This is a genomic window from Alteromonas sp. 4NH20-0104 (assembly GCF_057547795.1).
On the sequence record NZ_BAAJLP010000029.1, the window covers coordinates 1 to 56,846 of the forward strand.

The 56,846-nt window shown below is 49.2% G+C and carries 57 protein-coding genes (1 of these 57 running past the window's edge); 35 read left to right on the forward strand and 22 right to left on the reverse strand.

Annotation, left to right across the window (positions count from 1 at the left end):
• Window positions 1-160: 160 nt before the first annotated feature.
• The 9 genes from fabV to nqrM all read left to right on the forward strand — a co-directional run bounded on the left by fabV (window position 161) and on the right by nqrM (window position 9,056).
• Window positions 161-1,339, forward strand: coding sequence for an enoyl-ACP reductase FabV (gene fabV, locus AC27IB_RS18090; RefSeq protein ID WP_296049360.1), 1,179 nt, complete (start codon window positions 161-163; stop codon window positions 1,337-1,339).
• Window positions 1,340-1,874: 535 nt separating this feature from the next.
• Window positions 1,875-3,215, forward strand: coding sequence for a Na(+)-translocating NADH-quinone reductase subunit A (locus AC27IB_RS18095; RefSeq protein WP_296049362.1), 1,341 nt, complete (start codon window positions 1,875-1,877; stop codon window positions 3,213-3,215).
• A gap of 3 nt (window positions 3,216-3,218) precedes the next feature.
• Complete coding sequence (locus tag AC27IB_RS18100) at window positions 3,219-4,421, forward strand: NADH:ubiquinone reductase (Na(+)-transporting) subunit B (RefSeq protein WP_296049364.1); 1,203 nt, start codon at window positions 3,219-3,221, stop codon at window positions 4,419-4,421.
• Window positions 4,411-5,169: a Na(+)-translocating NADH-quinone reductase subunit C gene (locus AC27IB_RS18105; protein WP_296049366.1), complete on the forward strand. Its 759-nt coding sequence runs from the start codon at window positions 4,411-4,413 to the stop codon at window positions 5,167-5,169. The genes AC27IB_RS18100 and AC27IB_RS18105 overlap by 11 nt, the downstream gene beginning before the upstream one ends.
• A 12-nt stretch (window positions 5,170-5,181) precedes the next feature.
• Window positions 5,182-5,814: an NADH:ubiquinone reductase (Na(+)-transporting) subunit D gene (locus AC27IB_RS18110; RefSeq protein WP_296049368.1), complete on the forward strand. Its 633-nt coding sequence runs from the start codon at window positions 5,182-5,184 to the stop codon at window positions 5,812-5,814.
• Window positions 5,815-5,819: 5 nt separating this feature from the next.
• Entirely contained in the window at window positions 5,820-6,428 is a 609-nt protein-coding gene (nqrE, locus tag AC27IB_RS18115; RefSeq protein WP_296049370.1) for an NADH:ubiquinone reductase (Na(+)-transporting) subunit E, read from the forward strand.
• Window positions 6,429-6,450: 22 nt separating this feature from the next.
• Entirely contained in the window at window positions 6,451-7,683 is a 1,233-nt protein-coding gene (gene nqrF, locus AC27IB_RS18120; protein WP_296049372.1) for an NADH:ubiquinone reductase (Na(+)-transporting) subunit F, read from the forward strand.
• Between the two features lie 106 nt (window positions 7,684-7,789).
• The gene (locus tag AC27IB_RS18125; protein ID WP_487122767.1) at window positions 7,790-8,794 is read left to right on the forward strand and encodes an FAD:protein FMN transferase; all 1,005 of its coding nucleotides are present in this window, start codon (window positions 7,790-7,792) and stop codon (window positions 8,792-8,794) included.
• Between the two features lie 28 nt (window positions 8,795-8,822).
• Window positions 8,823-9,056: a (Na+)-NQR maturation NqrM gene (gene nqrM / locus AC27IB_RS18130; RefSeq protein WP_296049374.1), complete on the forward strand. Its 234-nt coding sequence runs from the start codon at window positions 8,823-8,825 to the stop codon at window positions 9,054-9,056.
• Window positions 9,057-9,122: 66 nt separating this feature from the next.
• Here nqrM and AC27IB_RS18135 read toward each other — a convergent pair whose 3' ends face one another.
• Window positions 9,123-10,634 (reverse strand): DUF3360 family protein, encoded by a 1,512-nt coding sequence (locus AC27IB_RS18135; protein ID WP_296049375.1) that lies wholly within the window; start codon window positions 10,632-10,634, stop codon window positions 9,123-9,125.
• A 395-nt stretch (window positions 10,635-11,029) separates the two neighbouring features.
• On the opposite strand from AC27IB_RS18135, the gene dinB reads away from it, so the two are divergent.
• The 5 genes from dinB to AC27IB_RS18160 all read left to right on the forward strand — a co-directional run bounded on the left by dinB (window position 11,030) and on the right by AC27IB_RS18160 (window position 15,682).
• Entirely contained in the window at window positions 11,030-12,115 is a 1,086-nt protein-coding gene (gene dinB, locus AC27IB_RS18140; protein WP_296049378.1) for a DNA polymerase IV, read from the forward strand.
• A gap of 239 nt (window positions 12,116-12,354) precedes the next feature.
• Window positions 12,355-13,071: a hypothetical protein gene (locus AC27IB_RS18145; RefSeq protein ID WP_296049380.1), complete on the forward strand. Its 717-nt coding sequence runs from the start codon at window positions 12,355-12,357 to the stop codon at window positions 13,069-13,071.
• 450 nt (window positions 13,072-13,521) lie between these two features.
• Complete coding sequence (locus tag AC27IB_RS18150; RefSeq protein ID WP_296049382.1) at window positions 13,522-13,752, forward strand: DUF1653 domain-containing protein; 231 nt, start codon at window positions 13,522-13,524, stop codon at window positions 13,750-13,752.
• 107 nt (window positions 13,753-13,859) lie between these two features.
• Complete coding sequence (locus AC27IB_RS18155) at window positions 13,860-14,714, forward strand: MBL fold metallo-hydrolase (protein WP_296049383.1); 855 nt, start codon at window positions 13,860-13,862, stop codon at window positions 14,712-14,714.
• 167 nt (window positions 14,715-14,881) lie between these two features.
• Window positions 14,882-15,682, forward strand: a complete 801-nt coding sequence (locus AC27IB_RS18160) for a hypothetical protein (protein WP_296049385.1) — start codon at window positions 14,882-14,884, stop codon at window positions 15,680-15,682.
• 52 nt (window positions 15,683-15,734) lie between these two features.
• On the opposite strand, the gene ppnP is transcribed toward AC27IB_RS18160, so the two are convergent.
• Entirely contained in the window at window positions 15,735-16,019 is a 285-nt protein-coding gene (gene ppnP / locus AC27IB_RS18165) for a pyrimidine/purine nucleoside phosphorylase (protein WP_296049387.1), read from the reverse strand.
• 107 nt (window positions 16,020-16,126) lie between these two features.
• On the opposite strand from ppnP, the gene AC27IB_RS18170 reads away from it, so the two are divergent.
• From AC27IB_RS18170 to AC27IB_RS18185, 4 genes are all read left to right on the forward strand, one after another.
• Window positions 16,127-16,594, forward strand: a complete 468-nt coding sequence (locus AC27IB_RS18170; RefSeq protein ID WP_296049390.1) for a DUF3592 domain-containing protein — start codon at window positions 16,127-16,129, stop codon at window positions 16,592-16,594.
• A gap of 457 nt (window positions 16,595-17,051) precedes the next feature.
• Window positions 17,052-17,201, forward strand: a complete 150-nt coding sequence (locus tag AC27IB_RS18175; RefSeq protein WP_296049391.1) for a hypothetical protein — start codon at window positions 17,052-17,054, stop codon at window positions 17,199-17,201.
• A 462-nt stretch (window positions 17,202-17,663) separates the two neighbouring features.
• Complete coding sequence (locus tag AC27IB_RS18180; protein WP_487122708.1) at window positions 17,664-18,488, forward strand: carboxylesterase family protein; 825 nt, start codon at window positions 17,664-17,666, stop codon at window positions 18,486-18,488.
• Window positions 18,489-18,502: 14 nt separating this feature from the next.
• The gene (locus AC27IB_RS18185; RefSeq protein WP_487122710.1) at window positions 18,503-19,165 is read left to right on the forward strand and encodes a carboxylesterase family protein; all 663 of its coding nucleotides are present in this window, start codon (window positions 18,503-18,505) and stop codon (window positions 19,163-19,165) included.
• Window positions 19,166-19,280: 115 nt separating this feature from the next.
• On the opposite strand, the gene AC27IB_RS18190 is transcribed toward AC27IB_RS18185, so the two are convergent.
• Both AC27IB_RS18190 and AC27IB_RS18195 read right to left on the reverse strand, forming a co-directional pair.
• Window positions 19,281-20,951, reverse strand: coding sequence for an amidohydrolase (locus AC27IB_RS18190; RefSeq protein WP_487122712.1), 1,671 nt, complete (start codon window positions 20,949-20,951; stop codon window positions 19,281-19,283).
• A 19-nt stretch (window positions 20,952-20,970) separates the two neighbouring features.
• Window positions 20,971-21,975, reverse strand: a complete 1,005-nt coding sequence (locus AC27IB_RS18195) for a serine/threonine dehydratase (RefSeq protein ID WP_487122714.1) — start codon at window positions 21,973-21,975, stop codon at window positions 20,971-20,973.
• Window positions 21,976-22,107: 132 nt separating this feature from the next.
• Here AC27IB_RS18195 and AC27IB_RS18200 point away from each other — a divergent pair, with 132 nt between their 5' ends.
• Complete coding sequence (locus AC27IB_RS18200) at window positions 22,108-24,996, forward strand: sensor domain-containing protein (protein WP_487122716.1); 2,889 nt, start codon at window positions 22,108-22,110, stop codon at window positions 24,994-24,996.
• Window positions 24,997-25,024: 28 nt separating this feature from the next.
• On the forward strand, window positions 25,025-25,396 hold the full coding sequence (locus tag AC27IB_RS18205) for a PH domain-containing protein (RefSeq protein ID WP_487122718.1): 372 nt from the start codon (window positions 25,025-25,027) through the stop codon (window positions 25,394-25,396).
• A 214-nt stretch (window positions 25,397-25,610) separates the two neighbouring features.
• Here AC27IB_RS18205 and AC27IB_RS18210 read toward each other — a convergent pair whose 3' ends face one another.
• From AC27IB_RS18210 to AC27IB_RS18250, 9 genes are all read right to left on the reverse strand, one after another.
• Window positions 25,611-26,351, reverse strand: a complete 741-nt coding sequence (locus AC27IB_RS18210; RefSeq protein WP_487122720.1) for a dienelactone hydrolase family protein — start codon at window positions 26,349-26,351, stop codon at window positions 25,611-25,613.
• A 41-nt stretch (window positions 26,352-26,392) separates the two neighbouring features.
• Window positions 26,393-27,112, reverse strand: coding sequence for an HAD-IA family hydrolase (locus tag AC27IB_RS18215; protein ID WP_487122722.1), 720 nt, complete (start codon window positions 27,110-27,112; stop codon window positions 26,393-26,395).
• 21 nt (window positions 27,113-27,133) lie between these two features.
• Window positions 27,134-28,060, reverse strand: coding sequence for a tyrosine recombinase XerC (xerC, locus tag AC27IB_RS18220; protein ID WP_487122724.1), 927 nt, complete (start codon window positions 28,058-28,060; stop codon window positions 27,134-27,136).
• Entirely contained in the window at window positions 28,060-28,758 is a 699-nt protein-coding gene (locus AC27IB_RS18225) for a DUF484 family protein (RefSeq protein ID WP_296052780.1), read from the reverse strand. The genes xerC and AC27IB_RS18225 overlap by 1 nt, the downstream gene beginning before the upstream one ends.
• Window positions 28,755-29,585, reverse strand: coding sequence for a diaminopimelate epimerase (gene dapF, locus AC27IB_RS18230; RefSeq protein WP_296052779.1), 831 nt, complete (start codon window positions 29,583-29,585; stop codon window positions 28,755-28,757). Before dapF ends, AC27IB_RS18225 begins: the two co-directional genes overlap by 4 nt.
• 147 nt (window positions 29,586-29,732) lie before the next feature.
• Window positions 29,733-30,983 (reverse strand): diaminopimelate decarboxylase, encoded by a 1,251-nt coding sequence (gene lysA / locus AC27IB_RS18235; protein WP_296052778.1) that lies wholly within the window; start codon window positions 30,981-30,983, stop codon window positions 29,733-29,735.
• Entirely contained in the window at window positions 30,983-31,135 is a 153-nt protein-coding gene (gene lptM, locus AC27IB_RS18240; protein WP_146129547.1) for an LPS translocon maturation chaperone LptM, read from the reverse strand. The genes lysA and lptM overlap by 1 nt, the downstream gene beginning before the upstream one ends.
• Before the next feature lie 47 nt (window positions 31,136-31,182).
• On the reverse strand, window positions 31,183-32,250 hold the full coding sequence (locus AC27IB_RS18245; RefSeq protein WP_487122727.1) for an MJ1255/VC2487 family glycosyltransferase: 1,068 nt from the start codon (window positions 32,248-32,250) through the stop codon (window positions 31,183-31,185).
• Window position 32,251: 1 nt separating this feature from the next.
• On the reverse strand, window positions 32,252-32,770 hold the full coding sequence (locus AC27IB_RS18250) for a phosphatase PAP2 family protein (protein ID WP_296052776.1): 519 nt from the start codon (window positions 32,768-32,770) through the stop codon (window positions 32,252-32,254).
• Between the two features lie 218 nt (window positions 32,771-32,988).
• On the opposite strand from AC27IB_RS18250, the gene rraA reads away from it, so the two are divergent.
• The 7 genes from rraA to AC27IB_RS18285 all read left to right on the forward strand — a co-directional run bounded on the left by rraA (window position 32,989) and on the right by AC27IB_RS18285 (window position 39,902).
• The gene (gene rraA / locus AC27IB_RS18255; protein WP_296052775.1) at window positions 32,989-33,474 is read left to right on the forward strand and encodes a ribonuclease E activity regulator RraA; all 486 of its coding nucleotides are present in this window, start codon (window positions 32,989-32,991) and stop codon (window positions 33,472-33,474) included.
• A 184-nt stretch (window positions 33,475-33,658) separates the two neighbouring features.
• A complete protein-coding gene (locus tag AC27IB_RS18260; RefSeq protein ID WP_296052774.1) occupies window positions 33,659-34,465 on the forward strand; it encodes a hypothetical protein in 807 nt (268 codons plus the stop codon).
• 191 nt (window positions 34,466-34,656) lie between these two features.
• On the forward strand, window positions 34,657-35,208 hold the full coding sequence (locus AC27IB_RS18265) for a GbsR/MarR family transcriptional regulator (RefSeq protein ID WP_296052773.1): 552 nt from the start codon (window positions 34,657-34,659) through the stop codon (window positions 35,206-35,208).
• A gap of 13 nt (window positions 35,209-35,221) precedes the next feature.
• The gene (locus AC27IB_RS18270; protein ID WP_296052772.1) at window positions 35,222-36,589 is read left to right on the forward strand and encodes a cytochrome ubiquinol oxidase subunit I; all 1,368 of its coding nucleotides are present in this window, start codon (window positions 35,222-35,224) and stop codon (window positions 36,587-36,589) included.
• A gap of 9 nt (window positions 36,590-36,598) precedes the next feature.
• On the forward strand, window positions 36,599-37,609 hold the full coding sequence (locus AC27IB_RS18275; RefSeq protein ID WP_487122730.1) for a cytochrome d ubiquinol oxidase subunit II: 1,011 nt from the start codon (window positions 36,599-36,601) through the stop codon (window positions 37,607-37,609).
• A gap of 263 nt (window positions 37,610-37,872) precedes the next feature.
• Window positions 37,873-39,513 (forward strand): S41 family peptidase, encoded by a 1,641-nt coding sequence (locus tag AC27IB_RS18280; protein ID WP_487122732.1) that lies wholly within the window; start codon window positions 37,873-37,875, stop codon window positions 39,511-39,513.
• Window positions 39,513-39,902 carry a hypothetical protein gene (locus AC27IB_RS18285; protein ID WP_296053800.1) on the forward strand — a complete coding sequence of 130 codons (390 nt, stop codon included), beginning with the start codon at window positions 39,513-39,515 and terminating at the stop codon, window positions 39,900-39,902. The genes AC27IB_RS18280 and AC27IB_RS18285 overlap by 1 nt, the downstream gene beginning before the upstream one ends.
• Window positions 39,903-39,949: 47 nt before the next feature.
• Here the strand turns inward: AC27IB_RS18285 and AC27IB_RS18290 are convergent, their stop codons facing one another.
• The 3 genes from AC27IB_RS18290 to mpl are packed head-to-tail and all read right to left on the reverse strand — an operon-like array spanning window position 39,950 to window position 42,754.
• Entirely contained in the window at window positions 39,950-40,747 is a 798-nt protein-coding gene (locus AC27IB_RS18290) for a S1/P1 nuclease (protein WP_487122734.1), read from the reverse strand.
• A 34-nt stretch (window positions 40,748-40,781) separates the two neighbouring features.
• Entirely contained in the window at window positions 40,782-41,393 is a 612-nt protein-coding gene (locus AC27IB_RS18295; RefSeq protein ID WP_487122736.1) for a flavin prenyltransferase UbiX, read from the reverse strand.
• Between the two features lie 8 nt (window positions 41,394-41,401).
• Window positions 41,402-42,754, reverse strand: a complete 1,353-nt coding sequence (gene mpl, locus AC27IB_RS18300; protein WP_487122738.1) for a UDP-N-acetylmuramate:L-alanyl-gamma-D-glutamyl-meso-diaminopimelate ligase — start codon at window positions 42,752-42,754, stop codon at window positions 41,402-41,404.
• 216 nt (window positions 42,755-42,970) lie between these two features.
• Here mpl and AC27IB_RS18305 point away from each other — a divergent pair, with 216 nt between their 5' ends.
• The 4 genes from AC27IB_RS18305 to AC27IB_RS18320 all read left to right on the forward strand — a co-directional run bounded on the left by AC27IB_RS18305 (window position 42,971) and on the right by AC27IB_RS18320 (window position 45,591).
• Window positions 42,971-43,939, forward strand: a complete 969-nt coding sequence (locus AC27IB_RS18305; RefSeq protein WP_296053826.1) for a class 1 fructose-bisphosphatase — start codon at window positions 42,971-42,973, stop codon at window positions 43,937-43,939.
• Window positions 43,940-44,055: 116 nt separating this feature from the next.
• Window positions 44,056-44,589: an inorganic diphosphatase gene (gene ppa / locus AC27IB_RS18310; RefSeq protein WP_487122740.1), complete on the forward strand. Its 534-nt coding sequence runs from the start codon at window positions 44,056-44,058 to the stop codon at window positions 44,587-44,589.
• Between the two features lie 106 nt (window positions 44,590-44,695).
• A complete protein-coding gene (locus tag AC27IB_RS18315) occupies window positions 44,696-45,133 on the forward strand; it encodes a DUF3299 domain-containing protein (RefSeq protein ID WP_296045551.1) in 438 nt (145 codons plus the stop codon).
• Window positions 45,134-45,204: 71 nt separating this feature from the next.
• Window positions 45,205-45,591, forward strand: coding sequence for a VOC family protein (locus AC27IB_RS18320; protein ID WP_487122742.1), 387 nt, complete (start codon window positions 45,205-45,207; stop codon window positions 45,589-45,591).
• A gap of 35 nt (window positions 45,592-45,626) precedes the next feature.
• Here the strand turns inward: AC27IB_RS18320 and AC27IB_RS18325 are convergent, their stop codons facing one another.
• Both AC27IB_RS18325 and AC27IB_RS18330 read right to left on the reverse strand, forming a co-directional pair.
• The gene (locus tag AC27IB_RS18325) at window positions 45,627-46,244 is read right to left on the reverse strand and encodes a LysE family translocator (RefSeq protein ID WP_296045544.1); all 618 of its coding nucleotides are present in this window, start codon (window positions 46,242-46,244) and stop codon (window positions 45,627-45,629) included.
• A gap of 135 nt (window positions 46,245-46,379) precedes the next feature.
• Complete coding sequence (locus AC27IB_RS18330) at window positions 46,380-48,173, reverse strand: hypothetical protein (RefSeq protein WP_487122744.1); 1,794 nt, start codon at window positions 48,171-48,173, stop codon at window positions 46,380-46,382.
• A 278-nt stretch (window positions 48,174-48,451) separates the two neighbouring features.
• On the opposite strand from AC27IB_RS18330, the gene AC27IB_RS18335 reads away from it, so the two are divergent.
• Genes AC27IB_RS18335 through AC27IB_RS18350 form a run of 4 tightly spaced genes read left to right on the forward strand, consistent with a single transcriptional unit; the run spans window position 48,452 to window position 51,447 of the window.
• Window positions 48,452-48,949 carry a TlpA disulfide reductase family protein gene (locus AC27IB_RS18335; RefSeq protein WP_487122746.1) on the forward strand — a complete coding sequence of 166 codons (498 nt, stop codon included), beginning with the start codon at window positions 48,452-48,454 and terminating at the stop codon, window positions 48,947-48,949.
• Window positions 48,950-48,958: 9 nt separating this feature from the next.
• Window positions 48,959-49,183: a DUF4266 domain-containing protein gene (locus tag AC27IB_RS18340; protein WP_296045533.1), complete on the forward strand. Its 225-nt coding sequence runs from the start codon at window positions 48,959-48,961 to the stop codon at window positions 49,181-49,183.
• Window positions 49,174-50,493: a DUF3570 domain-containing protein gene (locus AC27IB_RS18345; RefSeq protein ID WP_487122748.1), complete on the forward strand. Its 1,320-nt coding sequence runs from the start codon at window positions 49,174-49,176 to the stop codon at window positions 50,491-50,493. The genes AC27IB_RS18340 and AC27IB_RS18345 overlap by 10 nt, the downstream gene beginning before the upstream one ends.
• An 18-nt stretch (window positions 50,494-50,511) precedes the next feature.
• A complete protein-coding gene (locus AC27IB_RS18350; protein ID WP_487122750.1) occupies window positions 50,512-51,447 on the forward strand; it encodes an FAD:protein FMN transferase in 936 nt (311 codons plus the stop codon).
• A gap of 54 nt (window positions 51,448-51,501) precedes the next feature.
• Here AC27IB_RS18350 and AC27IB_RS18355 read toward each other — a convergent pair whose 3' ends face one another.
• From AC27IB_RS18355 to uvrA, 4 genes are all read right to left on the reverse strand, one after another.
• The gene (locus AC27IB_RS18355; RefSeq protein WP_296045527.1) at window positions 51,502-51,891 is read right to left on the reverse strand and encodes a DUF3718 domain-containing protein; all 390 of its coding nucleotides are present in this window, start codon (window positions 51,889-51,891) and stop codon (window positions 51,502-51,504) included.
• A 1,037-nt stretch (window positions 51,892-52,928) separates the two neighbouring features.
• Window positions 52,929-53,636, reverse strand: coding sequence for a 2OG-Fe(II) oxygenase (locus tag AC27IB_RS18360; RefSeq protein WP_487122752.1), 708 nt, complete (start codon window positions 53,634-53,636; stop codon window positions 52,929-52,931).
• On the reverse strand, window positions 53,633-54,040 hold the full coding sequence (locus AC27IB_RS18365; protein ID WP_487122754.1) for an acyl-CoA thioesterase: 408 nt from the start codon (window positions 54,038-54,040) through the stop codon (window positions 53,633-53,635). Before AC27IB_RS18365 ends, AC27IB_RS18360 begins: the two co-directional genes overlap by 4 nt.
• Window positions 54,041-54,047: 7 nt before the next feature.
• Window positions 54,048-56,846, reverse strand: partial view of an excinuclease ABC subunit UvrA gene (gene uvrA / locus AC27IB_RS18370; protein WP_296045517.1) — the 3' portion only. 27 nt of this gene lie beyond the right edge of the window; 2,799 of the gene's 2,826 nt are visible here — the last part of the coding sequence; its start codon lies beyond the right edge, outside the window; the stop codon is at window positions 54,048-54,050.

The following is a 56,846-nucleotide window of genomic DNA, read 5'->3' on the forward strand; positions in this document are numbered from 1 at the left end:
CGCCTAAGCGGGCTTTTTGCTTTTTCAGGCAGCGACATTCAGGACTAATTTGGCAATCGGCAAAAATAGCATTAGGCTTAGCATGCTCTAGCTGTTCAGAGTTGTTATCAACGGCCGGTCATTTACAATACGCGCTAAAATAAGAAAGGATAGTGTCACTATGGTTATCAAGCCCAAAATTCGAGGCTTCATTTGTACAAATGCACACCCACAGGGTTGTGCAGCAGTTGTTGCAGAACAGATTCAATATATTAAAGGTCTTGGCGAACTCGGCAGCGGGCCTAAAAAAGTGCTGGTTATTGGTTGCTCTACCGGCTATGGCCTGGCGTCACGGATCACTTCAGCGTTTGGTTATGGTGCTGACACGCTGGGGGTGTGCTTTGAGAAAGCCCCGTCAGAACGTAAAACCGCTACGGCCGGCTGGTACAACACCGCGGCATTCCATGAGCAGGCAAAAGCCGCCGACCTTTATGCCGAAACCCTCAACGGCGATGCGTTCTCGAATGAGCTGAAAGAGCTGGTCATCGAAAAAATTAAAGCCGAAATGGGGCAGGTTGACTTAGTGATATACAGCCTGGCTTCGCCGCGTCGCACCGACCCGGCAACCGGTGAAACCTTTAAGTCCACGCTTAAGCCAGTGGGTCAGGCTTATACCACCAAAACCTATGACACGGATAAAGACAAGATCCACGATGTGTCGCTGGAGCCCGCCAGTGAAGAAGAGATCGCCAATACCGTTAAGGTGATGGGCGGTGAAGACTGGGAATTGTGGCTTAATGCACTGGCCGAAGCCGGCGTGCTGGCGACCGGGTGCAAAACGACTGCTTACACCTATATTGGTAAAGAACTGACATGGCCAATTTATGGCTCAGCGACAATTGGTAAAGCCAAAGAAGATTTGGATCGCGCCGCTACTGCTATCAATTCTGATCACGCTGACCTGCAGGTAGATGCCCATGTATCATCCCTTAAAGCGTTAGTTACCCAAGCCAGCTCAGCCATTCCGGTGATGCCTTTATACATTTCGTTAATCTACAAGGTGATGAAGGAAGAGGGCACTCACGAAGGATGCATAGAACAGATTGCAGGCCTTTATTCAGAATGCCTGTACGGCGATAGTGCAACACTCGATGAGTACAACCGTTATCGTATGGACGGCAAAGAAACCAACGATGCTACCCAGGCTAAAATTAAAGCGCTGTGGGATCAGGTAACTCAGGAGAATTTCCACGATCTGAGCGATTATGCGGGTTACCATCATGAGTTCTTAAAACTGTTTGGGTTTGACGTGTCGGGTGTTGATTACGACGCCGATGTCGATCCGATGGTAAATTGGTAATACCACTTGATAATTAATATAAGCCGTCGTTATGACGGCTTTATTTTGATTATTGGTTAATACTTTAGTGCATAGTCGGGTGTCGACAATAGTTTGCCTGTCGGGCATCGCAAGCCAGCCTGAGTAGTACCTGTGATTAAATATAAGACTAATGTGGTAGGTTAGTTGTACAGATAATTGGGATAAAAATTACGGTTTATCTCTAATCAACGTAGCGTAAGTTGCTATGTTGATGCTAAAATTCCGAAATTAAGTGGAGGACCTTGTTCAGGTTCCTGCATTTGGTCGTGATAACAGGCGATGCAGCAAACGCCTAGCACTATAAAACCACGACACATTCTAACAACAATAACAATTCAGCTGGATTGCATTTTTTGCGAAGTGGAAACGAAGCTTTGTAGCTTTGTTACGGTTTTAAACAACCAAATTTTACTGTTTGTACGAAGTACGTTTTTGAATGGTGGCTCTGTTGGCGGTTAAGCCGGGAGCGCGGCAAATTCAAAAGGGTATTTCTATTAGAGTAGTGCGATTACGTATGATAAAAATCAAAAAAGGTCTCGACCTCCCTATATCGGGAGCTCCGGCGCAACAGATCCAGGATGGTCTGTCTGTGTCTCGGGCTGCCATACTGGGAGAAGAATATGTGGGTATGCGTCCTACCATGCACGTGCAGGTTGGAGACAAAGTAAAGAAAGGTCAGCTGATTTTTGAAGATAAGAAAAATCCTGGCGTTAAATTTACTGCTCCGGTTGCGGGTGAAGTGGTAGAGGTAAACCGTGGTGCTAAACGTGTTTTACAATCAGTTGTTGTAAAGCAGGAAGGTAACGAAGCTGAAACCTTCGAAGCCATTGCTGCTGACCAGATTACTTCAACCGGGCGTGAAAAAATTGAGCAGTTGCTGGTAGACACCGGTCTGTGGACGACACTGCGGACACGTCCGTTCAGTAAGTCTCCGGCCCTGGGCTCCACACCCAGCTCTATTTTTGTTAACGCAATGGACACAAACCCGTTAGCAGCTGACCCAGCGGTGATTATCGCTGAGCGTCAGGAAGATTTTGCTAATGGCTTAAAAGCGCTTAGCATCTTATCCGGCGGCAAGGTTTATCTTTGTAAGAAAGCCGGCGCAAACGTATCTGCTGGCGACAGCAAAGCCGAAACGGCGGAGTTTGACGGGCCGCATCCAGCGGGTCTGGCAGGTACTCACGTACATTACCTGGATCCTGTGGGCGCCAAAAAAGCCGTGTGGACAGTAAATTACCAGGACGTTATCGCTATTGGTAAAACACTGACCAGCGGTGAACTGGACAATAGCCGTGTTGTGGCGATCGGCGGTCCGGCTGCGAAGAATCCTCGTCTGGTTCGTACCGTAGTGGGTGCTGACCTGGCGGAACTGACTGCCAGCGAGAAGACAGACGGCGATGTTCGCGTTGTTTCTGGCTCGGTACTCAACGGTACTACTGCGCAGGGCGTGCATGCTTTCTTAGGTCGTTTCCACTTACAGGTTTCACTGTTACTGGAAGGCCGCGAGAAGGTCCTCTTTGGCTGGATAACCCCGGGGTCTGATAAACACTCAGTGACCCGTGCCTATACCGGTCACTTCAGTGGTAGCAAGCAATTTGATATGACAACTACCACAAACGGCTCAGAGCGTTCTATGGTGCCAATTGGTAACTACGAGCGTGTTATGCCTTTGGATATCCTGCCAACGTTATTATTACGGGATTTAATTTCTGGTGATACTGACAGTGCTCAAACACTGGGTTGTCTGGAACTGGACGAGGAAGATTTAGCGCTGTGTACCTACGTGTGCCCAGGCAAATACACCTATGGTTCCATTCTGCGCGATTGTTTGGCCACCATTGAGAAAGAGGGTTAATTCATGGGCTTAAAAGCGTATTTAGAAAAAATCGAACCTAACTTCGAGCCTGGTGGAAAGTACGAAAAATGGTATGCACTGTATGAAGCAGCGGCGACCATCTTCTACACGCCGGGTCATGTAAACAAAGCTGGCACCCACGTGCGTGACAGCATTGACCTGAAACGCATCATGATTATGGTGTGGATGGCCACTTTCCCGTGCATGTTTTTTGGCATGTACAACATTGGTTTCCAGGCGCAGGAAGCGATTGCTGCTGGCGCGGGTACCTTGCCTGATGCGTGGCAGGCAGGTTTGTATGCGGCGCTGGGTGGTGACATTTCAAGCGCAGGCACACTTGGCCTGATGTTCTACGGAGCTTGCTTCTGGCTGCCTATTTACGCAACGACGTTCGTTGTGGGTGGTTTCTGGGAAGTGCTGTTTGCCTCGGTTCGCAAACATGAAGTTAACGAAGGTTTCTTTGTTACTTCTGTACTGTTCGCGCTGACGCTGCCGGCCACTATTCCACTGTGGCAGGTTGCCTTAGGGATTACCTTCGGTGTGGTTATCGCCAAGGAAATCTTTGGTGGTACTGGCCGTAACTTCTTAAACCCGGCGCTGTCTGGTCGTGCGTTCCTGTACTTTGCGTATCCGGCACAAATTTCTGGTGACCGCGTATGGGTAGCTGCAGACGGTTATTCTGGTGCTACCTCGCTGAGCGATGGCGCAGCGGGTAACCTTAACTATGCTGACACCAACGCCTGGATGGACGCGTTCATGGGCTTCATTCCTGGCTCCGCCGGTGAAGTGTCTGCACTGGCTATTATGCTGGGTGGCTTGTTTATTATTTACATGCGAATTGCAAGTTGGCGTATTGTTGCCGGGGTGGCCCTGGGTGTTGCGTTCTTCGCTACCCTGCTTAACCTGATTGGCAGTGATACCAACCCGATGTTCGCCATGCCGGCTCACTGGCACTTTGTAGTGGGTGGTTTAGCCTTTGGTATGTTCTTTATGGCTACAGACCCTGTGTCTGCGTCATTTACCAACCAGGGCAAGTGGGCGTACGGTTTCTTTATCGGCTTTATGACCGTGTTGATCCGCGTACTGAACCCTGCATTCCCAGAGGGTGTCATGCTGGCAATTCTGTTTGCCAACCTGTGGGCGCCACTCTTCGACTACTTTGTCGCTCAAAGCAATATCAAGCGGAGGATAGCTCGTGTCGGCTAAAAAAGAATCTTTAGGTAAAACGGTCGGCGTAGTACTGGCGGTTTGTTTAGTTTGTTCAATTATCGTATCGGGTGCAGCAGTTGGCCTGCGTGATATTCAGCAAACCAATGCAAAGAAAGACGAAATGTCTAACATTCTTCACGCAGCGGGTCTGCTTGATGAAGCAAAGGGCGATATTCTCGGTACTTACAACGAGTTTGTTGAACAGCGCTTTGTTGACCTGAGCTCAGGCGAGTTTGTTGATGCGCCTTCTGACGATTACGACATGTATAAAGCAGCGAAAGTTGAAGATACAAGCGTAAAAGTTGAAAACAGCAACGTTGGCTTCCAGCGTCGCGCAGAAGTGGCTTCGGTTTATCTGGTGCATAATGCAGCGGGTGACGTAACACGCCTGATTTTGCCAGTACATGGCAGTGGCCTGTGGGATCTGATGTATGGTTTCCTGGCGCTGGACTCAGACGGCAAAACCGTACGTGAACTGATTTACTATCAGCAAAAAGAAACGCCAGGACTGGGTGGCGAAGTTCAAAACCCGGCGTGGCAGGCTAAATGGGATGGTAAAAAGCTGTATAAAGACGGCGATGTGGCACTGGAAGTGAAAAAAGCGGCCGGTGAAGACAACCCATATGCAGTGGATGCGCTATCTGGCGCAACGTTAACCAGTAATGGTGTGAACAACACTATTCAGTACTGGGTTGGCGAAAACGGCTTTGGCCCGTTCCTTAAAAAACAAGCCTGGCGTTCGTAAGGGGTTATTATCATGGCTGATACTAAAGAAATGAAGAAGGTCCTGTTTGGACCGATTTTAGACAGTAACCCAATTGCACTACAAATCCTCGGTATTTGTTCTGCACTTGCGATTACTACCAAATTAGAAACTGCACTGGTTATGTCACTGGCTTTGACCAGCGTAACCGCTTTTTCTAACCTGTTTATTTCGTCTATTCGAAATCAGATCCCAAGCAGCGTGCGTATCATCATTCAGATGACCATTATCGCGTCGCTGGTAATCGTTGTGGATCAGATCCTCAAGGCTTACTCCTATGAGGTGTCAAAGCAACTGTCGGTATTCGTTGGTCTGATTATTACCAACTGTATCGTAATGGGACGGGCGGAAGCCTATGCAATGAAGAGTCCGCCGCTGATGTCTTTCTTAGACGGCATCGGTAACGGTCTGGGTTACTCATTTGTATTGATTATCGTCGGTACCATTAAAGAGTTGTTTGGTTTTGGTACCATTCTTGGCTTTGAAATCCTGCCGCTTATTCAAAACGGTGGCTGGTATCAGGCTAACGGTCTGCTGATTCTGCCGTTCAGCTCGTTCTTCTTAATTGGTGGTCTGGTATGGGTTATCCGTACAATCCGCCCGGAACAAGTTGAGCCTAAGGAGTAAGATTCGTGGAACATTATTTATCATTATTTGTTCGCTCAATTTTTATTGAGAACATGGCGTTATCGCTGTTCTTGGGTATGTGTACCTTTCTGGCCGTATCTAAGAAAGTCAAAACAGCAATGGGTCTGGGTGTTGCGGTAATCGTGGTATTGGGTATTTCGGTACCGGTTAACCAGGTTATTTACGTGAACATCCTGGCGCCGGGTGCGCTGGCCTGGGCTGGTTTCCCAGATGCTGACTTAAGCTTCCTGAACTTCCTGACCTTTATCGGCGTTATTGCCGCACTGGTACAGATTCTGGAAATGAGTTTGGATAAGTTCTTCCCGGCGCTGTACAACGCTCTGGGTATCTTCCTGCCGCTTATCACGGTTAACTGTGCAATCTTCGGTGGTGTAGCTTTCGCGGTACAGCGTGAGTATAACTTTACCGAAAGTATTGTTTACGGTGTAGGTAGTGGTATGGGCTGGGCTCTGGCTATTGTGTTACTGGCTGCTGTGCGTGAGAAGCTGAAATATGCTGACATGCCAGACGGTATCCGTGGTCTGGGTTCTGTTTTCATGATTGCTGGTCTGATGGCACTGGGTTTCCAGTCCTTCACTGGTGTACAGCTGTAATCGACGCTAGGGAGCAGAAACTATGAATCAAATTGAAATCATTCTTGGCGTTGGCATGTTTATCGTCATCGTACTGGCACTGGTATTTATTATCATGTTCGCCAAGTCGAAGCTGGTTCCGTCTGGTGACGTAACCATTAGCATCAACGGTGATCCGGACAAAGCCATAAAAACGGCGCCGGGTGGCAAACTGTTAGGCGCATTAGCCGACGCTGGTATTTTTGTATCGTCAGCTTGCGGTGGTGGTGGCTCATGTGGTCAGTGCCGTGTAGATGTGAAAGAAGGTGGCGGTGAAATTCTGCCAACTGAACTCGACCACATCACTAAGCGTGAAGCCCGTGAAGGTTGCCGTTTGTCTTGCCAGGTATCGGTTAAGCAAGACATGGAAATCGAACTGGAAGAAGAAATCTTTGGTATTAAAAAGTGGGATTGCGAAGTTATTTCTAACGATAACAAAGCAACCTTTATCAAAGAGCTTAAACTTAAAATTCCTAACGGTGAAAGCGTACCTTTCCGTGCCGGTGGTTACATTCAGATCGAAGCTCCACCGCATCATGTTAAGTACAAAGACTTTGATGTACCACAAGAGTACCGTGGTGATTGGGAGCGCTTTGGCTTCTTCGATATCGAATCGAAAGTAGACGAAGAAACTATCCGTGCTTACTCAATGGCGAACTACCCGGAAGAAGAAGGCATTATCATGCTGAACGTGCGTATTGCTTCTCCGCCGCCAAACAACCTGAGCTTGCCAGCGGGTAAAATGTCATCGTACATCTGGAGCCTGAAAGAAGGTGATAAAGCCACTATTTCTGGTCCGTTTGGTGAGTTCTTCGCTAAAGACACGGATGCCGAAATGGTCTTCATCGGTGGTGGTGCCGGTATGGCGCCGATGCGTTCACATATCTTCGACCAACTGCGTCGTCTGAAGACTGACCGTAAGATCAGCTTCTGGTACGGTGCCCGTTCACTGCGCGAAATGTTCTACGTAGAAGATTTCGACATGCTGGCCGAAGAGAACGACAACTTTGTATGGCATGTTGCACTGTCTGATCCACAGCCAGAAGACAACTGGGAAGGTTACACAGGGTTTATCCACAACGTATTGTTGGAAAACTATCTGAAAGACCACCCTGCGCCGGAAGACTGTGAGTTCTATATGTGTGGACCACCTATGATGAACGCCGCGGTTATCAACATGTTGAAAGACCTGGGCGTAGAAGACGAAAACATCCTGCTGGATGACTTCGGTGGCTAAGCCATTAGCGTAAAATAATAAAAGGGGCTGTTAGCCCCTTTTTTGTTATACCTGTATAATTAAGCTGTTTTTGCAGTAGTGTCCAGAGGGGATGAGCGTGACACAAATGAAATTTTTGCTGGTTATCGTGGTCTTATTAATGACTGCCTGCTCCAGACAGCCCGTCGTAAAAGTTGAGCACATCTTAGGTCAGACAATGGGAACGACCTATAATGTGAAGTTTCCTGAGGTGGCTGGTGTCGATGACGAGGTCATTAAAAGTGCCATCGATAAGCGACTGGTACAGGTTAACAAGTTGATGTCGACCTACGATCCAACCTCAGAACTGTCTCGTTTCAACCAGTATCGCTTTGAAAAGCCGTTTCCGGTATCCGATGAAACCCTGCTGGTGGTAAACGAAGCGCTGCGACTGGGAGAGTTAAGTGATGGTGTGCTGGACGTTACTGTGGGGCCATTGGTAAATCTTTGGGGCTTCGGACCAACCATGCGGCCGGAAACCATACCCAGTGAAGCCGATGTTGCTGGCGTAAGAGAGTATGTCGGACTGGATAAGCTGGCAGTGCAAGGCAATGCGCTGGTAAAACATCATCCTCAGCTATATGTCGATCTCTCAACTATCGCAAAAGGCTATGGTGTGGACGTGGTAGCGGACCTGTTGGAAGAAAACGGCATTCAGAATTACCTGGTGGAGATTGGTGGCGAAATGCGCGTTAAGGGCGAAAAGGGTGACGGCTCACCCTGGTTAATCGCTATTGAAAAACCGGTGTCAAATCAGCGGGCAGTCCAGAAGGTAGTGTCTATTGGTGAAAATGCGATAGCCACTTCGGGCGATTATCGTAATTACTATGAACAGGATGGCACCCGGTATTCGCACCTTATCGACCCACGAACCGGTAAGCCTATTCAACACAGCACAGTGGCGGTTACCGTGATTCACGCGTCGTCGATGACCGCAGATGGCCTGGCCACTGCATTCAATGTTATGGGATGGGAAGATGCCATTGAAGTGGCCGAAGCCAACCATATTGCCGTGTTCATTATTCGTCGTAAAGACAAGGATTTTGAAGAATATACCAGTCCGGCGTTTGAAGAGCTGGTAACGGTTTATTAATGCGCTTAGCGCTGAGGTTTGTTAAACAATGAGTACCTTTATATTAGCCTTTGCATTCTTTTTAGTGATGGTCAGTGCTATGGCTATTGGCTATATCCTGCAAAAGAAAAGCATATCCGGCAGCTGTGGCGGCTTAGGCGCGCTGGGGATCGAGAAAGCCTGTGATTGCCCGGAACCTTGCGACCGCAAAAAAGCGCGCATGGAAAAAGAAGCCGCCCGCCAGGAAAAGTTAAAAGAGTGGGATAAAGATCGGATTATCTGATGTAACAAAGAGCAAGAAGCCCCGCCAGTGTGAGCTGAGCGGGGCTTTTTAATGGCACCAGATTGATTATCTGAAGCCAGGGAGAATGGCAGGTAATCCTGGCAGCAGGCCTACCAGTGCCATCACGGTGGTAAGCACCGCAAACATAATGCCCGGCACAATCCAACGGCTCATACTGGAGAGCTCGGCGCTACGCTCTTTACAGCCAATCAGGCCGAGATTATCCAGTAACATGGTTAGCGACCAGCCAAAAGCAGGATTAACCAGCGCCGATGAGAACACTACAATAGCTGCCGACTGCGTGGTTTTCCCTTCACGGGTCATTTCCATACCGGCTTCTAACAGTGGAATAAATACCCCTACAATCAGTGCCACACACAGCACAGGCTCCCAAATAGCCAGATCCATGGGGTAACCCCAGATCCCGGCAATCACACAGAATAATGCGGTTAACAGCGCACCTGCCGGAATAGGGCGTTTGGCAATGGCTGCAGGGACAATGTAAGTCCCCCAGGAGGAGGTGAAATTAGCCCCGCCCATTACTGAGCCTACCATTTGTCGAGCTGAAGCACTGACCATGGTGTCGTCGATATTCATTTGTACTTTTTCAGTTTTCGGCGGATAGCTGATTTTCTGAAATACCTGATGGCCCAGAAAATCCGGTGACCACATCGCTACTGCCAAGACCGCAAAGGGTAATACCACCACAAAGCTTTCAAAGGTGGGTAATCCCAGCATCCAGCCGGTATTTTCGCCCCACCAGTATGAAGGACTCATGTTGGGAAAACCCGGAGCAGTATTAAACTCAAAAGGCGCGCCGAGTAAAAAGGCTATACCACCGCCTAGCAAACAACTGAGGGGGACCGCTAACCAGCGTTTCTTCCAGTGCTCCAGTAAGGCATAGAGAACAATAGTCGAGGCGATAACGATAAACGCAATATGCGCCATATCAATACCCTCAGCCCAGGCAAAGAGTTTCTTCACCTGAGACGTGGTGCCAATAAAGCCCAGGTAGAGCAGTAATCCGCCGCAAACCCCTTTACTGGTTAGCCGGGCGAGCAGGCTACCGCCTTTACTGATGGCCAGCAAAAAGCCAAATACCCCGATAAGCAACCCGAAAGCCATAGGGTGACCTCCAGCGGCCACCACAATGGGAATGAGTGGAATTAACGGTCCATGGGTACCAGCAAGGTTGGCTGTTGGCAGAATAAAACCAGAGAAAAGGACAATAAAGAAAGCGACCAGGATTAACTCGTAGCGCACATTTTCCAATACAAAGCCGTCTCCCAGTCCTAAAGGGCCGGCAAAGGTAGCCGCAATCGCGCCCACCATAACAACCTTACCGATAGTGCCGGCCATTGCCGGAATGGTGTCTTCCCACTCGAACCGGTAGTCACGCAACGGCAGGTTAGGACGCCAGCGCCGTGGTGACATGATCTGCAGTTCATGTTCCAGGTACTCATCCCTGCTGTTAAAGGCGGAGCTTGGTTTATGCTTCTTGCTGTAATCTGAAGACTGCGGCGATGAGGCTGTCCCGGACAAATCAGCCTTGCCGTCCACGGTTGCACTGTTACTCATGTGTACTGACTCCAAATAAGATAATGAGAATCGGATGAATCACCATCCTAGAGAAAATAAAAAGGCTTGTTTGTTAATTGCTTGTTTATTTGTTATCGCTTTATTTACAAATGTGTTGTCAGTTTTTACACGAATAATCAGAATGTTAACGTGGGCTTGTGCGCGGGTATTGGTCTGTAGCTAGTCTAAAGTACTAAACAAATTCGTCAGGCAGTGAATTGTTGGCAACAAACTGTTAACAAACCCATATGCGCTATTAGTCGTAGATGCTAAACACAGACAGGTCGTGAGGATAAAGTGAAACTGGATGGCTGGTTAAATATACAGTATTATTCGCAATACTATGACAACAAAAAGCAAACGGTTACCCAAACAGGCTGAATGAAGTGGCTGTCATGCGCAAGATAATACATGTGGATATGGATTGCTTTTACGCAGCGGTTGAAATGCGGGATAACCCGTCGCTGCGTAATATCCCTATTGCCATTGGCGGCAGCAGTGAACGACGCGGCGTTATTGCTACCTGTAATTACCCGGCAAGAAAGTTTGGTGTTCGTTCGGCCATGGCGTCGGCTTATGCACTCAAACTGTGCCCCAATTTAAAGCTGGTTAAAGGCCGCATGGCAGTCTATCAGGAAGAATCGCAAAAAATTCGCGCGATATTTTCTGATTACACCGACCTGATCGAACCTTTGTCGCTGGATGAAGCCTATCTGGATGTGACCGGCTCGTCTTTGTTTCAGGGCAGCGCTACCCGCATAGCCGAAGAGATCCGCCAGCGCATTGCCAGTGAACTCAACCTTACGGCCTCCGCCGGTGTAGCACCTTGTAAATTTGTCGCCAAGGTGGCCAGTGACGAAAACAAACCCAATGGATTGTGTGTGGTAACACCCGACAAATTGGACGAGTTTGTCAAAGCCATGTCGCTTAAAAAGATCCCCGGCGTGGGGCAGGTAACCGTTCAAAAACTTAACCAACTGGGCTTACATACCTGCGCGGATGTCAGAGCCTACCCCATGACGGAGTTACAAAAGCGCTTCGGTAAGTTTGGCCAGGTGATTTGGGACAGAGCACACGGTATTGATGAGCGGCCGGTACAGACAAACCGGGTGCGAAAATCGGTAGGGGTCGAACGTACGCTAAGTGAGGATATAGATTCATTAGAGGCCTGTGATGAGATAATCGACAGACTCTATACGACGCTGCAAGAGCGCCTGACCGCCCATCAACAAAAACACTATGCAGGCCGGCCGCCCAATGTTCGCACTCTTGGGGTAAAACTAAAATTCAGTGATTTTCAACTAACCAGCGCGGAACACCGTTATCCTAGTGTGCATCGAAGTGCCTTCAAGCCGTTGTTACAGGAAGCCTTTCAACGAGCAAATGGGCGCGGTATCCGATTGGTAGGATTACAGGTAGGCTTGGCCGAAAAAGAAGAGCACCGGCAGTTGGATTTACCGTTTGAAATAGACTGTCAGTAGTCAATACATGGTCACCAGCTGGCAAGCATCCGGGGGCTATTTTACAGCGTTGCCCCTTAGGTATTTTTCAGGTGAAAAAATGAACAGTTTGTTTTAAACTACGTCGGTAAACTATTACCAGGGCAAAAAGGAGTACCCAATAGTTTGTATTGCAGTAAAACGCGCATACTTTAGCGGTTGTTATGGCATTTAGCGTTATTCAGGACAAGCACATCAGATTGATAAACTAAGGAAAGTCTATGAAAAATCTATCACGGTTGTTACTACTCTCTGCCTTGTTAGCCAGCAGCACGACGCTAAACGCGGCCTCCATCTCTATTTATGCCAGCCACGCAACCACGTTGTATTCTGGCTGGGATGACGATTACGGTTATATCGGGGATTACGCATCAGGGCGCGACAGCGTACTTGATGTCTATTATGAATCCTACTATACCGCTGACGGGTTACTGGGATTTGATTTATCCAGTTTGTACGCCTTGTTGGGCGGCAGCGATTCGCTGCTGATTAATAGCGTGTCATTAACCATTGGTGAAACCTCCAACAGCTATGGTGCTAATCCTTTCTGGGTAATGGGCTCAACCTATGATGTTTGGGACGAAGCAACCATTACCTATGACGGCTTTTATGCCATGTCACCCTTTTCAGGGATGACCAACATGGGCACATCCAGCTTTTTAACCACCTATGATGGTTATCAGCCTGCCGTTTCTCTTGATATGGACTCGGCTATCCAGTCTGATTTCTACAACGATGGCTATCTGTCGCTGTTAATTGCTGCTGGTGATTGGACCTTTACTTCGCCCTCGCAGATGTATGGTGTGGATTCTGCGTATGAGCCGCTGTTAGAAATTGACTACACCATAAACAGCGTACCAGCGCCTGAGTCTTTAATGATGTTACTGTTTGGCCTTATCACCGTGTTTGCTATTAGAAGGCAGTCGCACCAACAGTGAGCCCTGGCGAAGCACGGGTCTTGCAAGCTTCCTCCTGACGATATATCAGGGGGAAGCGATGCGAAAAGCTGAACCACAATTACTGACAACACGCTCATCTTGCTATTTTCTGGTATGGCTGCGCTATTACGCCGTTTATCGTGTTGTTAAACGCGAATCCCCCAGCAATGAAAGCCTGAAATTATGGCTAATCCGCTGTATAATAGAGGCTTGTATAGCGCATCTAGGTGGTTGCAATACAAACATCTAGTTACTTTTTCCTATCCAGAACTACATCATGTGCGCCGGTTGTTCCGACTGGCGAATAGCCGGATATCCCAAGCGTTAGTTATTCTTCTTAGAGTTTCTCCACTACGCAGGGCGTCACACTGCAAAAGGTATAAAGTAGCATTTAGCTAATTGTAGTCTAAGCTTAAAAGTCGACTGCGCATCGAATTAAGGACGTATCTAATGATTAACCCAGGAATTTACCAGCACTATAAAGGCAGTAATTACGAAGTGATCGGGGTGGCAACACACTCAGAAGATGAAACCCACCTGGTGGTTTATCGTCCCCTCTATGGTGAAAGGGGCTTGTGGGTAAGGCCGCTTTCCATGTTCACAGAGGAAGTAAAAGTAAACGGCCGTAGCGTAGAGCGCTTTCGCTTCTTGGGTGAAAAGACTGTCGAAACAACTTCATAAGAAGCAATAAAGCCCCACGACTGAACCTATTTGTCTGTAACCGCTTATAAATGGCAGAATGGAATTTCAGCCAACCACGATACGCTAACGACAGGTAACCAAATAAAATGAAAACACTTATTTCCAGTACGCTTGGAGCGGCTCTGTTATTTTGTACATCACACAGTGCAGCTCAGAACCGATTTGACGATGTTTCGATTAGTGTAACGCCACTAAACGGTAGTGCTTACATGCTACAGGGCGCTGGCGGGAATATCGGGGTATCTGCCGGCGACGATGGCGTACTGATCATCGACGACCAGTTTGCCCCGCTTGCACCTAAAATTAGTGCTGCATTGGGAGATATCGCAACTGACACACCAAGCTATGTGATCAACACCCATTACCATGGCGACCATACAGGTAGTAACGCTTTCTTTCATGATAATAAAGGGGCCACCATCTTTGCCCACGAAAACGTGCGTATCCGCCTGGCCAATGATGACTCCATCGGCAAAGCTGCCTTACCGGTAGTGACATTTGAAGATGGCATTAAAATCCACTTCAACGATGAGACCCTTACCGTGTTTCACTTAGCTAACGGCCACACCGATGGCGACAGTGTGGTGTGGTTCGAAGAGGCCAACGTGTTACATACCGGCGACCTGTTCTTTAACGAACGCTTCCCCTACATCGACTTAGGTGCTGGCGGTACCGTGAACGGTTATATCAAGGCCGTTGAAACCCTGCTGGGGAAAATCGATGGCGAGACTAAAATCATCCCAGGCCATGGCCCGCTGGCAAACAAAGCGGATTACGAAAACTTTCTGGCGATGATCAAAGCCACCAAAACCTGGGTGGAAGAACAAAAAGCGGCCGGGGTGTCGGTGGACCAAGCTTTAGAGAAAGGCTTACCAGAACAATATGCTAAGTGGGACTGGAGCTTTATTACCGAAGAGAAGTGGATTAAAACGCTATACTGAGCAACGAATCACTCACTATCTAAGTAATTGTTTTTTATTAAAAAGCGGTTATCATCAATCTAAAGAGGCGTGAGGCTATATCAAATAAACTAACGCCTCTTTGCTTATCCTCATTTCATTTTTATCCGTTTTAATGAATATTGCTTCTATAAACAAAAGGACTGTTTATGGCTTCAATCTACGCAAAGTGTGTGACTTTGCTTCTTCTGTGTTTTTCTTTTTACACTCATGGCGCTAACCCTGACCGCTGTTTTGACCCTGGTAGTATCTGTACTTTCGAGGAAACGGAAGTCAGGTTTGACCAATTTACTATTCCCGAATTGAGTGACCCTACTTTTGAAACCAAAGTAAGAATGGAATACCGCGTTGCTCTGACTGTTACTTATGAGGATGGTGAGAAGGTCAGATCGGTGATTACGGGTGTCGAGCCGGGCAAAGTCAGCGTTGATATCACGACCATAACCTGCGTGTACAGCGAATGTGGTCGGGCGGATTTTAATCGTTATATTGCCCATACGGGTATGACGGCTACATTCTTCACACAGGTCGTTACTGATGGCATTACAACCTGGGTATCCGGGTTGGATTTGACCTCTCGTTCCCCTTCTGCGCCATCTCTTATTGCTCTTATCCTTGATGTAGTTAAGAAAGCGAAAGCGCCTTTTTATTTTCGTTTTGTGTCGCCGGAAGGTGAAACACTGGGATGGATTAATGTTGAAGTAGATGATGATTTCAACTTAGTTGCCGGCGACTACCTTGCTTACGGCAGTGACTTGGATGGCGAGTATGCTTATGGCCCACCTGGTTTTTTAGGCCGTGATAATTGGTTAAGAGATTATATTTATGTCTTTCATACCGTAAAAATCTGCCAGAATGAAATGATTTGGACAAGTAATGAATCAGGCGTGCTATCTGAGGTTGAAAGGACTGTCTGTCGGTTTGAGAATCGCCAGATTTTCCGGCCTTAACACGTGAGATAAGCGAGCCATTATGTTGATGGCTCGCTGAATAATGACTGCCTTAGCTGTAGAAACACAGGTAAGCAGTGGTGGTGCTAACTTTCACGTCGAACGACTGGTTAGCCGCTACGTTAAATTCGCTACCGGTTTTAAACGATAAAAATTCTTCGGCGCCAGGCAGTTTAACAACCAGCTCACCTTCAACGACCTTCATCAACTCATCTTTACTGGTAGAGAATACATACTCACCTGGCAGCATCACCCCTGAAGTACACGGGCCGTTGGCTGATTCAAAAGCGATTGATTTAACTTTATCGTCGAAATAGCTGTTTACACTTAAAGACATATTGATTCCTGTTAGCTAAAAAACGGCGATCACTATACAGTATTTCACCATTGCATTGTGGGATTTCCGGTCAGATCAGTCCGGTAGCATTCAGGGAGATTACGACATTGAGTACTGCGCAAAAAAGAAAATACCTGAAATATACCCTGGCCACCGGCTGGCTTTGCCTGTTTATCATATTGCTGTTAAGCGGCAGCGTGCTTACCGGTTTTATCAATGGTAACTGCGCCAGTGGTACTGTGGTGGATAAACAGGTGTATATCGAGCAAACCCGTGGAACAGGCTCCCCCCGCCAGTCTCAACTGCATGAGATTACGGTTGAGTATCAGGTAGGGGGAGACACTTATCGGGTATACGCCAACGCGCATATTTATTCTGGCATAGGCTTAATAGAAGAAGGCGATAACCTGACCGTTGTCTATTCAGCGGGCAATCCAGCACAAGCCGAGGTGCTGAGTTATGCGCTGTATAGCCCCATGGTGAGCATACTGGGTTATGTCACCTTTGTTTGCTTTCTGGTTGGCTTACCGCGCTGGTTACTGTGGCGAAGTAAGCCGCTAACAGACGAGGATTAAAATAACCCTGTTGGCTTGGCGACTTTCCTGGCTTTAAACACCAGCCGTTCACTTTAGTGTTATAAGTCACCACTTGAGTTGACCAACACGGACGCTAGTGGTTGATAAGCTCGAAACTTTACCGCGTAATAAATGGTTACAGCTACCACTATAAAAATGAGTGAAGCAGAATAATGGCAAGTTTGCTTTCAGTCATACTTCACAAAATAACACTGGGCTTAATGTTTATTTGATTTTTGCATTCAAAATCAACTGCTTGATTTTTATTTATGAAGAGTTGAGGAACCGCTGGACGGCAAAGTTGTTTGTTAGGTTAAGGCTGAGAATATAACTATTTATCAAATAAATGCTTAGTATTCGCTCATTTTTTGGAAATTCTGTAGTATTTGTTGTATGTTTTCATTCCTAATTACAGCGTCTCGTACCCTTAATCTATTATAAAGCGTGGTGAATACTTATGTCTCAACAAGATAGCAATGTTCAAAACAATTCATTTGATGATAACGCAATCCATGATCGTTCAATGGTTGACGAATTAGCCGAGGCAAAGAAAGAAATCAGCGACCTCAAAATGCAAATTATGTGGATGGAACGTCACTACGAATAAAGCGTCATTGCGGGTTATTCACGGCAAAGAGCCAGACCCTAAATGACTGCAGCGTCAGCGCTTTCTACCTGAGAGTGCTGTTATACGCTGGCACAAGAGCAGGGAATCAGGTGGCATTGGAACGAGTGCCCAGAAATGCCCACAGCATAAGTGCCAGCTGTTTTAATGTTTTCGAAATCCTCGCCAGCTATGCCGCTTAGCATGGGCTTTCCCCTTCACGCCCAGTGCTGGCACTTTCCCCACGACACAAAGTGCATTTCGGTAATACACCGATGTCTTGATTAACGACATTTCGCTACAAAAATACCCCCCAATCACGCCAATTAGGCTCCCCGATGTGTGGCGCAATACTTGCCTCTTACTGATGGGGCTCACACCTTCACAGCCTTAAAATTTACACCACTGAACGTTGTCTATCTCGGCAGTGATGTACGCCACATAATCGTATAATAAGGACAATCTATGAGAATATTTCTGGGCACTGCGTTGGCAGCACTAATGTTGGTGATTAATCCTGCGTTGGCAGAAACGATTAACACCCACACAGGAACCGTTGAGGGGATAACCCACAATGATATTTCCGCTTTTCTCGGTATTCCCTATGCTGCGCCTCCGGTTGGCGAAAATCGTTGGCGCGCGCCACAACCCCCTGCCTCATGGAAAGGCACGCTCAATGCCACTCAGTTCGGTAGCGATTGTGCTCAGGCTCCCTTTCCGGCGGGCTCTATTCCCGGACTACAGACCGAGCCTGATGAAGATTGCCTGTTTGTCAATGTATGGAAGCCGGCTGGCGCTAAGCAAGGCGATGCACTACCTGTACTAGTGTGGATACATGGTGGTGGCTTTGTGTATGGTGGTAGCTCTCAATCGGTCTATTCAGGAGAAAACTTTGCTCGTGATGGGCTTGTATTTGTTAGCCTTAACTACCGCTTGGGTCGATTTGGCTTTTTCGCCCACCCGGCTTTGGCTGATGAGGGCGTCGGCACTAATTTCGCGGTTCTCGACCAGATAGCTGCGCTCAGGTGGGGCCGCGATAACATTGCCAGCTTTGGTGGCGATCCGGCACAGGTCACCGTGTTTGGCGAGAGTACGGGCGGCATGTCTGTGCACATGTTGCTCCAGACACCTCTGGCACTTGGCTTATTTCAAGGGGCTATCATCGAGTCGGGCGCCGGGCGCAACGAATCAATCCCTTACAAGGATATTCCCAGTGCGGCGGCATCAGGCTTACAATTTTCACCGGCCAAACAGCCGAAGCACTCCGGGCTATACCAGCCAGAGACGTAGTAGGTAATCTCTCCATGGCGACAATGGCTCAACCAGGCTACTCAGGCCCAATCATTGATGGCCGCACCATTCTGGGGGGAGCTCTGGATGCTGCAAAAGTGGGTCTTTATGCCAGGGTGCCTCTTATCATCGGTGCTAATTCTGCTGACGGTTTTCCGATAGGCACCGATAAAGACAACATTTTTAGCACCTTTGGTAAACACGAAAGTATGGCCCGAGAGTTATACGACCCTGATGGTGATGCCGGCGGTTTGGAAGTTGCCACAAAAGTCAGTGCCGATATGATATTTATTGAGCCGGCTCGCGCCATCACCCGAACCCTTGCCGCAAAAGACTACAACGTGTGGCTGTATCGTTTTGCTCACGTCGGAGTTCAATCCGGGATAGCCATGGGCGGTGCACCGCATGCCAGTGAAATCCCTTATGTATTTGATTTGCCAGAACGCCGCTTACAAAAACTCGAATCGGAGCAAGATAGAGCGGTTGCGTCACTGATGCATCAATACTGGGTAAACTTTGCTAAAACAGGTAATCCAAATGGCGATGGCTTGCCGGATTGGCCGCGCGGTTCTGCCAACACTACCACGGTGCAGCTTATTGACACCGATGAAACAAAACATGTAGAGGATCCGCGCACAGCCACTCTCGATTTTCGCGAAAGTCTGTTCAACCACTAGGCAAAAGACAAATCGGGGAACACTGGTGCTGCCCGTTAACTTGCCCGGTAAAACCGCGTTTTAATGTTGTCAAATAGCAGAGCCTGCGGCCTGGCTGGCCGCAGGTGTACAGATCTTATTCGGTGGTAGTGTTCGCGTCGAAGACTTTCTCACCGGCGACCCAGGTTTGAATGACCTTGGTTTTCCAGATGTCCTGAGCCGGCACTTTAAAAATATCCTGATCGACCAGAATAAAATCGGCCCATTTACCCGGCGTTAATGTGCCCAGAGAGTCTTCCATATGGGCAGCATAGGCCGCATCGAGTGTGAAGCCTTTAAAGGCTTGTTCAACGGTTAACGCCTGTTCCGGGTACCAGCCAGCCACCGGTTGATTGTTTCTGTCCTGACGGGTCACCGCTGCGTGCAGGCCATAAAACGGGTTGGCCAGCTCTACCGGAAAATCGGAACCCAGCGGTAGCGGAATGCCACTGTCGATAAGGGTTTTCCAGGCATAAGCGCCTTCCATACGGTCTTTACCTAAACGGTCTTCGGCCATGTTTTTATCGCTGGTGGCGTGGGTAGGCTGCATGGAAGGTAATACCTGTAACTCGGCAAAACGCGATAAATCCTCTACCGCAATGACCTGGGCATGCTCTACGCGGTTGCGCAGTTCCTGGCCCCCAGTGGAGCTGAAGGTGCGTTCAAATTCATCCAGTACCATTTGATTAGCGCGGTCGCCAATGGCGTGAAAGTTCAACTGAAAGCCTGCGCCCAACACTTGTTGGAAGATCTTTGGAAAGTCTTCCGGTTGTGTCAGCAGTAAGCCGTGCTGGTGGGGGGCGTCGCTGTAGGGTTTTATTAACGCCGCGCCGCGGCTACCCAGTGCGCCGTCACCGTATGCCTTAACACTGCGGATAAACAGGAAGTCGTCGCTGCTGCGAATAATGCCCGTGTCTAACATGTCTGGCAGCGTGGGATCGATGGCGCTTAGCATCGCGTAGATACGCACCGGCAGGCGTTGCTCAGCGGCGCGAGCCAGGTAAAAGTCGTATACATGATGGTCAATACCTGCATCATGCATGGCAGTAATACCTACTGATAGTAAGTGCTCACCTGCTGCATCAAGCTGAGCCTGGTATAATTTGCTGCTTTGTTTAGGCATAACTTTGGCAACCAGATCCATGGCGTTATCAATCAGCACCCCCGTGGCCTGGCCGTTTTCATCGCGTAGGATCTGACCGCCGGTGGGATCGGGCGTGTCGTTGGTGATACCTGCCAGTTCCAGCGCTTTGGTGTTTACCCAGGCGGCATGACCGTCGACCCGGGATAACCATACCGGCTTATTGCTGATAACGTCATCGAGGACTGCGGCATTAGGAAATGAACGGTCACTCCAGAGTTCCTGATTCCAGCCGCGTCCCATAATCCATTCCTGGTCTGCGTGACCCATGGCATATTGGGCTACCCACTGCGCCGCCTCCTGCATGGTGCTACTTTCGCGCAGGTCGACTTCCAGTAAGTTACCGCCCAGGCCCAGTAAGTGCCCGTGAGCATCAATCAGGCCCGGTAACAGCACTTTGTCGTGACCATCAAGCTTAGTGGTGCCGGCCGGTACATTGTTTGGGTCGAGGCTGACTACTTTGCCATCGTCATCGACCAGCATGCGCTTAAACTGGATAAGCTTGCCTTGGTCGTTAAGGGTATAGCCTTTCACATTGGTGACCAGCGTGGCCGCACTAAGCGAAACGCTGAAGCCGATAGAAAGCAGTAAGGTTGCAGAGAGTGTGAGCAATGATTTTTTATGCATAGTGTTATTCAATTTGCTGTTATTCAATGATGGGTGGCTGAAGTAAATAGTCGGTATCCCAGACTTTGGTCATGGTGGCTTTACTGATATTTCCACCGGATAAAATCACCACGGCAGTCTGCCCTTTGGGTGAATTCACTGCCCATGCGGCAACGGCGGCCATGCTCATGGCGCTGGTAGGCTCCACGTGTAATTTTAGCAGATGCTGTAACCACTGAGTCCAATACGCAATTTGCTGTTCATTTACTTCGTAAAAGTCGTCGAGTTCCTGCAGTAATGGAAAGGTGATATCGCCTACCGAAGGCGTTGCAGCGCCATCGGCCAGGGTGGAAACCGGTCCGTCGAGCGATTCAATTACGCCAGACTGTAATGAGCGGGCGGCATCATTAGCCAGTAAAGGCTCAGCGCCAATCACCTTAGCATGAGGGGCGAGCCGGCGCGTAGCCAGTAAACTGCCGCTTAGCAGTCCACCTCCGCCGCAGGGCGCAAACACGGCATCCACATGATCGGCATCCTGTATGGCTTCTAAGGTAGCAGTGCCCTGGCCGGCGACAATTAACGGATGATTAAACGGCGGGATCCATACCACACCTTCTTGTTGCGCAGCTTGTTTTACTGCTTCGTCGGCTTCAGGCCGGGTAGCGTATAAACGAAGCTCCGCGCCGCAGTCTTCGGTGGCTGCAGCTTTCACTTCAGAGATGTTTTCGGTGGAGAAAATCGTTACCGGTATGCCGGCCTGTGAGGCCGCGTAGGCGACTGCCTGCGCATGATTACCGGAACTGTTGGCGACAATATGGCGGGGAACATTGCCCTGCTCCTGCAAGCTGGCGATAAAGTTAGTAGCACCACGCAATTTGAATGCGCCGGTAGTCTGCAGGCATTCGGTTTTAAATAAAATGCGCTGTCCCAACCATTGATTCAGGCGGGTAGACTCCAGCAAAGGTGTGCGACTCACTTTGCCAATCAGGCGCAGGGAGGCCTGGTGGATGTCGTCAAAGGTCACCGTATTGTTTGTATCTGTCAAAATTGTTTCCTTCTTATCATCGTATCCTGCGCTGTTAGCGGCGGCTCGAGATTAGTCACACCAGGGTGTCATATTAGTTTAACTTCATCCTAATAAACTTAAGGCTCTGCTGTATTTTCTGAAATTAAATTTATGCCCAAACAGGTTCAACATCGTACCTATTTAACACCCGCCATCCTGTTTGTCTTACTCGCTCTTTTTTTTGTGTCGGTTGGTACCTACTTTCAAAGTAATGAACAGGCCATCGAACGTGCTAAAGCACGGAGCTTTGCATCTCAGGTGGTGACCAATTTTCGCTCACTGGCCACTGAGCGCCATCAGGCCTTGTACTCTCTGATGCAAAACTGGCCGGCTATGCAACCTAACTCTATTGACTGGTTCAACGTTCAGGCCATCAATTTACTTGGGATTCAGCGGGGTTACAGTAGCCTAACCTATATGGATGGCACCGGGAAAGTCAAATGGTTAGTCAAACCCACCTACCAGCACGCTGACTTATGGGATGAATCACTGATTGGTCATAGCTTTCCCCGGTCTGATTTGCTGACTAAGTTAAACGGCGACACCTTTCACAGCGAGCTGGCAAGAAATGTGCATGGGGAGCCATTTATACTCTACGGACGTTTGATCAGTTCTCATGAGCCTCACCTCGGCTATGTTCTGGCCACGTTTGATATCCAAAGCTGGCTGACTATTGCCAGTGGTCAGTTGGTCGAACAGCATTATCTGTCGCAACTGGTGGATGCTGAAAAGTCGCAGGTAATTGCTGGGATCACCGGGTTTACAGCAACGCAGAATGACACTATGGCGAGTGAATATTTTTCGTTGTTTGATAGTGACTGGACACTGCACCTCAAATCCAATGAACGTCCGCCAAGTGGTGGAATTTGGGTAACCATTGTGGGCATGATCATGTCATTACTGGCGACAGTCGTTCTGTTTAAATTACTAAAAAGCACCATGCATCTGGACATCAGCCAGCTAAGGTTTAAAACCGCCAGTGAGGCTGCGTTGGATGCTCTGTTGATATACCAGAAGCGAGGGCAGGAATATTATCTGGTGGAAACCAATAAAATCGCGTTGCGTCTGTTTAGTGAGTCTGCCAACGACCTGTGTGAAAAAACGCTGTCAGAGCAGCTGGCGGTTTTTAAACAGTCTCATATTCTCGCTCAAGTAGATAAAGTTGTGGAAACCGATGAGCCCTATGAAGAGTACATTGAGGTAAATAGTTCATTTATTATGCCCACATGGGTCAAAATACAAATTGTACGGGCGGGTAAAGATATCGCTGTTACGGTACGGGATGTAACAGAACGTTTTAAGGCACAACGTGAATTACAACAAAGTGAAGAAAAATACCGCCGTCTGATCGATGGCCTCTACCGTCACTTTGTATACACCAAAACTCCCAATCAAACCTTCGTTTACGTGAGTAACGGGGTAAAGTCGATTCTGGATATCGAGCCTGACGAGTTTTGTATGCAACAGGTGTATTTAACCGATGCCTCAAACCAGACTCTGAAACGCTGTATAGAGCCTTTGTTGAAAGATGGGGTAAACCCGCCTTTATACAATCTGCAGTTTAAAACGGTTAACGGCGATATACGTGTTATCGAGTTCGCCGATAACGGCGTGTTTGATAGTCAAGGAAGATTAATCGCTATTGAGGGTATTGCCCGGGACATTACCGCCGAGTATGCATTGCAGGAGCAAGTGGCTTATCAGGCGAATCACGATCAACTGACGGGATTAATGAATCGGTATGCATTCGACCAGTATCTGAGTGAGTTAATAGAGTCCATCGACAAACACGCCGCATCAGCCGTGATGTGCTTTATTGATATGGACCGCTTTAAGCTGGTGAATGACAGCTGTGGTCATCCGGCCGGCGATCGGCTGCTTAAAGAGATTTCCAGTTTGTTTGGTGATTTTGTGGGAGAAGCCGATTTGTTAGCGCGCATTGGTGGCGACGAATTTTGCATGATTTTTCGCGACTCCAGTTTGAACGACGTGCTTAGTAAACTCGACGGACTGCTGCAGCAGATATCTGCTTGCCGTTTTATTTCTGACGATAAAACTTTTTTTATAGGAGCCAGTATCGGCGTTATTGAAATTGATGAGCCAGGGTATACTGCGGCAGCTTTAATCAAAGCTGCCGACAATGCCTGCTACAAAGCTAAATCGCTAGGCCGCAACCGATACTGTGTATTTACTTTATCGGAAGCGCAGCAAGTGATGGACCAAAATGAAAGCAAAGTACTTCAACAGTTACAGCAAGCCCTAGAACACGATGGTTTTGAATTATATTTCCAGCCAATAGTTAGTCTTGAGACGCAGCACGAAATGATCCATGGCGAAGTATTGCTGCGCTTAATTGATGACGACGGTGAATTTATCAGTCCCGGCCTGTTTATCCCGCTGGCAGAGCAGCATGGGATTATGAATAAAATAGACTGGTGGGTGGTAGAGAATACACTGAGATTTTTACAGCAGAATCCGTTTATCTGTCAACGTGTTGATAAGATTGCTATTAATTTATCCGGGGTGACGCTCAGTGATGAAAAGTCCCTGAAACGTATTTGCCATAAAATCCAATACCTCAATATACCCACAGAAAAGCTGTGTTTTGAGATAACTGAAACGTCTGCTGTCACCAATTTAACAGCTGCTAAGTGGTTTATCAGCGAGCTTAGAAGCCTGGGGTGTCGTTTTGCCTTAGACGATTTTGGTGCTGGAATGTCTTCGTTTACGTATCTTAAAAATCTTGATGTGGATTATGTGAAGATTGATGGTTCATTTGTGCGCAATATGGCAAGCAACAAAATTGATTATGAAACGGTAAAGTCGATAAATAACATTGCTCACAGTATGAATAAACAGACCATTGCAGAGTTTGTGGTGGACGAGGCAACCCGTGATGCATTGGTAAGGTTGGGCGTAAATTACGGACAGGGTTTTGCGCTGGGCTATCCTGAGCCGCTACAAAACTTGTATTCTGACACTAAGTTAGCGATAGTTTAGCTTGTCATTAAACATTATCGGAGGATTTATGGGCTTACTCGATGCACTCATGGGCAATGCCAGTGAAGTAGATGTAGCTGAAGTTCAGGAAGAGCTGGCACCAATATTGGGCGACAGTGAAAGGGTGGTAAGTGCTTACAAACTGGTGAGGGACTTAATTGTTTTTACCAGCAACCGGTTTATGTTTATCGACAAGCAGGGCATGACCGGTCGCAAAGTGGATTATCACTCCATCCCTTATAAAGCGATCACACAGTTTAAGGTAGAAACTGCAGGTCATTTCGACCTCGACGCTGAACTTAAAATCTTTGTGTCAGGGCAATCCTCACCGCTTGAGTTTGAACTGAAATCTGAGACCGCTCAGGGCGTACAGAAATCCCTCGCCAACGCAATGTTTTAAAACGCCTTAGCGTTTTAAATCCCGGAGGCGCACAGCGCCATCCGGGATCGCCCTTACCAAGTCGTTTAAATTACCTGTCAGCGTTTTAGAACCCCAGAATAGCATCGCTATATCCGGGAGCCCCTCAACATGATGGTGTTTTAGATATAACCTTTCAGTCCAGGTCTGCCCCTCATTTCGGGAACGCTTCTGCCAAGACGTTTAAATTGGTAATTCAGCTAAGCAACGTGCGCTGAAAAAACTGCACGGCTTGCTGGTACATCTGTAACGCCAGTGCGCCGTCATAACGCTCCCCTTCATCGCGCATAAAGGCGTGCACGGCGTTTACTTCCTGCCACTGATAATTTAACCCGCTGGTCAGGCATTGCTGATAAATTTTCTGGCGGCCTTCCACGGGCACGTGGGGGTCTTGTTTGCCCCACACAAAATACACTTCGCCCTGAATATCCGTCATGCGGTTAAAGCTTTGATCTTCGGCGCTGGCCGGCAAAGTGTCGCTGTGAATGTCGGTCGCATACAGACAGAAGGCGCTGGCCACTGCGGGGTTAATGGCGGCCCGGTAAGCCAGGTGCCCACCCAGGCAAACGCCCATGGCTCCAACCCTACCAGTACAGTAGGACGCAGTTTTACAGTGCTCAATAATCGCTTCAAGGTCTGAATCGTAATGGGTTAACGGCTTTTGCCATTTATCATTATTGCCTTTGTCTTTACCTTCGTCGTCATAACCCAGCACTGTGCCGATGGGGTTAAGCTCGTGGAAAACTTCCGGCACGATAACCACAAAACCATGGCTTGCCATGAGGGCGGCAGAGCGGCCAATAGGCGCAGTATGCTGAAATATCTCAGAGTAAAAAACGATGGCCGGGTAGCGTTGTTCACTGGCCGGGCGGTAAATGTAGCAACGCATGGTGCCGGTGGCCGTGGCCAAATCTTCGCTGTGCTGAATGATCTGCATGGTAATTTCCGGTTAGTTTTTTTTTGGGGTTAAACAAATTGTTAAGCCACAAACCACAATAATTCTTTCAGGCTGTGCAGGTGTACGCCGGGTAAAACACTAACGTCCTCCTGACGTAAATCCATTGGCCGGTTTACGGCTATCCAGGCGGTTTGTAAACCCGCCCGGTGAGCACCGAGGACGTCTTTCTCGAGGTTATCGCCAACGTGGAGGATCTCATGCGGTGCCAGACCCAGAGCTTGTGCTGCTTCATCGAACATATGGCGATGCGGTTTACTGGGGCGCTTCAGACTGGCGTGGTAGGTAGCCGTGAAGTACTGATCAATGCCAATTTGCGCCGTATCCACATTGCCATTGGTAATGGCAATTAAAGGGACTTTTGCAGCGAGTGCGGCCAGTACCTGTTTGACTTCTTCGGTTACGGTGAAATCGCTGCGGGCGTGATAAAAATAATCAAATAATGACTGCGCGGCCTGGTGCCGCTCGCTATCGCTGAGCTTCTCCACCGCCAGCCCCTGATAAAGGGTTTCATAGCGCAATTGCCCCATATCTGAAGCTAACCCTTGATTGCCCTTTATCAGTTCGCGCTTAATGGCGGCCCACTGTGCGGCCGGTATTGCTGCTGCGGCCGGATAGCGCTCGGCAATCCGTTGGTTGAGGGCCTCAGTTGCGTCGGCAATAATGGGTTCGTTATCGTACAGGGTATCGTCTAAATCAAAGGTCATAGCTTTAACCGGCGAGACCGGGCGGTAACATTGCATCAAAAATTCCTGACTGGCTAATTAATCTTTCTTCTTACGGGCGCGAGGGTGAGCCGTATCATACACTTTGGCTAAATGTTGAAAATCCAGATGCGTATACACCTGAGTCGTCGACAAGTTTGCATGCCCTAACAGTTCCTGAACGGCTCTTAAATCACTACTTGATTCCAGCACATGGGTGGCAAAAGAGTGGCGCAGTTTGTGCGGGTTTATCCGTTGATTAAGCGTTTGACGCCTGGCCATTTCAGTGAGTCGGTTACCCACCTGACGGTTGGATATACGGCGCTTCTGGCGGCTGATAAACAATGCCTCGTCGAGACCCGCGCCCCAGTGACTACGAATGGCCAGCCAGCGCTGTAATGCCTCCCACGCTTTGCGGCCAATGGGCAGCATACGCTGCTTGTTGCCTTTACCGGTTACCCGTAACTGACGGTCGCTGGTAATGTGCTTCAGCTCGAGGCCGGTAAGTTCACTCAAACGTAAACCACAGCCGTACATCAGCTCAAACATGGCCTGGTCGCGGATGACGATTTCTTCATTGTCTGACTCATTCAGCAAAGCCGACATATCGTCAGCCGACATTTGCTTGGGCAGCGGCTTTTCCGCTTTCGGGGCTGAAATGCCCTCTACCGGGTCAACGTTGATGACTTCGTGGCGCAGCAGATACTTACAAAATGTGCGCAGTGCCGATAAGCGCAGGGCGGTGCTACGAACACCGAGATTCTGTTTGCGGGCAATGGCCACCGCTTTTTTTACCGCTGCCTGATTCAGTTGCTGCCAGCTTGTAAGCGCCAGACTGAGCGCAATTTGTTCCAGCTGACGGGCATAATTTTTGATGGTGTGATCAGACAAACCGCGTTCATAGCGCAGGTAATTAATAAATTTACTCAGCCAGTATTCGCAGTCCGGCGCCAGCATAACGGGGGGGTCGGCCGCCGATGCATTCATCAGTAGCGCAGTTTCTCGGGCAAAACTACATTGAGGACTTCGCGCAACTGATTTAACAGCAGGGTATCCATATCGGGGGTAAAGTGGTCGGCATTGCGGCTGCCAACGGCTAATACACCTAAATTGCGGTTTTCACCAAGCAGAATAAGCGCCACAGATTCAGCCACGCCGTGACCAAACATCAGCTGCTTTTCGTGCTGACTGAGGCGGCCAAAAAAATACGGCCCCTGCTTAAAACGTTTTTCCATGAACAAGCGCTGTTGTAATTCCGGCAGCGCATTGGCGCCTTTAAATAACTTAAGCTCGACGCTGGCGAGCCCCAGTTCTTCCTGCAGGGTTTCCTGCAGTTTAAGCAACATTTCAGCGACATCTTTGCAGGTTAACAAACGCAGGTTTAAATCGGCGTAGGCGCGGTAAATTTTCTCGTTTTGCTTGGCGATGCCAATCAGCTGGCTGAGTTTATAGTTGAGCAGGCGCACTTTTTTGCGCAGCTGTTCACTTTGTAATTCAACCAGAGAAACACTGCCTTTTTGCAGGTGAGGGATTTGCAGCGTTTCTAAAATGCTGGGGTGCTGGATAAAAAAATCAGGGTTCTCGACCAGATACTGACTCACTTGTTCGGCGGTTAACTCGCCTACCTCCGGAAAGTCGGTATCAAACTGCAGTGTTGTATTGGCCTGACCTGATAGTTCATTCATATATTTATTGTTCCGTCGTATACATGCTCAGCCGGTCCGGTCATTTTTAATGGGCTTCCTGGCCCTTGCCAGCGGATACGTAAGCGTCCGCCAGGCAAATCCACCCGAACGTCTTTCCCTAATTTACCTTGTATTTGTCCTATTGCAACTGCTGCGCACGCACCGCTGCCACATGCCAGGGTTTCGCCGGCACCACGTTCAAATACTCTGAGGCGAATGTGTTCCGCCGACAGTACTTGCATAAACCCTACATTAACCCCTTCAGGGAAGCGTTCGTGGCGTTCCAGTTGTGGTCCAATGGTTTCTACATCAGCGCTTTCGGTGTCGTCGACTTCCAGCACACAATGGGGGTTGCCCATGGAAACCGCGCCGCAAAAATGGGTGCTCTCGTCAGCACGAATAATATAGGTTTTTTCTTCTTTATTGGCTTTTAGCGGGATATCTGCCGGGGTGAAATTCGGCACGCCCATGTTGACCGTGACCTGGCCATCTTTTTCCAGGTACAGGATCATTTTACCGGCTTTGGTGCTGACCAGAATCTTGTTGCGGTTGATTAAGCCTTTGAGCTTTACAAAGCGGGCAAAGCAGCGAGCACCATTACCGCACTGCGAGACTTCTGAGCCGTCAGCGTTAAAAATACGGTAGTGGAAATCCTGATCCGGATCGTAGGGCGGCTCAACCATCAGAAGCTGGTCGAAACCGATACCAAAATTGCGGTCGGCAAGCTGCTGGATCTTTTCCGGCGAGAAAAAAACATTTTGGGTCACGTTGTCAATAACCATAAAGTCATTGCCAAGACCGTGCATTTTAGAAAAGTTAACCAGCATCCAGGGCCTGTTTATTTATTTGTTGCAGACTATGTTATCAGGCACCCGGTGTTGTTATGGCAAACAGGGTGATGGTGTATTCATCACCGTAACCCAAGTAACAACAACGGGTTTTAGCGCAACAGGACTTATAAGATTAGCTCTAGTTTACGTAACTTTATGCTCACCTTTCCAGAGATCTTTTAGATTTTCTCTTTCTCTGACTACATGAACGTCGTTTTTATCAACCAGTAACTCTGCCGGACGGCAACGTGTATTGTAGTTAGAAGCCATCACAAACCCGTAAGCACCGGCACTACGCACGGCCAGCAAGTCGCCCGGGGCGATAGCGAGTTCGCGGTCTTTACCGATAAAATCACCGGTTTCGCAGATGGGACCCACTACGTCATACACATGAGGTTTGTGCGCCGGGTTTTCATCAACCGGTATAATCGACATCCAGGCCGAATACAAAGAAGGGCGAATGAGGTCGTTCATGGCGGCATCCACAATGGCGAAGCTCTTTTCCTCACCCTCTTTCACAAATTCTACTTTGGTGAGCATGATACCGGCGTTAGCCGCAATAGCGCGCCCCGGCTCCATGATCAGCGTTAAGTGTTCGCGGCCGGCCATTTTCGCGGCAATGGCCCTGGCGTACTCTTTCGGGTGCGGCGGTGTTTCATCTTTATAGGTCACACCCAGGCCACCGCCTACATCGAGATGACGGATTTCAATGCCTTTGGCCGACAGCTCATCAACCAGTTCCAGCAGGCGGTCAAGCGCATCCACAAAGGGACCGGTCTCGGTTAGCTGGGAGCCAATGTGACAATCCATGCCCACTACATTAAGGTGTTCCAGGCTGGCGGCAAGGGTATATACTTCTACCGCTCGCTCGCGGGCGATACCAAATTTATTGGCTTTTAAGCCGGTAGAAATATACGGGTGTGTTTTGGCATCCACGTCGGGATTGATGCGTAGCGAAATAGGCGCTTTTTTACCTAACTTTCCTGCTACAGCGTTAATGCGTTCAAGCTCCGGCTCAGACTCCACATTAAAACAGTGAATGCCTTGTTGCAGGGCAAATTCAATTTCTTCCGGGGTTTTGCCTACGCCTGAGAAAACCACTTTGCTCATATCACCGCCGGCCTCAATAACACGGGCCAGCTCACCGCCGGAAACGATATCAAAACCTGAACCCAGTTTGGCCAGTACGCTCAGCACGCCAATGTTTGAATTGGCTTTTACGGCGTAGCAAATTAAATGCGGATGATCGCCCAGAGCATCGTTAAAGGCATGCCAATGGCGCTCCAGGGTGGCACGAGAATAAACATACAATGGGGTGCCGTATTGAGCGGCCAGCGCTTTTACGTCAATGTCTTCAGCGTGCAGCGATTGGTTTTTGTAACTGAAGTGGTCCACTAGCGAGAATCTCCGGAAGCATCAGGAGTCGAGTCGTCGGCAGGTTCACTATCGCTGGCAGGAGGCTGCTCCGGTAAATATAAGGCGCCGCGGTACCCACAGGCCGAAATACTCAGTAACAACACCAGTAATAATGCAACACGTTTTGCCACGCGCTCACTCCCCAAATAAAAAGTGCCGATATCATCGCAGAGGGAGATTAAAATGCAAGTGACATCAAACGTTCACGGGTCTTTGGACCAAAATTTACCTGTTTCCACAACGCTTCGCACAGTGGTTTGGTGTTGTGCCAGTCGCCGGCCACAATCCAGTCGAGCATGGGGGTGGGATCGTCAGGGAACTCTAACCCTTCACTGGCCGGTTCCATCAGCCATTCTTCCACAGTATCGGTATCGAGTTGATAAAGTGGCTGACACAGGCCCAGCGACATCAGCGTTTTGAGATTGGAGAGTTGTTCAAACTGGCCGTTCAGTGGCTTTACCAGCAGTTTCTTTTTCAGTTGCAGGGATTCACTGGCCAGTTCAAAGCCGCCATTGCTAATGACCCCTGAACAGTGCTGCAGCGCGTGGCGAAAGCCAGGCTTGGAAGGCGGGAGCCACTCAATATGTCCCTGTTTGTGTTGTTGCCTCACCTTAGGGTGAAAACACACAAAGTGCTGTTCGGTGAGCGGCTCCAGAAGTAACTGGATATCGTCGAGCTCTTCAAAGGGCAGATAAACCAGCGTGTGACTGTTAGCCGGATGCGATGCCGGTTTGTCGGTGATAAAGGGCGGGACAATGGGTTTTTCAAAGTGAAACCAGTGAACACCAAGCTGAATGTCGGTGGGGGCAAATCCGCGCATGATCAACTTATCGGAGAAGTGCTCGCTGGCGCGGGGAATATCGTGACTGAAAGCGGCCTGGTGACTAACCGAAATAGAGGTGAGGCACTGTCGCCGTGCGGCCCAGGCAGTGACGGGTTCAAAGTCATTGAGCAGCAAGTCGTAAGCGGAAACGTCGAGTCGACAAACATCCCGATAGAGCTGAAAGGGTCTGGCGCTTTTCACCGTTTCCCACTGGCTGACTTTGCCTTTGCGGGTAACAAAAGTCAGTCCGTTGTAGGTACGGTAATTGCCAAAGCATTCCATGTCGAAATACTCATCCGGCGCTCTGCCGGAAAAAATAAAATCCACTTCAATGTCATCACGCTCAGCCATGGCAGCAGCCATAATGCGGGCACGGGCAATGTGGCCGTTGCCGGTCCCTTGTACGCCATAGAGTATTTTCATGTTAAACCAGAATAGTCAGACTCAGTTGGGCAATGGTGAGGCCCAGTAAGGCACCTGCAATGACATCCGTAGGGTAGTGGACGCCCAGCAGAATGCGGGATAAACCAATCAGACTGGCCCAGGTGTAGGCCAGCAATGCAAAGGGCGGGTAGTAAAATGCAATAATTGTTGCCATTAAACAGGCCGCAGCGGTGTGGCCGGATGGCAAGCTGAATTTATCTGATGGCGTCACGTGAGCGGTCAGGTTAACCAGAAAATCGCACGGACGGGGGCGTTTAAACGCCTTTTTCAATACCACATAAATCGGCAGTTCCAGACCATAGGCCATTAATGCGGTGTACAAAAAAATCTCGCCATGCTCAGGTTCAAAACACATCAGCAGCAGGCCGATAACAAAATACAGATAGCCGTCACCGGTCCGAGACAGCCAGACAATGGCCCGGCAATCGCGGTGCTTGGTCAGATCGTACAACCAGTGAAAGATTGCAGTATCGTATTTGGTTATATTTTTCAGGCCCATCTCACGCGGCTCCTATTCTTCAACGCTATCAGGTTAAAAAGTGTTCATGAAACACAAGTGACAGTTTTGCTAAAGGTTTATGACAGCCGCGGGCAATTGACGGAAGGTAGAGCGAAATCAAATTTTTTGTGAGTAAAATCAATTTCGGTGCTAGGCGTTATCACTGATAGGGTGCTATGCTAAAACGCGAAAACCTAGCTTACCAACAGGGTATAAACATGGACTATAACACTTCTGAGTTATGTGATTTATTCGCCGATAACGTGGACGTGGTCGATCCCATTTTCACCAGTTATGGCGGTCGTTATTCATTTGGTGGTGAAATTACCACGGTGAAGTGTTTTGAGGACAGGGAATTAGTCGACCGGGTACTCACTGAGCCTGGCGATGGTAAAGTATTATTGATTGATGGCGGTGGCTCTCTTCGTCGCGCGCTGTTTGATGCTGAATCTGCCCAACTGGCGGTTGAAAATAACTGGGAAGGCGTGGTGTGTTATGGCTGTGTTCGGGAAGTGGACAGCCTGTCTGATTTCGACCTTGGCATCCTGGCGGTTAATTCCATTCCAGTGAATGCCGATAGCCAGGGCACCGGTGATATTGACGTACCGGTCAATTTTGGCGGCGTTACCTTTTTGCCGGAAGACCACCTGTACGCCGACAGTACCGGCGTTATCCTGTCTCCTGAGCCACTCGATATCGATTAAGCGAGTGGCTTTGCCACCGCTTTGCTGCTGACATTTCGTTTTTCTGCTGTTTGATGCCTGACGCGCGATATGGCTACGTCAGGTCGTGCCTTTAATTTGTGTCCCCCACTGTCTTTCTCTGCATCGCTGCCATATTCAGGCAACCATCTTCATCTTTAGCTGTGCTTTACTGCAGGATATCGGTTTGCAGTCGCCAGAAGCCTTGTCTATTTTGCATGGCGAGGATGGTAAGCTCGATGAGTTTCGGGTGCTCGATGAGCCTACCCGTAAACAATTACTCAAGATTAACTTCACACAAACTCTGGAGTATCTGAAAAATGCCTTGGGGATACCGCGTTATATTGGTAACGACAAAACCGAGCGGGACCGTTTTGTCCAGCGCCATACAGCCCTGAACGGCTTTATGCTCACCCTTCTGAAAGACACCTATTTGTCGAAAGTTGGCGTGGGTGAACTGGTTAAAATACCGCAGATATATACCTCCATAGTGCTCTCCACCAAGCCGGATTTCTCAAAGAAAAGCCTGCCCAAAGGGTATGTGTTTATTGAGCAGCTGGCTAAGAAAGGGGCGCTTAATACTGAGTTAGCTAAAGCGTTTGTGCAGATTGTGGGTTATTTCCCCCTGGGATTTGGCGTGACTTACATTCCGCGCACTGAAAAGGGAATAGACCGTGAGCAGTATGAATGCGCTATTGTAACCCGCTTAAACCCAGCGCATCCTGCTGAGCCGGTGGGGCGGCCGGTCACCAGAAACCTGTCTTATATTAGCTCGGGTAGCGACGAAGTGATCAAAAAGTCGAGTAATCTGTTTTTTCCGGCCAATCGCAAGAAATTAATGCGGATTGGGCGCGAGCGCCTGATGGAAATTATGAGTCAGTTATCGGGGAACTTTTCGCCGGAAGCCGTCGACGATCTGATCCCGGCCTTCTGGGAACCGGCGGATTACTTTTCATTTAAGAAAAATCAAAACCTTTGGAATAAAGTACGCTAGGTAAACCTGCCTGCGAACGCTTTGCTTGATTGCCCCGGGGGTCTGTCCCGAGGGGCTGTCTCTACGTCATTCCCCCGAACTTCGAGGCGCTTAAGGCTGGCCCAAACATGCTGCCGGACGTCAATATTTATTGATCTACATCAAAGTTCGATCTAAACTTTCAGAAATTACTGAAACCTTAGAAGTTAAAAATGAACATGTCATCACTGGTTACTTCTGCTGTTATGCATTTTGGGGAAATGGGCAATCGTTGGGGATTTAACCGCACGGTTGGTCAAATTCTCGCGCTCATCGTATTACATGAAGAGCCATTGTCGGCGCAGGAAATTGCTGACGCGTTAAGTATCTCAAGAGGTAACACCAGTATGGGCCTTAAAGAGCTGCAATCATGGCAGCTTATTAAGCAACATCATGTACCGGGTGAACGGAAGGAGTTTTTCGTTCCGGCGGGCACTATCTGGGTGCTGGCTAACCGGGTGTTCGAGGAGCGTCGTAAACGGGAGATCGACCCCACCATGTCGCTGCTGCGCGATTTGATGATGGACACACCAAATGGTGAAAAAGACATAGCCGTGCAGGCCCGCTTAAATGAAATACACGATCTACTCGAGTCGGTGACCGCCTGGTCTCAGGAGTTACAGAACCTGGGCCCGGAAAAACTCGACACCTTAATGAAACTCGGTGCCGGGGTTGGCCGCATTCTGGAGCTTAAAGACAAGCTCCTGCCAGCCAAATCTAACTAAACAGGAGCGCATCGTGGATGCATTGATACTATCCAGGCTACAGTTTGCTCTGAATATCAGTTTTCATATTCTCTTTCCTACCATCACTATCGCACTGGGATGGTTCTTATTTTATTTCAAACTTCGCTCTAATCTGAGTGGGCATCCGGTATGGATGCGGATTTACCGTTTCTGGGTACGGGTATTTGCCCTGACCTTTGCCTTAGGGGTTGTCTCGGGCGTTACCATGTCTTTTCAATTCGGCACCAACTGGCCCGGTTTTATGGAAAAAGCCGGTAATATTGCCGGCCCGCTGCTGGGCTATGAAGTCCTCACCGCGTTTTTCCTGGAAGCCACCTTTTTGGGCATCATGCTGTTTGGTATGCGTCGGGTGCCTAACTGGTTACACACGCTGGCCACTTTTGTCGTGGCCGCGGGTACCACGTTATCGGCGTTCTGGATCCTGTCACTCAACAGCTGGTTGCACACCCCCCAGGGGCACGAAGTAATAGATGGGGTAATCTATGCGAAAGACTGGTCGGCGATTATTTTTAATCCCTCTTTTCCTTATCGTTTCAGCCACATGTTGCTGGCTTCCGGACTCACTGCCAGCTTTTTAATTGCGGGATTATCGGCCTATCGTCTGCTCATTGGCGATAACAAAATTGCTCCTAAACTCGCCCTTAAAACGGCCACGTATACAGCGGCGGTGCTCATTCCGTTACAAATACTGGCGGGCGACATGCACGGTTTAAATACCCTTGAACATCAGCCACAAAAAGTGGCGGCTATGGAAGGGGTTTGGGAAACTGAGCAAGGCGCGCCGTTGCTGTTATTTGCCATTCCGGACGAGCAGGAGCGAACTAACCATGCCGAGCTTGCCATTCCGAATCTGGCCAGTTTTATTCTTACCCATGAGTTGGATGGGGAAATTAAAGGTTTAAATGAGTTTCGTGGCGAGCATCCGCCTGTCGCGCCGGTGTTTTATTCCTTCAGGGTGATGGTTGGTATGGGTGTACTTATGCTGTTAGCCGCCTGGGCGGGCGCTTATTATCTGTTCCGCCGGGGGGAATTGCCCGACTGGTTAGGCAAGCTGTTTATCGCTATGAGCTTTAGTGGCTGGGTGGCAACCCTGGCCGGCTGGTATGTTACTGAAGTCGGCCGTCAGCCTTACCTCGTCAGTGGCGTTTTGCGCACCGCTGATGCTGTTACTGGTTTGCCGCCTCAGAATATTGGCTTATCGTTCACGCTATACGCGGTGATCTATGCCGTGCTGATGGTGGCTTATATCCGCACGCTGACGTTGATGTGCCGGAAGTCTGTAGGTATCGAAGAAATTAGCAAGGGAGACGCTGACGAAAAACATACCAATAAACTCGATATTGCCAGCAGCAACGCATAGGAGCTAAGCATGCCATTTGAATCACTTTCTGTTACCGCGCTGGGCAATATATACCTTGGTCTGTTGGCACTCGCGGTATTGTTATACGCCATACTCGACGGCTACGATCTGGGTGTAGGGGTGTTGTTTCCGCCTCGTAACGAGCAGTTTAAAGACGATATGATAGCCTCCATTGGTCCTTATTGGGATGCCAATGAAACCTGGCTGGTGCTGGCGGTGGGTATTTTACTGATTGCTTTTCCCGAGGCTCATAGCCAGATACTGCAAACATTGTATTTGCCGGCCACCTTTATGTTGCTGGGGCTTATTCTGCGTGGCGTATCTTTTGACTTTCGCGCTAAAGTGCCTCATAACAAAAAGCCCAAGTGGGATACGTGCTTTAAATACGGCTCATTACTCACCACGCTGTCGCAAGGATATATGCTGGGGATTTGGGTTACCGGATTACGCACCGATATCTACGCTCAGGGGTTTGCCTTACTTGCCGCTTTTGGGGTAACCGCTGCTTATGCGTTTATCGGTGCCTGCTGGCTGATCCTGAAGTCCGAAGGCGAGTTACAGGCCAAGGCCTTTTACTGGGCTAAACGCTGCCTGCTGGTGCTGGCCAGCGGCATACTGGCTGTGAGTGTGCTTAATCTTACCCTGCATGAAGAGGTTCGGGTGTTATGGCTGGAAAGCCCGGTGGGCTGGGTATTAATGACAATCCCGTTTACCTGTTTCGCTTTGTTGCTGTTATGCAGTGTAGTACTGAAGAAATTACCTGAAGCAGGCGGCAAAGGAGAATGGTTACCCTTTGCCATTGCATTGCTCATTTTCGGCTTATGCTTCGCCGCTTTCGGTATCAGTTATTACCCTTATGTGGTGCCGGGTAAACTGGCCTTCATGGATGTGCTCAGTGATGGCAATTCGTTGCGATTCCTGCTGGTGGGCGCGGTGGTGGTAGTGCCCTGCATTCTGGCTTATACCGTGCTGGTGTATCGCATTTTTGCCGGTAAGTCGGAAAAGCTTTCCTATTATTAGGGGGTATCTCTGTGGTGGTAAATACCACCGGATCGCCTGTCACATCAGTATCGCCTTCCATGGTCAGTCAGATCTGAGATGAAAAGCGGGTGTGACAGGGGTTAACCGAGTGAGTCTGATGACGGATTGTTTGAGGTGATTGGGATACTCTGGCATGTGATTACCTGATAATATTATTTGTAATTCCGTTGTTTAACTGACGTCACCTTTGATGTAATGAAACAACAACACGACAGAAAATAACAATTGCCAGGGAGGCAACAATGCGCTTATCTAAACTAGCGGCTATCATCGTCGCAACCATCTCTGTTTCAGGGGTAACTGCCTGTGGTGGCGGTGGCGGTGGCTCCAATTCTTCGGGCCCGACGCCCACACCAACCCCAACCCCAACAGGACCATCCTGGCAGCCGGGCGACTATGCCTCTGCCTCTTCGCTGGTGGCGAAGTGCGAATCGCCACGAACCGGTATTGATCCTTTCACCGGCCAGCAGTACCCGGATGAAGCGGGCAGCAGTCTGGAGGAAAAGCTGTGGCTTCGTAGCTGGACCAATGAGACCTACCTTTGGTACGACGAAGTGGATGATAACAATCCGGCCAATTATTCAGTATTAGGATATTTTGACCAGTTAAAAACGACTGCGACCACGCCAAGCGGAACCCCAAAAGACAATTTCCATTTTTACCAGCCTACCGATGAATACAATGAGCTGACTCAAAGTGGTGTTGCATCCGGCTATGGGTTCGACTGGGAATTTGTGCGAAATACCTCGCCACGAGAGTTAGTAGTCAGATTTGCCGAGCCCGGCTCGCCTGCTGATTTAGCCGGCATCCCTCGGGGTGCGTCAGTAAAGCTGGTTAATGGCATCGATTTTGTTAATGCCAACAGTTCTACCGATATCGATGCGCTGAATGATGCCCTGTTCCCTGCCGATAATGGCACGACTACCAGTTTTGTATTTGAACTGGTTAATGGTGATGAACTGGCGGTGGATGTGACCTCAGCGGACGTCCAGGTATCGCCGGTGCAGCATGTTCAGGTACTGGATACGCCTGCCGGCAGAACCGGATATTTTCAGTTTAATACCTTTATTAGAACCGCCCAGTATGACCTGATTGACGCTTTTGATGGATTTATCGATGAAAACGTCACCGAACTGGTTATCGACCTACGTTACAATGGCGGTGGCTTATTGGCGCTGGCATCGCAGTTGTCATACATGGTGGCAGGCCCTGCACAGACTAACAATGCTTATTTTGAGACGCTGCAATTCAATGATAAATCGCCAAACAGAGATCCGGTTACCGGCAATGTTATTCAGCCCACGCCCTTTTACAGCAATGAAATAGACTACAATGCCGGCCGTTTACTCAGTGCGGTGCTACCCAGCCTGTCACTAACCCGGGTATTCGTATTGACCACCGGTGCGTCCTGCTCAGCAAGTGAGTCGGTGATGAATGCATTGCGTGGGATCGACGTGGAAGTGGTCCAGATAGGTTCAACCACCTGTGGCAAGCCTTATGGTTTTTATCCGACCGACAATTGCGGCACAACCTATTTCTCCATTCAGTTTCAAGGCATAAATAACAAGGGGTTCGGCGATTATGCCGATGGCTTCATTCCTACCGAAACACCCAACTACGGCTATGAAGTGCCGGGTTGTGAAGTCGCGGATGATTTTAGCCACCCGTTGGGCGATCCTGCTGAGGTCATGCTTTCAACGGCACTGGCATATGCTGAAACCGGTTCCTGCCCTGCACCGGTGAGTCCTGCACCAGTGTCACCGGATTCGATTAACGCGCAGAGTCCGGAGTCGTCACTGGCCATTGAAAATCCATTCGCCCTAAAAGAGCGACTCATTCTGCAAAACAAAATCAATGAGCCCATTGTTACGGAGCAAGAATAATGCAAAAGCACAGGCTAACCCGGCTTTGGGCCTGCGTGTCACTGGTAGTTGCCAGTGGCTGCGCGCAAACCAGTGATAACGAGCTTTATCCGGCCACGCTCAGTGCGCAGACCAAGCAGCAGAAAGTGCAAATAGAAAAGGTTATCAGTGATTGGTTTGGTGGTACCAAAGTCACGCTGGCTGACGATGTGTTTACGAGCTCTTCGGTAGTGACAATCGAGCGGCGGGAGCACCTGGACAGCCAGGGGAGACTTATTGAAGGGCGCCATGATAAGCAGGCTTATTCGTTCACCTTATATAAAAAGGGCACGCAATGCCTGCTGAGCAATGATGGAACGGGTAAAAAGGTTGAGCTTGATAATCTTGAGTGTATCGCTACAGAAAATTAATCAGACGCTCAGATAACCCTTAATATGGGTTCTGAGCGTCTATGCTTTTATTTGGCGAATATTTCGTTGAGATAGTGCGCTATGCGGATGCCGGCCTGTTGCAGGCGGCGTTTCGCGGTAGGGATATGATCATACAGATAATCATAGGCCATGCGGTTGGCATCTTCAGGGTAGATGGTGTCACGGATTTTAGTGCTCTCGGTGATCCACACTTTGGGATCCGTTGAGTGCCAGGCTTCTATGTCTTGTGCCGTAATTTTCTTGTCGAGCCAGTCAGTCCACTCGGTATAAGACAGCTCTTTTTGACCAATCATTTGTGAATCCCACACGCGGTGAAGGTTGGAATCCTGCCAGAAGAACCTTACTTTGACGTCGTTGCCACCACGATCGGTGCCGTTGCCGGCATGAAGTGGCTGGTGGAGATCGCCAATGATGTGCACTATGAAGCGAAGCGCTAACTGTTTGTCGGCTTTAGACGCTTTGTCATCTTTTAACGTGGCGCTGAATTTTGTTAAGGCCGTAAAAGCATCGCCTTCTTTTGGCGCTTCCACGTCGTGATAGTGCTTGCCTTCGGGAACGGTAACGTAATGCCACGGCGATGCTGTTTTCTGCCAGAATTCAGAAGGGTTCGACTTCATATCGTCGGGATATGTCGACGCTTCCGCGAGGGATTCCAGTGGGATCAGAGCCTCAATTTGTTGTTTGGCTTCAGCAGAAAGGTGGCGTTCGGCAATGGCCCCGGTGACACGGTGTCCGGTTTGTCCCCAGCCAAAAGCTGGCAGGCTCATTATTGATGAAGCCAAAAGAAACAGTGCAACAGGGGCGTTTTTAGCGCGTGTTATCATTTTAATTTTCCTTTGCAAATATAAATCCGTTGGATTACTGGTTTTGATAGCCCCAGCGCGCCATTAACGACTGGTCGACACCTAAGTGGTCCAGTACTCGAGCCACAACAAAATCGACTAAATCACTGATTTGTTGGGGCTGATGGTAAAAGCCGGGCGAAGCGGGCATGATAGTAGCGCCCATTTGTGACAGTTTAAGCATATTTTCCAAATGGATGCTCGAAAGCGGCATTTCCCGGGTGACCAGAATCAGCTGACCCCGTTCTTTGAGCACTACGTCGGCAGCGCGCTCAATTAGATTGTCGCAGGCACCTACCGCAATGGAAGACAGTGAACCAGTAGAACAGGGGCATACCACCATCTGTTTAGGGGCAGCAGAACCAGACGCTACCGGTGAAAACCACTCCTCTTTACCACAAACCCGAATTTGTCCGGGCGTAGCGTTAAAGCGCTCGGTAAAAAAGGCACTGGCCGCTTCGGGCTGAGCCGGAATTTTGAGGTCTTCTTCGGTGGCAAAAACCACTTTAGCCGCAGAAGAGATCAATACAAATACGTCATACTGAGCCGCAACCAGCTGCTCCAGTAAGCGAAGTGCATAGGGCGCACCCGATGCGCCAGTCATTGCCAGGGTGATGGTTTTTTTCATGGTAACTCTCAGGCTTTACCCGCTAATACATCCAATAGCTTGTTATGGATCCCACCAAAACCGCCATTACTCATGATTAATACATGATCGCCGGGCTGCAGCATAGTCGCTAACTGATGAATGATAGCATCTACGCTACGAAATACCTGTGTGGGTGTCTGGCTGTGTTTGGCCAGCTGCGCCATTGACCAGCCCAGGTTATCCGGTTCGAACAATAGCACTTCATCGGCTTCCTGCCATGAATCAACCAGCACGTCTTTATGAATACCCATTTTCATTGTATTGGAGCGGGGTTCCAGTACACCTATGATGCGGGCATCGCCGACTTTCTTGCGCAGACCATCAAGGGTCGTTTTAATCGCTGTAGGATGATGGGCAAAGTCGTCGTAAACGGTGATGTCTTTCACGCAGCCGCGCACTTCCATGCGCCGCTTAACGTTGACAAATTCGCTCAACGCGGCAATGGCATCCGGCAGGGTTACTCCGGCATGGTGCGCCGCCGCTATGGCCATCAGTGCGTTGTCGACGTTGTGCTGACCGAGAAGCTCCCAGCAAACGGTACCGACCTGTTTTTCCTGATAGAACACCTTAAAGGAGGAACCATCGGGATTAATGAGCTCGGCATGCCAGTGACGACCAAGGTATTGCTGCTCGCTCCAACAGCCTTTGTCGAGTACGGCGGCCAGATTGTCGTCGCTGTCGGGTGAAAGCACCAGACCTGTGGCCGGTACGGTGCGCACTAAATGGTGAAATTGCGTTTGAATGGCGGCTAAATCGGCGAAGATGTCTGCATGATCGAACTCAAGGTTGTTCATCACCAGGGTCCGTGGGCGGTAATGAACAAACTTCGAGCGCTTATCAAAGAACGCGCTGTCGTATTCGTCGGCCTCAATCACAAAGAACGGACTTTCCCCCACCCGGGCAGAAATACCGAAGTTTTGCGGAATGCCACCAATTAAAAAACCCGGTTCCAGCCCGGCGTATTCGAGTATCCAGGCCACCATAGATGAGGTGGTGGTTTTACCATGGGTACCGGAGAGGCCAATGACCCAGCGATCGGTTAACAAATTATCCAGTAGCCATTGGGGGCCGCTGGTGTAAGGGAGGTTGCGGTCGAGCACGTATTCTACCGCCGGGTTGCCACGTGACATGGCATTACCAATAATCACCATATCCGGGACCGGCTCAAACTGGGTCGGATCATAGCCCTCGGTCAGGGTAATTCCCAGCGCCTCGAGCTGTGTGCTCATAGGCGGATAAACATTGCGGTCTGAACCAGTGACGGTATGCCCCAGTGATTTGGCAATTGCAGCGATACCGCCCATAAAACTGCCACAAATCCCCAAAATGTGAACGTGCATTAACTTTCCTGCGCTAATTTCATATCCGAACACTTTACCAGATGCGCACCCACTTGCCTAAACATCTGATTTCCTTTCAGGGGTGAGTCAGTTTACAATCTAACCAGAGCATCATGCTCGAGGTTCAATTGCTGCCCTGCGGCAACGGAGGAACCCGCATTATCGACCCGTATAGTGCAACAATACCCTACATAGAAAAAAAGGCTTACATAAACCATGAAAAGACTTAACTCACAAATGCAACAAGATGGCGCTCCGCTCGAACTCATTTTGCTGATCCGCACGCTGTTAGCGGGCTGCAAGGAGATTTCGTTCCGCGTGAGTCAGGGCGCTTTGGCGGGCGTTTTGGGTTCTACTCTGAGTGAAAACGTTCAGGGTGAAACGCAAAAGAAACTGGATGTGATTTCAAATCAAATTCTGAAGGATATTCTTAAAGAATCGGGTTATGTAAAAGCAATTTCCTCGGAAGAGGAAGATGACGTGGTGCCCTGTCACCCGGATGGCAAATACCTGGTGAGCTTCGATCCGCTGGATGGCTCCTCAAATACCGAAATTAACAGCCTGATCGGCACCATCTTTTCCATTGCTCATGCACCGCAATGGATGGAGCCGGATGATCCTTCTGCCTTTTTGCAGCCTGGTACGCAAATGGTCGCGGCCGGTTATGTGCTGTATGGCCCATCTACCATGCTGGCAATGACCACCGGTAAAGGTACTCACATTTACACACTGGATAAAACCCACGGTGGCTTCCTGCTAACCCATCCGAATATTCAGGTGCCGGAGCAAACCGCCGAGTTCTCCATTAACGCGTCTAACCAACGTCACTGGGAGCCGCCTATTCAAAACTACGTGGCCGATTTGCTGGCGGGAACCGAAGGTCCCCGTGAGAAAAACTACAACATGCGCTGGGTGGCAGCCATGGTGGGCGATATTCACCGCCTGTTATGTCGCGGTGGTATTTTCATGTACCCCTTTGATAAGCGCGACCCGGCTAAGCCTGGCAAACTGCGCCTGTTATACGAAGCCAACCCGATGGCATTTTTAATGGAGCAGGCGGGCGGTCTGGCTTCCACTGGCGAGGGACGCATTATGGAAGTGATGCCCGAGGAAATTCACCAGCGCGTACCGGTTATTATTGGCTCCAAAGACGAAGTTGAGGCCTGCCTGAGCTATTACGACTAATTGGTTAGGCAAAATAAATCCTAAGTATGCCCGATACGTCGGGCTACAGGTTTTTATTTTTTCCGGTTAGCCGTATACTTGATGCAATTTTACTATTAACGAAAGGACAATCCCGTATGAGCTTAAACGCCGTACCTGCAGGCAAGAAACTGCCTGACGAAGTGAACGTAATTATCGAAATTCCAGCACACGCGGATCCGGTGAAGTACGAAGTAGACAAAGACACCGGTGCGATCTTCGTAGATCGCTTTATGGCGACCTGCATGCACTACCCAACTAACTACGGTTATGTGAACAATACGCTGTCTGAAGACGGTGACCCGGTAGACGTGCTGGTTATGACGCCTTTCCCACTGTTAGCCGGTTCTGTGATTAAGTGTCGTCCTGTTGGCGTATTAAATATGACCGACGAATCAGGCAAAGACGCGAAAGTACTGGCTGTGCCAATCGACAAACTGTCTACCCTGTATCGCAAAGTGTTTGAAACGTCAGACGTTGAGCCACTGCTGCTGAAACAAATTGAGCATTTCTTCGAGCACTACAAAGATCTGGAAGAAGGCAAGTGGGTGAAAATTGACGGTTGGGGCGATGCCGCTGCCGCTAAAGCCGAAATCGTATCCAGCGTTGAGCGTTACGAAGCTGAAAAATAAGCATTAAGCTTAGTGATTAAGGGCTCGATTCGTCGGGCCTTTTTTATTTGGAGACCTTATGTTGCGATTGATTCAACAACGAGCTGTGCCGTTACTCTGGTGCCTGATGCTGTTTTCTGGTGCGGTAAACGCCAGTGACGTAAAAGAAGTGTACTGGGAAGACTTAGTGCCACCGGATTTCAATGAACTGGCACCTCAACAGGCTACCGATCACAACAATAAGATGGCTCAGTTACAGCCTGACGCGCCGGTCGTCGACATTTACAATGGCGAGCGGGTAAAAGTGCCGGGATTCATTGTGCCCTTAGAAGGTACCGCTGAACTGACAACTGAATTCTTACTGGTGCCATTTTTTGGTGCTTGTATCCACGTACCACCACCGCCTTCCAATCAGATTGTGCATGTTAAAATGAATGAGGGAGTGCCGGTAGAGAACCTCTACGATGCGGTATGGGTTGAAGGTATCTTCTCCACCACACGATACAGCAGTGATTTGGCCGCCGCGGGTTACAGTATGCAGGGTGAAGCCGTTCATCCTTATTAGGTGATAAAAGCGCTCGATTTGTATAAAAAACGTGCTAATGTGAAAGTCTGTCTCTTTGCGCAAAGCACCTCATGAAAAATCCCATTACGTGGTTCGAAATTTACGTTGATGACATGCCCCGGGCCTCGGCGTTTTATAGCTCGGTCTTTGCCATCGAATTTGCCGATTTACTGGATCCTACGGCTCCTTCTGATAGTGCATTACAAATGAAAGCCTTCCCGTCTGATATGGAAAGCCATGGCGCGTCAGGAGCGTTGGTTTGTGTTGATGGCATGCCGGCAGGTCACAATAGCGTACTGGTTTACTTTTCCTGTGAAGACTGCGAAGTGGAAGAATCGCGGATTGAATCTGCTGGTGGCACCGTAGTGCGGCCTAAATTTTCGATTGGCTATTACGGCTTTATCACACTGGCAAAAGATACCGAAGGGAATATGTTTGGCTTACATTCATTAAGCTAAGCAGCTTTTGTATCGGGGGTGTTGTGGCGATAATGTCAGCCAAATGCCAGCCACAACCCAACGCCAGCCATTAACGTACCTGCTATACGGTTCATAATGCGCACGTTGCCGCTTTGCATGAGTAAAGAGCGTAAAGTTCTGCCGCCAGAGGCGTAAATCAGTAAGCAGCTAAACTCCAGGGTTAAAATAATTGTAATCAGGCTGGCTAATTGCGTCGCCAACGGCTTAGCGGCATCAATAAAGGGCGGTAACAACGCCACAAAAAAGGCCCAGCCCTTGGGGTTAGCAATGGCGGTAATAAAGCCCTGGGCGATTAATTGAGTCCGAGTGGCTGCCGGACCATCCTCAGCGTTCTTCAGTGCCATCTTGCCTTTGGACAGCCACATCTGAATACCTAAGTAAAACAAATACACCCCGCCGGCATATTTAAATACGGTGAACACCGCCGGGTAATTAAGCAGTAATGCCGCAACGCCGGCTGCCGACAGTGCCGCGACTAAGCCAACGCCGGTGAGTTCGCCCAGCATCATCCATAATGCGCGTTTTACGCCAATGCTCATGCCCAGTGTCATGGCCAGCGTCATACACATTCCCGGTGTCACAGACACAAAGAAAAAAGTCGGTACAAACACAGACAGTAAAGCCCAGCTCATTGAGGGTTTCCGGTTCAATAAATCGAGGCGCGAAATTGCCAGAAAAGTCATTGGCTGGCAACCTTTCTGTTGCGGCAATTATAATTGGATAAACGGGCAATGCGCCGGGTGAGTCAGGCGCATTACCCGCAGTGCTTATTTCTCGCTGGCCGCTTCGGCCTCGGTTTCCTTAGCCTTTTCTTCAGCTTCCTGCTGCTGTTTTAACTCGTCGATAAAAGTTTCGTATTGCGCCTGCATTTGTGCAATATCACGGTCAATATCGGTTTGCCAGGTTTCACCAAAGTCACTGGTGCTGACGATTTGGCCCTGATCGCAAAGGAAATACAGCGTATTACCGGTAGTTAGTTGTGGCAGTAGCGAATGGCAATTGTCTTTGGCCACGCCATGCAGCTGCCAGCTACTGCTGTCATCTGCGTTGCTCAGGGCGGTGGTGGCAATACGGATTTGGCTTTTCTCGCCGCTGGACTTGCGGTTACGACTGAGCGTGATGACTTCATTGTTGTCGGTGAGCACAGGTAAACTTACATCTGCCTTAATGTCGCCAAATAAACTCAGATTGCGGTTGATAGATTGCCAGGTCAGGCCGTCATCAACACTGATCAATTGTGAACCAACTCCGTCCCACTGGCTAACTTCAACGGCCACCAGGGCGCCATTGGCAAGTTGTGCCATAGTGCGCAGTGAGGTGCTTTTGTCGGTCGACCAGCTGTTATCTGCCGGATTGTAGTCGTGACGCTTGTTATCGTTGAAAATGCGCAGTGTGCCTTGTTGGGTAATGGCCGCAAACAGACCACCATTCTGGATAAGCCAGTCGTTAGGATCTTTTTTAACGTAACTACCGACTTTCTGCCAGGGGGTATTTAACTGGTTAAACCGGTATACCTGGTATTGCTTGGCAGAGCTGGTCAGGGCAAAGTAATTATCGGCTGTCTGGCCCATCCAGACAATCGCTTCATCGGCATCTACTGGCTTGGTTAACTGCCATTGTTGCCAGTCGGAAGACACAAACAGCTGGCCTAACTCACCACCCACGGCTACTTTGCCGTCGATCTGCAGCGCAGCGTAGAGCTGTGAATTGGTTGGCAGGTTATGGGTTGTCCAGCTACCGTCTTGCTGGATTGCCAGACGACCAAATTTGGCCGCCAGGGCGCGTTGCTGAGTCGTTGGCAGTACAATGGGGCTGGCCGCCAAAGCGTTTTCAGTTGCCAGTACACTGAGCTTTTCGCGCAGCGGATCCAGTTCATCGGTTTGCCAGCTTTGACTGGTTTTGCCACTAAGCTGTTGCTGAATTTGCGGATACTGTGGCAGTACGATACTGCCTAAATCGGACTCTTCAAATACCCGCGTAACAAAGGCTTTGGATGAAGTGGAAGTGCTCCAGAATGAGCTTTCCTTAATGCTGAGCAAAGGCTGAAACAGTACCGAACCCAGGTCGGTGAGCGTGGTGTCACTAACCGCAAATTCACCGGCGGCTGAGAATACCGGCATGGAAATCCACGATGACATATCGCCACCGTTATAATAGCTGTACAACGTTGAAATCATGTACTCGCCCGGCGGCATGCTGCCGATAAACAGCTGGCTGTCTACCGTTCCCTGATAAACGGGCGTCAACTCATAGATTTCAGGGTCCCAGTCGACCTTATCTTCGTCGATGGTTTTACCTTTCTTTTCGGCTTTCTCTTTGGCCTCGGCGACGGCGGCGGCTTTAATCGCGTCCATGTTATCTGTTCGAACCACAATCACGGCTGTCCAGCCTTTATGTAGCGGCGCGAGCCGCTCGGCATTGTTGATAACCTGTAAGGCAACAACCCCATGAGTGGCGGGTAATGGCTGATTTTTGGCGATGGCGGTGGAGCGAATGTCATATGTGGCGCAACCGCTTAGCATGCTGACTAAAAATGCGGCAACAAGTAAAAAACTACGCATGATTATATCCTGTTGAAATTATAAATCCCTGGGTTATAGCTCAGGCCAATGACCGTAAAGCGACTCTCTATGCGTCATCAAACTGAGCGGTGGCAAGAATATACGGCAAAGTGATTGGTAAAAGCGAGTGAATCTGCATTGCCGCCAGAAAATTTCGTTATGAGCGGGCGAGAGCCAGGGCAGGGCAGACTGCTGAGTAGGATTTTCGGGTTCCTTAAGCTTTCCTTAAGGTTTCGTTTTTACACTGCTCATCAGTTAATCATTAACAGGATTTTAAGATGGGTCGTATTCGAACCTTAGCCGGTGTTATCAGTGTTAGTGCGGGCTCATTATTAGCCAGCGCCAATCCGGCAGTGGCTGCACAACCGGCACCTGAACTGGTGTTAAATTTTGCCAGCAAGCAGGTGAACTTATCGGATTACAAAGGTCAGGTGGTATACCTCGATTTTTGGGCCAGCTGGTGTAAGCCCTGTCAGCGCTCCTTTCCCTGGATGAATGACATGCAGGCCAAATATGGCGAGCAAGGCTTTACCGTTGTTGCCATAAACCTTGATAGTGAGCGCCGGTTAGCTGATGAATTCTTGCGTAAGCTGCCTGCTCACTTTCCGGTCGCTTTCGACCCACAGGGCAACTCTGCCCAAACATACAAGCTCAAAGGCATGCCTACCAGTTATCTGATTGATAAAACGGGGCAATTACGTATTGCCCATCAAGGCTTTCACATTGAGAAACAAGCCAGCTATGAGCAGGAAATTCAGGGCCTGTTGGCCGAATAGGAGTGCAGCATGAAACGAAAATTATTAGCTATTCTGGCCGTCGCGGGCGTTCTTCAGTTAAGCGGTTGTGCCTCTCTGGGTGTGCAGCCCTGGGAACGTGATCTACTGGCTAAAGATGAAATGGCTCTGGGCGCGGAAGGCGTCGATTTAGGCCTTGATGATCACATTTATTTTAGTAAGGAAGCCACCAGTGGTGGGCGTTCATTTGCCGGAGGCGGCTGCGGATGCAACTAAAAAATAAAGGAACAGTGGCGACGGCACTGGCAGGCGCAGCCTGTGCATTATTAGGTTCTCCTGCGGCGCAGGCCGAAGAGGAAATGCTTAAAGACTGGCAGTTTGATACGGCTATTTTATATTACGGAGAAACCGACCGGGTCAGTCTTGCTGAGGGCGTTATTAACGCCACCAAAACCAATGATGACGACAGTATCTTTAACGTTAAACTGGTGCTCGACACCCTTACCGGTGCGTCGGCCAATGGCGCCGTGGCTCAGCCTTACGCGCAAACGTTCTCGCGTCCGTCAGGTAAAGATGGCTACGTAGTGAAAGCCGGAGAAACGCCGCTTGATGATACGTTCCGGGATACCCGCGTACAGGTGTCGAGTTCTTGGATGCAGCCCTTTGCTGATTCGTGGCGTGCAACCGGGGCCGTCAACGTCTCCAACGAGTATGACTACATGTCTCTGGGGCTGAGTGGGCTACTGGAAAAAGATTTATTTATGCGTAACACCACGTTATCTGCAGGCTTGTCGTTCCAGTTTGATTCTATCGACCCGGTCGGTGGTACACCTGGTGCTTTAACCAGCATGCTGACACCTACTTATATTGGTGACGACAACGAGGAAGGTGAAGACGAATTTGAGTGGGATGATGATTACGAAGAAGGGGAAAATAAAACCGGCTCAGAATCTAAAACCACTACCGATTTACTGGTTGGTGTAACCCAGGTGATTAATCGCCGAATGCTAATGCAGTTTAATTACGGCCTGAGTGTGGTCGACGGGTACATGACAGACCCGTATAAATTGCTAAGCGTGGTAGATAACGCCGGTATAACCCAGGATGTGGTGTACGAAGGTCGTCCGGATTCGCGGACCAAACACAGTTTCTTTGTGCAGACCAAATATGCACTGGATAGTGGTGTGGTAGATGTGTCCTACCGGTATGCCACCGATGACTGGGAAATTGATTCACACACCATTGATTCACGCTTTCGCTTTAACTTAGGTGATAACAATTATATTCAGCCCCATTTACGCTACTACCAGCAAAGCGCGGCAGAATTTTATCGCCCTTTCCTTAACCAGGCCGATCCGCTGCCAATGTATGCCAGCGCTGATTATCGGGTTGGAGAAATGACTGCTTATACCCTGGGCTTGAAGTACGGGCATAAAATGGAAAACGGCCATGAATGGGCAGTCCGTGCTGAGTATTATCAGCAGGATCCGAAAAACGCCGGTTTTGACGAGCCGGGCGTGCTGGCCGATTTAGACCTTTACCCCAGTGTCAAAGCCGTTATATTACAGTTTAACTACCATTTCTAAGGCAATCAGACTGTACTAATGGCCGCTAATCAAGCCAACACCGGCAGTGCTGCCTCCACCGCAGAACTGCCGGTATCCATTCAACCGCGGGACGGGTTTATGCTGGGGACCTTCGAGGCAATGGCCAGCCCCTGCGAAATACTTATTGAAACCACCGATAGTGAACTGGCCCGACGCATTACCCGGATGGCCTGTAATGAAGCGAAGCGGATCGAGCACAAGTACAGCCGTTACCGGCCAGACAGTGTGATAAGCGCAATCAATAACAGTCAGGGACAGCCGGTCAATATTGATCAGGAAACCTTGCGGTTATTAAGCTTCGCCAATACCTGTTACCAGCTCAGTGAGGGCATGTTTGATATTACCTCGGGTGTGTTAGGTAAGGTCTGGCATTTCGACGGCTCTGATCGTTTGCCCGATAAAGCCGACATTGACGCAGTGTTATCGCTGATTGGCTGGCACCGAGTTGCCCTTAGTCCACAAACAGTGACTCTGCCTGCGGGCATGCAGTTGGATGTTGGCGGCATTGGTAAAGAGTATGCGGTGGATTGTGTGGCCGCGTTAGTGTCTGAGCAGGTGCCTGAGGTATCGGTTGTGGTTAACTTTGGTGGTGACATTCAGGTCAGCCGTCGCCGGCTTAACGACCAGCCCTGGTATATCGGCATTGAAAATCCACTGAAGGAAGAACAGGGCGAAACTCTGGTTAAAATTTATCAGGGCGGACTGGCCACCAGTGGCGATGCACGTCGATATCTTCTGCATAACGGCAAGCGCTACAGTCATATTCTAAATCCTAACACCGGTTACCCTATTGAACTGCCGCCCCGCTCAGTAACTGTGGCTGCTGAATCCTGTACCCAGGCTGGCTTGCTGGCTACGCTGGCTATGTTACAGGGACAAAATGCGGAAGGCTTTTTAACCGAGCAGGGCTTAACCCACTGGGTGTATCGCTAAAAAGAAAGGAGCGCGAAGCTCCTTTCAGTGTACTTAGATTTGGCCGGTGCTTACTTAGCGTGCAGAGGACACATACACGATGATGGGGTCATCTGAGTTGCTGGTTTGCGCCAGGTCATTTATTGTTACCGATGGCTTGGCTTTATTGCCATAAGCGCTGCGGTTGTTAAGGTAAACAAACGTATCCTGGGCCTGGTATTTATGCGCGAATTTCGCCACCGACATATCGTTACAGGAAATGCGGTTGATATTCTTTCGCACGGCATCGCCCATTCCCATCCGGAACAGTCGACCTTTCATAGTCTCTAAGTCGTTGTTAACTGCGCTAACGCAAAGTTTCGTTTCCGGGCTATTGTCGGCTGCGACAAACTGATAGTCCTGTGCCTTGATCTGGCTGGAAACAGATAGCGCGGCTATCACTCCAGCTAATTTGAAGTAGTTCATTATTTATCTCCAACATAAAAAAAATTCCAATCTAGGATAGGCACCTTCGCATCCTGTTTTATGTTGTTACATCGATAGGCAAAGTTAATGCGTAAGGTACTCACCAGAGCAACTCCTTTTGCTTCTTTAGACTATAGTTGTAAAAATATTGTAAATAAAGTGTTTAGTGGCAGATAACCGGCCACTCGTCTGATAGGAGCGGATACCGCATTAAAAACGGGGGAAATTTAACCGATTCGAAAGGGTTATCTTGTACTAATTGATTACAAGAATAAAAACATTTAAGCAAGATACTTACACAAACAAATTTTGCTTCGAGAGTCTGGAGCGCGGTATATTCATAAAGAAATAGCGCTAAAATTAAATGCTAAAGATAAATTCCCCAAAAGAGAAATGATAGCTCACGAGAAAAAACGTTCAGCACTTTTAATACCGCGCCATTGTATGGGAATGTTTGTAATAAGAACTACTGCTATTAGAAGCCCCGCGGAAAGAATAATTTGAGTATTGCCTTTTCTATCCGGGTAAGATTAAAGCGAGCATAATCAGATACACACTCAGAAAATAGGTAAATACTCGTCCAGATACATAATATCGTTAAACTCAGGAGTGTAAAAGAATAGCGATAGCCTATCGACCCAAGGGGAGAAATATTCTCTGCCTTGAATTTTCATGAAAATCCTTTTTTATATAGTATATCGAGTAAAATACTCATGAGAAGCTTACTGCGATAATATCATCATAGAACCGTTAAACAGATGAACAAAGAGAATTAGTCATAACTGAGGTAGTCAAAACTTCTGGAAGTTCACTAATCATAAGTATTGGTTATCTGTTAGTTCGGTGAAGCCTGAAAAATGATCGACGTAGATGGTGTTGATTGTTTGACCATGTTTCTCTGTTTAAATCCTGCTAGGGAAAATAGCCCGCTTTCCGCCTGCGCAAATTGAGCAAGCCAGCAGTGCTCAGCAGACTATTCGAGTGGCCATTGAGAAAGCCAGCGGACGTCAGGTAGCTTGCCTTGACTGCTTTAGTGACTAGTTTGCGGGGCGGCCGTAGATTTGCTCAGCGCGGTTGAATAACACCCAGGACGTTAAAATGTACTTATGTTCACTTACTGGTACCTGACCACGATGGGTGTGAGTAAAATAAGCTGGCGCTATTACCATCCGCCCGGCCCTGGGCTGAATGGATTTATCCTGATAGTAAAAATCGGTACTGCCGCCTTCCCGGACATCGTTAAGATAAAACATAAACAGCAATATGCGATGCAGGGGCTCATTGTGCGGTACCTGAGGAAAGACTTCAGAGTGCCAGTAGGGATATCCGCCATGGCCTTTTTCGTATCGCTGGGCGTTGATTTCGCCTGTGCGAAAAAGGTGGCGCATCAAACCGGGTAGCGCGGGTATCCCTATCTCTGCAAAGTTTTCGGCAGTCAGTTTAACCGGCTGGCCGGTTTGTGGATCGGGCAGGGTCAGCCCCAGCGGACCAACGATGGCAAAGTAGTATTTTTTCAGGTAATCGTGGACGGCACTGGCAACGGTTTGCATTACCTGCGCTTTCATGGGGGCAAATTCACTGGCCTGACTGAACGAGATATCCAGTGAGCGCTTTTTATCGGTATCGACTCCACCGCCAGTGCGACCAGGTTGTAAGTGCTTACTACTATCAAAGGCTTCGATAATCTGCTGGCATGTTTCAGGTGCTAAGGCATTGTCGATGACTTCAATAAAATCTGTACTCACGCCTGTTCCTCCGGGGGCAGTAAATGCGTTGTAAGACCTGCTTTGAGGTTGTCAGGTAGCGGTTCGGACTTACCGGTCTGGTAATTAAAGTAGACCTGCACAGACGTGCCGGAAGCACAGCGTTTGCCGTTCTGCCAGACCTCCTGATAGGTCTCAAATGAACTGTTACCAACACGCTTGATCCAGGTTTTTAGCTGTACAGGTGTGCCATAAAAAATCTGCGCGTAAAAATCCACGCTGTAATTGGCCAGTATCAGTGACCAGGTGTCCATGGAAAGCTCTGGCATAACAATCTGGTACAAAGGTGTTCGGGCTTCCTCGAACCATACTACCAGTACGGTATTGCCAATATGACCGGCGCCGTCGGTTTCACTCAGGCGCGGGTGTAAGTCCATTTCAAACATGCTTCACCTATTTCAGCATGGGTTTTAAGAACCGCCCGGTATGGGAGACATCACTGTTGGCCACTTCTTCCGGCGTGCCTTCAGCAATAATCTGACCGCCTCCGGAACCGCCTTCCGGCCCCAGGTCAACAATGTAATCAGCGGTCTTGATGACATCCAGGTTATGCTCAATGACCACTACGGTATTGCCGTGATCCCGCAGGCGATGCAACACGGCCAGTAGCTGTTTAATGTCATGGAAGTGCAGGCCGGTAGTCGGCTCATCCAGAATATACAGGGTCTGGCCGGTATCCCGTTTCGAGAGCTCTTTAGCCAGTTTGACCCGCTGTGCTTCACCGCCCGATAGGGTGGTGGCTGACTGGCCGAGGCGCACATAAGACAATCCAACATCCATCAGGGTTTGCAGTTTGCGGGCAATGGCCGGAATAGCGTCGAAGAAATGCCGGGCATCTTCAATGGTCATTTCCAGCACTTCATGGATATTTTTGTCTTTAAATTTAATTTCCAGGGTTTCGCGGTTATAGCGCTTGCCCTTACACACATCGCACGGTACATACACGTCGGGTAAAAAGTGCATTTCTACCTTAATTACACCATCGCCCTGACAGGCTTCACAACGTCCGCCTTTCACGTTAAAGCTGAAGCGACCTGGCTTATAGCCCCGAGAGCGTGCTTCCTGAGTACCAGAGAAAATCTCCCGAATCGGGGTGAAAATGCCCGCATAGGTTGCCGGGTTAGAGCGCGGTGTGCGGCCAATGGGTGACTGGTCGATATCCACTACCTTATCGAGCAGCTCCAGGCCTTTCATTGATTTATACGGCGCAGGTTCGCTGGTGGTAGCTTTATTTAACTCGCGCTGGGCTATCTTATAAAACGTATCGTTGACCAGGGTCGACTTACCAGAGCCTGATACACCGGTGATACAGGTCATAACGCCAGTTGGTACCCGCAGCGTTACGTCTTTAAGGTTGTTGCCGGTAGCGCCGGCAAGTTCCAGCCACTGCTCGTCCTTGGCCGGATTTCGCACTGCCGGGATGTCTATTTTCTCTTTGCCGGATAAATATTTACCGGTAAGCGATTTATCGTTATTTACGATGTCCTCAAGGCTGCCCTGAGCAATGATCTCGCCACCATGAACACCGGCACCGGGGCCAATATCAATAATGAAGTCGGCATCGCGGATGGCATCTTCGTCGTGTTCTACCACCAGTACGGTATTACCCAGATCGCGCAGGTGGGTCAGGGTTTTCAGCAGCCGTTCGTTATCGCGCTGGTGCAGGCCAATAGACGGCTCATCCAGTACGTACATAACACCTACCAGGCCCGCACCAATCTGACTGGCCAGACGTATACGCTGGGCTTCACCACCGGATAAGGTTTCTGCACTGCGTGAGAGGCTAAGGTAGTTGAGCCCGACATTCACCAGAAAGCGCAGGCGATCGAGAATTTCTTTGAGTATCTTATCGGCAATTTGTGCACGCTGGCCGGAGAGCTCAAGATTTTCAAAAAAATCAAATGCACCGGCAATCGACATGTCGGCCACAGTAGGCAGGTTAGTCTGACCAATAAAAACATGCCGGGCCTCGGTACGTAAACGGGTGCCGCCACAGCTATTACAGGGCTGCTGACTGAGGAATTTAGACAGTTCCTCGCGCACCGTATTCGACTCGGTCTCGCGATAGCGACGCTCCATGTTAGGAATGATCCCTTCAAACGGATGCTTGCGTTCCATGATATCGCCGCGGTCGTTTATGTAGCGGAAATTGATGGATTTTCCCTTCGAGCCATACAACACGATGTCGCGAAATTCTTTGCTTAACTCGCCAAAAGGCGCTGTGAGACTGAATTCATAATGATCGGCCACGGCCTGGAGCATCTGGAAATAGTAATAACTGCGTTTATCCCATCCGCGAATAGCGCCGCCCGACAGACTAAGTTCATCATTTACCACAACTTTGAAAGGGTCAAAGAATTGCTTGGTACCCAAACCATCGCAGGTACCACAAGCACCAGCCGGGTTGTTAAACGAGAACATGCGAGGTTCAAGTTCGCTAATACTGTAGCCGCAGTGGGGGCAGGCAAAATTTGCCGAAAACACAATTTCCGGCTCGCTGGCGTCATCCATATAGGCGACTTTAGCGTTACCGTTGGCCAGCTGGAGCGCCGTTTCGAATGATTCAGCCAGACGCAACTGCAAATCATCGCGAACTTTAAAGCGGTCAATGACCACTTCAATGGTATGTTTTTTATGTAAATCCAGTTCGGGGGGATCCGACAAGTCACACACTTCGCCATCGATACGGGCGCGGATATAACCCTGAGCAGCCAGTGACTGCAGGGTTTTAACGTGTTCACCTTTACGATCCTGCACGATAGGAGCAAGCAGCATAAGCTTGGTGCCTTCAGGCATTGCCAGCACCTTGTCGACCATTTGCGAGATAGTCTGGGCGTCCAGCGGTACATCGTGATCCGGACAGCGTGGCGTCCCCACTCTGGCGAACATCAAACGCAGGTAATCGTAAATTTCAGTGATGGTGCCCACCGTTGAACGGGGGTTGTGCGAGGTGGATTTCTGTTCAATCGAAATCGCCGGCGATAAACCCTCAATGTGGTCTACATCGGGCTTTTCCATCATCGATAAAAACTGGCGTGCATAGGCAGATAAAGATTCTACATAACGACGCTGACCTTCAGCGTAGAGCGTATCAAATGCCAGAGAAGATTTACCCGAACCCGATAAACCGGTGATCACCACCAGTTTGTCGCGGGGAATGGTGATATCGATGTTTTTGAGATTGTGCGTGCG

Bases quoted from the DNA above. Each gene is read 5' to 3' on its own strand.
- fabV (WP_296049360.1), top strand. From the start codon at position 161: ATGGTTATCAAGCCCAAAATTCGAGGCTTCATTTGTACAAATGCACAC.
- AC27IB_RS18095 (WP_296049362.1), top strand. From the start codon at position 1,875: ATGATAAAAATCAAAAAAGGTCTCGACCTCCCTATATCGGGAGCTCCG.
- AC27IB_RS18100 (WP_296049364.1), top strand. From the start codon at position 3,219: ATGGGCTTAAAAGCGTATTTAGAAAAAATCGAACCTAACTTCGAGCCT.
- AC27IB_RS18110 (WP_296049368.1), top strand. From the start codon at position 5,182: ATGGCTGATACTAAAGAAATGAAGAAGGTCCTGTTTGGACCGATTTTA.
- nqrF (WP_296049372.1), top strand. From the start codon at position 6,451: ATGAATCAAATTGAAATCATTCTTGGCGTTGGCATGTTTATCGTCATC.
- AC27IB_RS18125 (WP_487122767.1), top strand. From the start codon at position 7,790: ATGAAATTTTTGCTGGTTATCGTGGTCTTATTAATGACTGCCTGCTCC.
- nqrM (WP_296049374.1), top strand. From the start codon at position 8,823: ATGAGTACCTTTATATTAGCCTTTGCATTCTTTTTAGTGATGGTCAGT.
- AC27IB_RS18135 (WP_296049375.1), bottom strand. From the start codon at position 10,634: ATGAGTAACAGTGCAACCGTGGACGGCAAGGCTGATTTGTCCGGGACA.
- dinB (WP_296049378.1), top strand. From the start codon at position 11,030: ATGCGCAAGATAATACATGTGGATATGGATTGCTTTTACGCAGCGGTT.
- AC27IB_RS18145 (WP_296049380.1), top strand. From the start codon at position 12,355: ATGAAAAATCTATCACGGTTGTTACTACTCTCTGCCTTGTTAGCCAGC.
- AC27IB_RS18150 (WP_296049382.1), top strand. From the start codon at position 13,522: ATGATTAACCCAGGAATTTACCAGCACTATAAAGGCAGTAATTACGAA.
- AC27IB_RS18155 (WP_296049383.1), top strand. From the start codon at position 13,860: ATGAAAACACTTATTTCCAGTACGCTTGGAGCGGCTCTGTTATTTTGT.
- AC27IB_RS18160 (WP_296049385.1), top strand. From the start codon at position 14,882: ATGGCTTCAATCTACGCAAAGTGTGTGACTTTGCTTCTTCTGTGTTTT.
- ppnP (WP_296049387.1), bottom strand. From the start codon at position 16,019: ATGTCTTTAAGTGTAAACAGCTATTTCGACGATAAAGTTAAATCAATC.
- AC27IB_RS18175 (WP_296049391.1), top strand. From the start codon at position 17,052: ATGTCTCAACAAGATAGCAATGTTCAAAACAATTCATTTGATGATAAC.
- AC27IB_RS18180 (WP_487122708.1), top strand. From the start codon at position 17,664: ATGAGAATATTTCTGGGCACTGCGTTGGCAGCACTAATGTTGGTGATT.
- AC27IB_RS18185 (WP_487122710.1), top strand. From the start codon at position 18,503: ATGGCGACAATGGCTCAACCAGGCTACTCAGGCCCAATCATTGATGGC.
- AC27IB_RS18190 (WP_487122712.1), bottom strand. From the start codon at position 20,951: ATGCATAAAAAATCATTGCTCACACTCTCTGCAACCTTACTGCTTTCT.
- AC27IB_RS18200 (WP_487122716.1), top strand. From the start codon at position 22,108: ATGCCCAAACAGGTTCAACATCGTACCTATTTAACACCCGCCATCCTG.
- AC27IB_RS18205 (WP_487122718.1), top strand. From the start codon at position 25,025: ATGGGCTTACTCGATGCACTCATGGGCAATGCCAGTGAAGTAGATGTA.
- AC27IB_RS18210 (WP_487122720.1), bottom strand. From the start codon at position 26,351: ATGCAGATCATTCAGCACAGCGAAGATTTGGCCACGGCCACCGGCACC.
- AC27IB_RS18215 (WP_487122722.1), bottom strand. From the start codon at position 27,112: ATGCAATGTTACCGCCCGGTCTCGCCGGTTAAAGCTATGACCTTTGAT.
- xerC (WP_487122724.1), bottom strand. From the start codon at position 28,060: ATGAATGCATCGGCGGCCGACCCCCCCGTTATGCTGGCGCCGGACTGC.
- AC27IB_RS18225 (WP_296052780.1), bottom strand. From the start codon at position 28,758: ATGAATGAACTATCAGGTCAGGCCAATACAACACTGCAGTTTGATACC.
- dapF (WP_296052779.1), bottom strand. From the start codon at position 29,585: ATGCTGGTTAACTTTTCTAAAATGCACGGTCTTGGCAATGACTTTATG.
- AC27IB_RS18245 (WP_487122727.1), bottom strand. From the start codon at position 32,250: ATGAAAATACTCTATGGCGTACAAGGGACCGGCAACGGCCACATTGCC.
- AC27IB_RS18250 (WP_296052776.1), bottom strand. From the start codon at position 32,770: ATGGGCCTGAAAAATATAACCAAATACGATACTGCAATCTTTCACTGG.
- rraA (WP_296052775.1), top strand. From the start codon at position 32,989: ATGGACTATAACACTTCTGAGTTATGTGATTTATTCGCCGATAACGTG.
- AC27IB_RS18265 (WP_296052773.1), top strand. From the start codon at position 34,657: ATGAACATGTCATCACTGGTTACTTCTGCTGTTATGCATTTTGGGGAA.
- AC27IB_RS18275 (WP_487122730.1), top strand. From the start codon at position 36,599: ATGCCATTTGAATCACTTTCTGTTACCGCGCTGGGCAATATATACCTT.
- AC27IB_RS18280 (WP_487122732.1), top strand. From the start codon at position 37,873: ATGCGCTTATCTAAACTAGCGGCTATCATCGTCGCAACCATCTCTGTT.
- AC27IB_RS18285 (WP_296053800.1), top strand. From the start codon at position 39,513: ATGCAAAAGCACAGGCTAACCCGGCTTTGGGCCTGCGTGTCACTGGTA.
- AC27IB_RS18290 (WP_487122734.1), bottom strand. From the start codon at position 40,747: ATGATAACACGCGCTAAAAACGCCCCTGTTGCACTGTTTCTTTTGGCT.
- AC27IB_RS18295 (WP_487122736.1), bottom strand. From the start codon at position 41,393: ATGAAAAAAACCATCACCCTGGCAATGACTGGCGCATCGGGTGCGCCC.
- mpl (WP_487122738.1), bottom strand. From the start codon at position 42,754: ATGCACGTTCACATTTTGGGGATTTGTGGCAGTTTTATGGGCGGTATC.
- AC27IB_RS18305 (WP_296053826.1), top strand. From the start codon at position 42,971: ATGAAAAGACTTAACTCACAAATGCAACAAGATGGCGCTCCGCTCGAA.
- ppa (WP_487122740.1), top strand. From the start codon at position 44,056: ATGAGCTTAAACGCCGTACCTGCAGGCAAGAAACTGCCTGACGAAGTG.
- AC27IB_RS18315 (WP_296045551.1), top strand. From the start codon at position 44,696: ATGCTGTTTTCTGGTGCGGTAAACGCCAGTGACGTAAAAGAAGTGTAC.
- AC27IB_RS18320 (WP_487122742.1), top strand. From the start codon at position 45,205: ATGAAAAATCCCATTACGTGGTTCGAAATTTACGTTGATGACATGCCC.
- AC27IB_RS18325 (WP_296045544.1), bottom strand. From the start codon at position 46,244: ATGAGCTGGGCTTTACTGTCTGTGTTTGTACCGACTTTTTTCTTTGTG.
- AC27IB_RS18330 (WP_487122744.1), bottom strand. From the start codon at position 48,173: ATGCGTAGTTTTTTACTTGTTGCCGCATTTTTAGTCAGCATGCTAAGC.
- AC27IB_RS18335 (WP_487122746.1), top strand. From the start codon at position 48,452: ATGGGTCGTATTCGAACCTTAGCCGGTGTTATCAGTGTTAGTGCGGGC.
- AC27IB_RS18340 (WP_296045533.1), top strand. From the start codon at position 48,959: ATGAAACGAAAATTATTAGCTATTCTGGCCGTCGCGGGCGTTCTTCAG.
- AC27IB_RS18345 (WP_487122748.1), top strand. From the start codon at position 49,174: ATGCAACTAAAAAATAAAGGAACAGTGGCGACGGCACTGGCAGGCGCA.
- AC27IB_RS18350 (WP_487122750.1), top strand. From the start codon at position 50,512: ATGGCCGCTAATCAAGCCAACACCGGCAGTGCTGCCTCCACCGCAGAA.
- AC27IB_RS18355 (WP_296045527.1), bottom strand. From the start codon at position 51,891: ATGAACTACTTCAAATTAGCTGGAGTGATAGCCGCGCTATCTGTTTCC.
- AC27IB_RS18365 (WP_487122754.1), bottom strand. From the start codon at position 54,040: ATGTTTGAAATGGACTTACACCCGCGCCTGAGTGAAACCGACGGCGCC.